A 52,749-nucleotide genomic window follows, 5' to 3' on the forward strand; every position below is an offset into this window, starting at 1 on the left:
GTGTTCGGCAGGATCGCGTCGGCACCGGCCGCCGGATCGGTGCCGAGGTCGCCGAGGTAGACGTTGAAGCGGACCTTGGTCGCGCGGGTCGCCTCGGTGAGCGCGTTGTCGAGAGCGATGCGCTCACGATCGGTGAACGGCACCTCGTCGAACAGGGTGCCGGGTTCGTGCACGCCGGACACGCGGCCGCTGCTGGTGAGGGCGAACCCGTGCGCCAGGTCGGCCTCGACCACCGCGGGCCAATTAGAACTTGCCACTTGCCCGGCCTCCGATCAGCTCCGCATGCGCGGTTTCGAGAGCCGCATGACTGCCATGCGGCTCGGCGGTGTGGTGTCCCGCCGCAGCGGTCACCTCATCGGTAGCACTCCACAGCACCGGCCGGTGGGTCCACTTCTGCCCGAGTGCGAAGTGGGCCGGCTTCTCACCGGGATATGGCTTACCGAGATAGGACAAGCCCGCGATCGCGAAGTAGATCGCGGCCGGGATGCCGACGAAGATCAGCACTGTCTCGAGAATGCTCACGCCCCAACGGTAGACGATGCTGTGTAGTAGTTCATCCTCCGGCCATCGGTTCTCGCACCGCGTGTCCGTCGCGGCTACACCAACCAGGCCGCCGCGTTGGGAGGCAACCGCTCGTCGGCGACCGGCGCGCTCGACAGCAGCACCTCCCCCGGCGGCAGCTGGATCGGGCCGTCGGAGGCGTTGAGCACACAGGTGAGCCCGCCCGGACGACGGAAGGCGAGACAGCCGTCGGGACTGCCGTACCACTCGATCCGCTGGCCCGCGAACTCCGGCCGGGTGGCGCGCAGATCGATCGCCAGGCGGTACAGCGACAGCGTCGAGTGCAAGCTCTCCAGTTGCGCTTCGACGGTACGGTCGGCCCAGTCGGCGGGAATCGGGAGCCACGGCGTCCCCGCGGTGAAACCGAACGGGGTGGCCGGGCCCTCCCACGGCATCGGCACCCGGCAGCCGTCGCGACCACGCTCCTTGTGGCCCGTGCGCTCCCAGACCGGGTCCCGCAGCACGTCGTCGGGCAGGTCGTCGACGTTGGGCAGCGCCAGTTCGGCGCCGTTGTAGACGAACACCGCACCGGGCAGGGCGAGTTCGACCATCATCATCGCCCGTGCCCGTGCGACGCCGGTCTTGCCGCCGCCGTAGCGGGTCACCTCACGTTCGATGTCGTGGTTGGACAGCGTCCAGGTGGGTGGGGCGCCCGCGTCGGCGACCGCCTCGAGGGAGTGGGTGATCGCGTCGTGCACGCCCTGCGCGGTGAAGGGAGTCTCGGCGAGGCGGAAGTTGAACGCCAGATGCAACTCGTCGGGACGGACGTACTCGCCGAAGCGGACGTTGTCGTCGACCCACACCTCGCCGATCGACACCGCGTGCGGGTAGTCGTCGAGCACCGTGCGGATGCGGCGGTGGATGGCGTGCACGCCGGGGTTGTTGAAGCGGGGATCGTCGTCGTCGTGCACGAGCATCTTGGTCTCGACCGTCGCCATGTCGGGCAGGCCCTCGGGCTTGGCCATCCCGTGCGCGACATCGAGGCGGAAACCGTCGACGCCACGATCGAGCCAGAAGCGCAGGGTCTTCTCGAAATCGTCGGCGACCTCGGGGTTGTCCCAGTTCAGGTCGGGTTGCTCGGGCGCGAAGATGTGCAGGTACCACTGCCCGAGGGTGCCGTCGGCCTCGGTGATCCTGGTCCAGGCGGGGCCACCGAAGATGCTCGGCCAGTTGTTGGGCGGTTCCTCCCCGTTCGCGCCGCGACCGTCGCGGAAGATGTAGCGGGCCCGTTCGGGGCTGCCCGGTGCGGCCTCCAGCGCTTCGGTAAACCACGCGTGTTCGACGCTGGTGTGGTTGGGCACCAGGTCCATCGTGACCTTGATCTCTCGGTCGTGCGCCTCGGCGATCAATTCGTCCAGCGCCCCCAGCCCGCCGAAGAGCGGGTCGATATCGCGTGGATCGGAGACGTCGTAGCCGCCGTCGGCCTGCGGGGACCGCATCACCGGGCAGATCCACAGCGCGTCGACGCCCAGTAGTTCCAGGTACCCCATCTTCTCGCGTACCCCGCCCAGATCACCGACACCGTCACCATCGGAGTCGGCGAACGAACGCGGATAGACCTGATAGAACACGGCGGTTTTCCACCACGGAGCGGTGCTTGCTTCCCCCGGCACCGGCGAGGCAGGTGTCTGTGTCACACCTGCAATATTGCCAAAGTTCGCCCGCGATAGTCATGGGGGGCAGGACTTTCTGCGAATCTGGCAAATTACCAGCGTTCGCCACGCGCCGACGAAACATCGTGGTAAAAGACGGGATCGTCGGGAAACCCCCGCGCCATCTGCTGGTCATCAGCGAACACCGGGCACCCACACCCTCCCACCGGGCTTCTACGGAGCCGTCCGGAGGTTGACCGCGAGGATGCGGCGCAGGCCTCGGTCAGGTCGCGAGTTCTGCGACGCGTCCGCGGTGTACGCCTGGGTCAGGCGAGTTCTGCAAGGAGGCTGCGGGAGTGCGGTGTACGCCTGGGTCAGGTGGGCGAGTTCTGCAAGGAGGCTGCGGGAGTGCGGTGCACGCCTGGGTCAGGTGGGCGAGTTCTGCAAGGAGGCTGCGGGAGTGCGGTGCACGCCTGGGTCAGGTCGGCGAGTTCTGCAAGGAAGCTGCGGCCATTTGGAAGTAGTCCAGTAGTGCCTTGCGGTGCTCGTCGTCCAGGATCGACGGTTCGATCTCGCCGACGGCGATCCGCATGCACCGCATCCAGGCATCGCGCTCCAGCGGCCCGACGACGAACGGGTTGTGACGCATGCGCAGCCGCGGGTGCCCGCGCTCGTCGGAGTAGGTGCGCGGACCGCCCCAGTACTGTTCGAGGAACATCCGCAACCGGCGTTCGGCCGGCCCGAGGTCCTCCTCCGGGTACAGCGGTCGCAAGATCTCGTCGGCCGCGACCTCGCGATAGAAAACCGACACCAGTCGGCGAAACGTCTCCGCGCCGCCCACGGCTTCGTAGAAGGAGGTCGTTGTCTGCTCACCGGAAGTCACGCGCTCCATTGTGCCCCGATCACCACGGTCACGAACGCGCTGCCCTTCAACGACAGTTCATCCGGAAGTTTGAAAAATAGCCGTGCAATACCGGCGCAACCATGGTCAACTGAGGGCAGTATCGGCCCCAGATACCACATGATCCTGCCAATCATGAAATTGAGGTCAACGAGATGAAGCAGCGACCGAGCGCCCGTTCACACGAGGCGCGCACGCACCGACAACTCCAGCCCGCCGACGTCCACAATCGTGGCTCGGGGGCTATTCCGCTGCACATCTTGTCCGATCATCATCCGGGCGCACACGGTCTTCACGACCTGCCGCATCTCCCCGCGCCACTGCATCTCGCCGGAGACCACGACGCCGCCGCATGGCGCAAACGCCGGGTCCTCCTCCTCAACGCCACTTACGAGCCGCTCACCGCGCTGTCCGCCCGTCGCGCCGTCGTGCTGCTGATCTGCGCCAAGGCAGACGCTGTCCACGAAAACCCCGAAGGACCGGTCCTGCACTCCGCGGGCTCCGCGGTGGCGATTCCGTCCGTCATCCGCCTGCGCACCTATGTGCGGGTGCCCTACCGCGCTCGCGTGCCGATGACCCGCGCCGCGCTCATGCATCGCGACCACTACCGCTGCGGGTACTGCGGCGGCAAAGCCGAGACCATCGACCACGTGATCCCCCGCAGCCGCGGCGGCGAGCACTCCTGGGAGAACTGCGTCGCCAGCTGCGCCCCCTGCAATCACCGCAAGGCCGACAAGATGCTGTCCGACCTGGGCTGGCACCTGCGCCACCCGCTGGTCTCCCCCAAAGGCCCGCACTGGCGACTGCTGTCCACCACCGCCGACCTGGATCCGATCTGGTTGCAGTACCTCGGCGAAGGAGCCGCCTGACACACCGCGCTCTCTCGACTCAGGCGCTCTCGATGACCATCGTCGCCCACGTACCCGGTTCGAGGGCTTCGAAGATGTGGGGAAGATCGCCCAGGTACCGGATGTAATCGCCGGGGCGCATCTCCACGGGCTCGTCGGCCGGGCCCGCCATGGCACGGCCCGCCGCCAGGACGACATGTTCGACCACCCCGGGCGTGTGCGGATCCGAGCGACGGGTGTGGCCGGGTTCGGCCGCGATGCGGTACACGTCACAGCGGGTGTGTGACTGGCCTGCTGCGAGCAACGTCACCCGGTAGTCGGCATCAGCCGACGGGACCGGCGCGCCCTCGTCGGCGCGGATGACCTGGACATTGGCCCGCGGCGGATCGAGCAGCCGGGAGAACGGCATCTCCAGGGCCACGCACAGCGCCCACAGGGTTTCCAGACTCGGGTTTCCCGTGCCCGATTCCAGTTGCGACAGTGTGGATTTCGCGACTCCCGCGCGATTGGCGACCTCGGTCAACGACAAGCCGGCGCGGGCGCGTTCGCGGCGCAGCGCCGCGGCGATCACCGCTTGGGGCGGTCCGACGACAGGGTCCTGCCGGTCCATCTACGTCTCCTGAGGGCTGGCGATACCGCGTTGACTTTACCCACCCGTCGCGTTCATTATGAGAAACATGCGTTCGATATGGCGAACACTCGATCGAGGAACCGTGACGGCCGTGGCCGCCGCGTGCCTCGCCGTCGGCCTGTTCGGCGTCTCCTACGGCGCGTCGACGATCGCGGCCGGCTTCCCGATGTGGATGCCGATCGTGATGGCGGTGACGGTGCTGGCAGGCGGGTCGGAGCTGCTGTTCTTCGGGATCGTCGCGGCCGGGGGTAGCCCGCTGGCGGCGATGGTGGCCGGGCTGCTGCTCAATGCACGGCATCTGCCGTACGGGCTGTCGGCGCCGGAGGTGTTCGGACGCGGCTGGAAACGCGTGCTCGGCATCCACGTCCTCAACGACGAGTCGGTGGCCTTCGCCGCGGCGCCGGGCGATCAGGAACGCAAACGCGCCGCGTACTGGGCGTGCGGCATCGGCGTGGCACTGTGCTGGCCGCTGGGGGCGACCCTCGGTGCGGCCCTGGGTTCGCTGGTGCCCGATACATCGGCGCTCGGATTGGACGCGGTGTTCCCGGTGATCCTGCTCACGTTGATCCTGCCCGCCCTACGCGATCGGGCCACCTTGCGCCCGGTGCTGGTCGGCGCCGGATTGGCGGTGATCGTCGCGCCCTACGTCCCCGCCGGACTACCGGTGCTGATCGCACTGGCCGGGCTGGTCTTCGCCCTGCGCCCACCGGCCCCGGTCGCCGAGTCGGCAGCGGCATGAACACGCCCTACCTCCTGCCCGCCATGTTGGCACTGGCCGTCGGCACCTACGCACTGCGCTGGACCGGCCCCGCGATGCGCCACCGTATGCGCCTGTCTCCCCGGACAATTCACCTACTCGACACCGGCGCCCTGATCCTGCTGGCAGCATTGGTAGCGACAGCAACCCTGCCCACCGGCTCGGGCCACCTCGGCATCGCCCTGCCCGCCGGCGTCACCGTCGGCGGAGTCCTCGCCTGGCGCCGTGCACCCTTGCTGGTCACCGTCCTGGCAGCGGCAGCCACCACGGCACTTCTGCGACTCGTCGGCGTGCACTGACCACCGCCGGTCCCGTCACCCCGCACCACCTTCAACGCTCCCCGCGACACCGACCAGCCGCATGATGGGGCCACCGAACCCGGAATTCCCGATCACCCCGATTCAGCTGGGCGACAACGGAATCCCACCCCCCAGCCGACGAGCCACCGATCCGTAGCGAGCGTCCAGCCGCAGCCAGGTGCGGGTAGCGCGAACACGAACCAACTCCGACGGCTGGATCCGCCGCGACTCCGTCTTCTCCCCCGCATGCGGGATGAAATCCATCGCGGTCAGCGCGAAGACGACCCGCATCGGCACCTGCACCTCGATATCGCCAGGGCCGGTGACGGTAAGGACCGACTGGTCGAGCAGCGAGGCGGGCGGCCCTTTGGGACCGCCGTGTTCCCGGGCGACGTCCGCCCCACGCTCGGCCAACTCGACCAGAGTGCGAGCGGGAACGTCGTCGACGTGGGTGAAGCCTTCGGTCGGCGGGAGGGCACCGCGCCAGGCGGAGTCCATCGAGTATCCGAGGTCGATCGGGTGGCCGGTACTCAGACCCGCCAGAACCGCGTCGGCCCCGACGGTGACATCGTCGACCCCGAGTTCGGCGGTGATGGTGCGCACCGCGAGAGTCTCGAACCCCGTTGCCACCCATGCGGATACAAGGCTGGATCCCCGTCGCCGCAACCGGACGACAGCGGCGGGATCGAGCCGGATGGCGCGGGTGAGGAAGGTGGCCAGGTTCTCGCGTTCGGCCGGGTCGGGGGTATAGAGCACCCGCTGTTCGGAGCTCACGAAATCAGGCCCGCCACAGTGCCAGGTAGTCGCGTTCGGACTCACTGAGCCTGCGCAGACGCTGGGTGTCGATGTCGAACGCGGCGAGTTGGGTGGTCGCGATGACCGCGGGTGGGGAATCCGGGGCTGCCCCGTTGGCACGCACCTCGTAGCCGATCGTGAAATCGACCGCGCGCAACTGCTTGACCCACATGGCGATGTCGAGCGGTGTGTCCTCGTGGCGCAACTGGCCGCGGTACTTCACATGCAGGTCGACCAGCACACAACCCTGCCGCCCCATCGATGCGGTCGGCTTGTCGTCGTCGAACAGCCACGGAATCCGGGCCTCTTCCAGCAGCGTCACCATTCGGGCGTGGTTGACGTGCTGGAACACATCCATGTCCGACCAGCGGATCTCGACTTTCGCGTGAAAACGCTGCGGCAACACCAACTCCGGTGCGGCTGTGGCGGTGTTGCCGTGCGGCGAACTCGTCACCGTGGTACCTCCGATTGGGCGCCCACCCCGCTCACCATGCTCCGCACCTGTCGCGCGGCAACCGACAGTGTGGCGAGGTCGTGGGTCCCGGACTCGAACAATTCCGACAGTGCCGCGCGCGCACGGCCCAGCCGGGACTGGTTCTTCGACTCCCAGTATGCAATTTTCTCGTCGGCAGTTTCCTCCGGGTCGCCCCCCGACAGCACATCGAGGGTGAGCGAGCGCAGCGACGCGTACATGTCGTCGCGCAGGGCGAGCCGGGCCAACGCGTGCCAGCGGTCACCGCGTTCGAGGTGACTCACGGCCTCGAGCAGCCAGTCGATCTTGAGGTGCTCGTTGAGCGCGTAGTACAGGCCACCGACCTCGGCGCCGTCGCGATCGGTGATATCGGCGATGTCGACGATGTCGAGCAGCGGGAACAGTCCGAGCAGCCCGAACACCTCTGTGGCCAGGTCGGTGGGTGCGCCGCGAGCGATCAACTCGGCCGCGCCCTGGGTGAGCGAGGTGACGTGGTGCCCGCGCAACCAGCCCGGCACCTGCGGCGCGAGTTCCTGCACCCGGCGGTGATACCGGTTGATCTCGGCGCCGACCGCGATCGGCTGCGGCCGGTTGCTCAGCAACCAGCGCGAGGCCCGGTCCAGTGTCCGCTTCGATTCCAGTTCCAGCAGGTCGCAGACCAGGGCGGGAGCATCGGCGCTTCGAATGCGCGACCACACGCCGTGCAGCCCGAAGATCTCGGTGGCCGCGGCGAATGCGCGCACCGTGTCGGTGGTGGTGGCGCCGACCTCTTCGTTGAGCCGATGGGCGTAGGTGATGCCGCCGTAGTCGACGACCTCGTTGACGATCATCGTGGTGACGATCTCGCGGCGCAGCCGGTGCTTCTTGATCGCCGCGCCGAACTGGTCGCGCAGCGGTGTCGGGAAGTACAGGGGCAGCTTGCTCGCGAAGAAGGCGCTGTCGGGCATGTCGGTGTCGAGCAGGTCGGCCTTGAGTCCGAGCTTCACGTGCGCGAGCAGGTTGGCCAGTTCGGGCGAGGCGAGCCCGGCGCCCGCCTCACTGCGACGAGCCAGTTCGGCGGTCGACGGCAGCGCCTCGAGCTCCCGATCCAGCCCACGCCGCCGTTCGAGATCGGCGATCACCCGGCCGTGCACATTGAGCATCTGGGGCGCGTCGGTGCGGGCGATGCCGATCAGCACGTTCTGATCGACGTTGTCCTTCAACACCATTCGGGCGACCTCGTCGGTCATCGAGGCCAGCAGCGGATTGCGATCGGCGGGCGCGAGACCACCCGCGCTGACGACGCCGTCGAGCAGCACCTTGATATTGACCTCATGGTCGGAGCAGTCGACGCCCGCCGAGTTGTCCAGGGCGTCGGTGTTCATCTTGCCGCCGTTGCGGCAGAACTCGATCCGGCCGAGCGCGGTGGCGCCCAGGTTGCCGCCCTCGCCGATCACCTTGACCCGCAACTGGCTTCCGTCGACGCGCACCGCGTCGTTGGACTTGTCGCCGACCTCGGCGTTGGATTCGGTGCTCGCCTTCACATAGGTGCCGATGCCGCCGTTCCACAGCAACTGCACCGGTGCGAGCAGGATCGCGCGCACCAACTCCGGCGGCGAGAGCGTCTGCACCGAGTCGGGCAGGCCGAGCGCTGTCCGTGCCTGCGGCGAGATCGGCACCGACTTCACGGTCCGCTCGAACACGCCGCCGCCCTCGCTGATCAGGCTGCGGTCGTAGTCGGCCCACGAGGATCTCGGCAGCGCGAACAGCCGCTCACGTTCGGCGAAGGAGCTCGCGGCGTCGGGGTTCGGGTCGAGGAAGATGTGCCGGTGGTCGAAGGCGGCGACGAGCCGGATGTGCGGCGAGAGCAGCATGCCGTTGCCGAACACGTCACCGCTCATGTCGCCGACGCCGACAACAGTGAATTCCTGGCTCTGGGTGTCGATGCCCATCTCACGGAAGTGGCGTTTGACCGCTTCCCACGCACCTTTGGCCGTGATGCCCATGGCCTTGTGGTCATAGCCCGCGGAGCCGCCGGAGGCGAAGGCGTCGCCGAGCCAGAATCCGTAGCGGGCGGCCACATCGTTGGCGATATCGGAGAAGCTGGCGGTGCCCTTGTCGGCGGCGACCACCAGGTAGGTGTCATCGCCGTCGCGGCGCACCACCCGGTCCGGGGGCAGCACGGCCCCGGTGGCCATGTCGACATTGTCGGTGACGTCGAGCAGCCCGGAGATGAAGGTGCGATAGCAGGCGACGCCCTCGGCGATACTGGCCTGGCGGTCGACCGCCGGGTCACCGATCGCAGCCGGCGGGCGCTTCACCACGAATCCACCCTTGGCGCCGACCGGCACGATCACCGCGTTCTTCACCGCCTGCGCCTTGACCAGACCAAGGATCTCGGTGCGGAAGTCCTCCAACCGGTCCGACCAGCGCAGACCGCCACGGGCCACCGAACCGAACCGCAGGTGCACGCCCTCGACCCGCGGCGAGTACACGAAGATCTCGAATTGCGGTCGCGGCTTGGGCAATTCGGCGATCTCGCGCGGCTCGACTTTCAGCGCCAAGAAGTCGCGTGGGCGACCTTCGTCGTCGAGGACGTAGTTGTTGGTGCGCAGTGTGGCCTTGATCAGACCGAGCATGGCGCGCAGGATGCGGTCGGCATCCATGCTGACCACTTCGTCGATGCCGGCCCGCACCCGTGCCTCGAGCTCGACCGCGACTTCGTCGGAGACGGTGGCCGGATCGAATCGGGCGGCGAACAGGTCGACGAAGTCGCGCGCGACTTCCGGATGAGCCAGTAGCACGCGGGCGATATTGACCTGAGAATACGGGAATCCGGCCTGCTGCAGGTATTTCGCGTACGCCCGCAGGATCGCGACCGACCGCCACGGCAGACCAGCGCGCAGCACGAGTTCGTTGAGACCGTCGGCTTCGGCCCGGTCGTACCAGACCGCTTCGAAGGCATCGGTGAACCGGGTACGCAGGGCGTCGACCTCGCCGGGTGCTTCGAGCAGCGCGGCGTCGAGGTCGCCGCCGAGGGCGTTGCGCAGCAGTTCGAGGCGGGCCTGCAGACCGAAATCGTAGATCCAGCGCTCGGTGCCGCCTTCGTGTTCGAGCTGGTAGGGCCGTTCGTCGACCACTTCGACGCCCAGGCTCTGCAACACGGGAAGCACCTGGCTCAGCGACACCCCGGAACCGGCGATGTAGAGGCTGAACCGCCACGAACCGGGTGCCGCCTCGGGCCTGCGGTACAGGTACTGGTCGATGCCGCCTTCGGTGAGACGCTCAAGGCGCACGATATCGGCCAGCGCGCGGGCGGGCGCGAAGTCCTCTTTGTAGCCCTCGGGCAGTGCCTCCGCGTATTGCTTGACCACCGCGGGATCGAGCACCGCGGAGGAGGCGACGGCGTCACCGATTCGGTCGTCCCAGGTGTGACTGGCCGCGTTGAGCAGGGACTGCAGGCGCAGCCGGTTGTCCTCGGAAGTGTCGGGGGCGGCATCGCCGGTGGCCTCGGCGGGCAGCATCACCGTGAAATACACACTGGCGAGCTCACTTTCGCTCACCCGCGCCGAATAGTCGATGTCCACGCCGCCGAGTTCGGCGACCAGGATCTCCTGCATCTGCAGGCGTACGGCGGTGGTGTAGCGATCGCGCGGCAGGTACACCATGCAGGCCACGAAGCGGCCGTAGCCGTCGCAGCGCAGGAAGAGCCGGACCTGCCTGCGCAACCCGACGCCGAGCACGGCCACGGCGGTGCGACGCATGGTCTCGGTGTCGGCGGAGAACAGTTCGGTACGCGGGAACGACTCGATCACCTCGAGCATCGCCTGCCCGGAGAAGGAGTCCTTGTCGAACCCGGCGCCCTCGATCGCGGTACGCACCCGCCGATTGATCACCGGGATGTCGAGCACGTTCTCGTGTACCGCGCTGACGGTGAACACCCCGATGAACAGGTGCACACCCAGCACCGCACCGGCCTCGTCGACATCGGCGACACCCACGAAATACGGATACACCGAACGATGCACGGTCGCGCGCACCAAGCCCTGGGTGAGCAGCAGCAACGGGCGGTCTTCGCCGTTGATGGGCACCTGGAAGTCGGTACCGATGTCGGGGCGAAGGACGCCGAGGCTCGCGCCGGGTACCGCCGCGGACACCGTGTGGCCGTTCTCTACGCCACGACGGTAGTGGGCGTAGCCGAGCAGGGTGAAGTTGCCGTCGGCCAGCCAGCGCAGCAGCTGGGCGCAATCGGCCACCTCGACGCCGGGGAACGGCGTGGAGCCCGCGGCAGCGGACCGGTCGAGCTTGTCGGCCAGCGAGCTCTGCACCGATGCCATGGCCTCGGTGTCGTCGATCACCTGGCGGACATCGTCGATCACCTCCGGAATGGTGTGTTCGAGATGATCGAGCTGGTCCCGGCTCGTCGACGGGTGCAGTTGCAGGTGCATCCACGATTCGGTCAGCCCGGTCGCGCCGTGCCCGTCCACCTCGTGCGCCGCGGCACCGGTGAGGTGGCCGTTCTCGTCGCGGGTGACCTCGAAGATCGGGTGGATCACCTCGGAGACGCTCACCTGCATCCGGCCCAGCGCCGCGGTGATCGACTCCACCAGCAGCGGCATGTCGTCGGTGACGACCTGCACGGCCGCGCCCATACCGGTCCCGTCGTCGGGGTGGTGCACTCGCACCGTGGCCTTACCCGGGCGACGAACGGCGGCCAATTCCATGTGATGCCGGAAGATCTGGGTGATTCCCGGGATCGGGAAGTCCACGTCACCGGCATCGACGTGTCGGAAATACGCCTCCTCGAGAGTCGCGAGATCGCCGCGCAAGCTCTGCGGCATTCCCGCGGCCCACGCCGCGCTGGAGATTTCCGACGAGACCGTCATCGTTTAGCCCACTCCCATGGATTGTGGTTCGCTTCGATTTCGCAACGCAGGTGACGCATTTTCGAGACTAGCTCCGGCTACCTGAACACGCTGAGGGATTTCAGGCTTGCCGCGCCGGTAACTTGCGGAATGCTGGATGAACGCCAGGGGTCCGATCCACACAACGCCGACGGCCCGGCGGATCGACCGTTCACAGATCGTTCCACCGGGCCGTCGTGCCGACCGCGCGTGTCAGTCGCGGGTCAGCTTGCGGTGCGTAACACGGTGCGGGCGAGCGGCTTCAGCGCCCAGACGCTCGATCTTGTTCGCCTCATACGCCTCGAAGTTGCCCTCGAACCAGTACCACTTGGCGTCATTGTCGTTGTCGCCCTCCCACGCCAGGATGTGGGTGCAGGTGCGATCGAGGAACCACCGGTCGTGGGAGATCACGACGGCACAGCCGGGGAACTGATCGAGCGCGTTCTCGAGCGAACTGAGGGTTTCGACGTCGAGGTCGTTGGTCGGTTCGTCGAGCAGGATCAGGTTGCCACCCTCCTTGAGGGTCAGCGCCAGGTTCAGGCGGTTGCGCTCACCACCGGAGAGCACACCCGCCGGCTTCTGCTGATCCGGTCCCTTGAAACCGAACGCGCTGACGTAGGCGCGCGAGGGCATCTCCTGGTTGCCGACCTGGATGAAGTCCAGACCTTCGGAGACGACCTGCCAGACGTTCTTCTTCGGGTCGATGCCGCCGCGGTTCTGGTCGACATAGCTCAGCTTGACCGTCTCGCCGACCTTCACCTCACCGCTGTCGGGTGATTCCAGACCGACGATGGTCTTGAACAACGTCGTCTTACCGACACCGTTGGGTCCGATGACGCCGACGATACCGTTGCGCGGCAGCGTGAACGACAGATCCTTGATGAGCTGACGATCGCCGAAGCCCTTGTCCAGGTTCGACACGTTGACCACGATGTCGCCCAGTCGCGGACCCGCGGGGATCTGGATCTCCTCGAAGTCCAACTTGCGGTGCTTCTCGGCCTCGGCGGCCATCTCCTCGTAGCGACCCAGTCGAGCCTTGTTCTTGGCCTGGCGGGCCTTGGCGCCGGACCGCACCCAAGCCAGTTCGTCCTTGAGGCGCTTCTGCAGCTTCTGGTCCTTCTTGCCCTGGACCTCGAGGCGCTGCGCCTTCTTCTCCAGGTAAGTGGAGTAGTTGCCCTCGTACGGGTAGGCGCGGCCACGGTCGAGCTCGAGGATCCACTCGGCGACATTGTCGAGGAAGTACCGGTCGTGGGTGACCGCCAGCACGGCGCCCGGGTAATCGGCGAGGTGCTTCTCGAGCCAGAGCACACTCTCGGCGTCGAGGTGGTTGGTCGGTTCGTCGAGCAGCAGCAGATCGGGCTTGCTCAGCAGCAGCTTGCACAGCGCGACGCGGCGGCGCTCACCACCGGAGAGATTGGTGACCGGCGCGTCCGGCGGCGGGCAACGCAGTGCGTCCATGGCCTGCTCGAGCTGGGAGTCGACATCCCAGGCGTCGGCGTGGTCGAGGAACTCCTGGAGCTTGCCCATCTCGTCCATGAGCTCGTCGGAGTAGTCGGTGGCCATCAGTTCAGCGATCTCGTTGAAGCGGTCCAGCTTGACCTTGACCTCGCCGAGGCCCTCCTCCACGTTGCCGCGGACGGTCTTCTCCTCGTTGAGCGGCGGCTCCTGCTGAAGGATGCCGACCGTGGCGCCCGCGCCGAGGAACGCCTCACCGTTGTTCGGCCGGTCCAGTCCCGCCATGATCTTCAGCACGCTGGATTTACCCGCGCCGTTGGGACCCACCACACCGATCTTGGCGCCGGGAAGGAAGTTCAAGTACACGTCGTCGAGGATGACTTTGTCGCCGTGCGCTTTGCGAACCTTGATCATCTGATAAATGAACTCAGCCATACGCGGAAGCCTATCGGTGGGGGAAACGGGGGCGGGATGGGGAAGGGACGAGTGCCGCGGAAACGACCCTCATGCGTCGACCTGCTCGGCACCGTTGGTGCTCGACACCACGTCCGGCGATCGCGCGGGGAGAGGATCCGCCACGGTCGTAGAGGCTACGGCAACGGGTTCGGTCGGCGCATACCCGGTGGCAGCGTCGTCGGCCTTCGCCAGAGCAGCGCCGTGAGGATCGGAAATATTCCGCACCGCCGCGTGCGGCAATGATCGCAGGCCCTCGGACCGGCGAATCACGCTCGCGTGGCATCGCGCCAGATCGGGCCCGACCGCGACCGCGCGCATCTCCAGATCCCGCCGCTCGGTTCCGTCCTTGCCGCGGTACTCGTGCGAGCGCAGTTGCCCGTAGGCGATCACCGGATCGCCGCGGTGCAGCGATCGATCCACCCCGGCCACCAGCCTGCGCCAGCACGAGACCGTGAGATACAACGTGCCGTTGTCGGTCCACTCCCCCGTTTTGGCGTCGAATCGACGCGAATTACTCGCCATCCGGAACGTCAGCATCTGCTCGCCGTTGCTGAGATCGCGCCGCATCGGATGGGTGATGACGGTCCCGATCACCGTCGCGTGTGCCTCGTACATCCTGCTCGCCCCCGCTCGAATCCACCGTTGTCGCTCTGACCACCCAAGAATGACCTGGCGAACGGGGGTGTGGGAGGCGCGCGGTGAATCTGTGGATGAATCGGGCGGTTGTGGACAACGTCGATGTCAGAGCACGGGAAGCTCGGTGTTCGCCCCGCACAGGACCACGATCGGCCGTACACCGGACTCGGGCTTGTACACACCGCTCTGCACGGCGGCCAGCGCGGCGGCACCTTCGAGCTCGACCACCACGCGGAACTCGCGCCAGAGATATTCGCGGGCGGCGGCGACCGCGTCGTCGGCCACCGCGACCGCGGGCATCCGGTGGCGCTGGGCGATATCGAAGGCGATATCGCCGACCCTGTTCGCGCACAGCAGTTCGGTGGCGTGCGAGGGCACGTCGATATCGACCGGCGCGCCCGCCGCGAGCGCCGCGGAGAGCACCGGGATGTGCTCGAATTCGATGCCGATGATCTCCCTGCGCTTGCCCAGCGCCGCCCCGAGGCCCGCGATCAGCCCACCGCCGCCGACCGCGGCCAGCACCGGCGGCCTGCCGCGCACCTGTTCTTCCAGCTCCAGCCCGATGATGCCGGCGCCGGCCACCACCGCGGGCATGTCGTAGGCGTGCAGATGCTCGGCTCCGCGCTCGGCGGCCAGAGTCAGCGCCCGGCGTTGCGCCTCGGCGTAAGTCGTTCCGTGCCACAGCACTTCGGCGCCGTGCGCCCACATCGCGGCCACCTTGGTGTGCGGCGCGGACTCCGGCACGACGATGGTGCATTCCTTGCCGAGCTGCGCCGCGGCCAGCGCGACCGCGATGCCCGCGTTGCCCGCCGAGGCGACAACCACATGGTCGGCGCCACTGTCGGCGGACAGCAGGGCGTTGAGCGCGCCACGCACCGTGAATGTGCCGCCGTGCTGCAGGAACTCCATCTTCAGAGACACCGGCACCGGCCCGTTCGGCCCGTCCACACTCGTGTGGAACACCGGTGTCTTGCGTACCCGCCCGGCCAATCGCCGCCGCGCCGCCCGCACATCGGTGCGCAGCACCCGCGGGGGCTCGGCTCGCTCGGTCGATTCACCCGCCGACACACCGAATCCGCTCACCGGCGGACCTCACCGTCGCGACGGGCCAGCTCGGCGTACATCGCGTTGTAGGCGGTGAGGTCGGCGTCGTTGTCGCGGTCGGCGGCCCGGTCGGTGCGCTTGGCCAGCCTGGTGTCGCTGCGTGACCACTGGATCAGCAGGGCGAGCATCACCACCACCAGCGGTACCTCGCCGCTGGCCCAGGCGAAACTGCCGCCGTTGCGCTGATCGGCGAGCAGGTCGATGTTCCAGCCGAGTCCGAGGGCGCGATAGAACCAGTCTCCGAGCACGGTCGTCATGCTCATCAGCGCGATGCCGAAGAACGCGTGGAACGGCAGCGTGCCGAACACCATCGCGAGCTTGGTCAGCGGTGCCACCTCGCGAGGCTTGGGGTCGATGCCGATCACCACCCAGTAGAACAGGTAACCACTGAGCAGGAAGTGGGTGTTCATCATCAGGTGGGCGGCGTGCGAGTCGACATAGGTGTCGAAGATGCCGCCCAGGTACAGCGCGTAGAACCCGGCGACGAAGATCACCGACGCCACCACGGGCTGGGTGAGGAACCGCGAGACCGGGCTGTGCACGGCCGCCAGAATCCACTCGCGCGGACCGGGCACCCCACCGCGTCCGGCGGGCGGGAGCGCACGCAGTGCCAGGGTCACCGCGCCACCGAGGGCGAACAGGATCGGCGCCAGCATCGACAACGCCATGTGCGCGCCCATGTGCACGCTGAACATCGCCGGCGCGTAGCGCCCGACCCCCGACGACGTGGCCAGCAACAGCACCACGCACCCACTGCACCAGGCGATGGTGCGCCCGATCGGCCACGCGTCGCCGCGCTTGCGCAGTCGGCGGACACCGAGCAGATACAGCGCGGCGAGCACGATGGCCAGGGTTCCGAAGATCAGATCGAAGCGCCAGTCGAACAGCAGGCGACCCATGGTCGGCGGGCCCGCCAGGTTGTAGCCCAGCTCCACTTCGACCGGCGTCGGCACCGTGGTCGGCGGCGGTGGCGGGGTGCGACCGAGACCGACGGCCAGGCCGATGGTCGCCGCGAAGATCAGCATCTCCACTCCGGCGAAACGGATGAGCGCACCGCGGTCACGCGGGTCGGCGGCCAGCGCGGGCAGCGAGGCCCGCCGCTGCAGGTAACCGATGGCGGCGAGCACCACCAGCGCGGCCGCTTTCGCGAGCACCAGCCTGCCGTAGGTGGTGGTGAACAGGTCCGAGACAGGCACTCGCACCCAGGCGTTGATCACGCCGCTGATGCCGATCACCACGATCGAGACGGTCGCGGCCACCGAGAACCGCCGGGCGGCGATGTCGGTGTCCGCCCCGCCGCGCATCGCGTGCGCCAGCACCGCGATCAGCCCGCCCACCCAGACCGAGGCCGAGACCATGTGCAGGATCAGCGAATTGGTCGCCACGTCGTGAGAGCCGCCCGAGGACGAGTGCCCGGTCAAGGCCAGCGGCATCATGGTCGCCACCGCCCCGGCCAGCAGCACCGGCGTCCAGCCCCAGCGCAGCGCGCATCGGCAGCCGATCGCCACGATGAGCGCGATCAACACCGTCGTGCGCCAGGCGCCCGCCACCTCGACCTGGGTGATCACCGGCCACAACACTTCCGGTCGCCAGATGGCGCTCACCGGCTGACCGGTCGTGTCCGACACCGTCAACGGCACCAGCAGCGCCGCACTCGCAGCCCACACCAGTGCGGCGTCGGAGGCCCGCCGCACCGCTCGATACCCACCGACCTCCAGCAGACCCCCGTCGCGCGGGGGAAGCAGAAACGCCGCGAACAACAGGGATCCGACTGTCACCGCGGCAGCCAGATCCGCCACCGCGCGCAGCGCGGGCAGTCCATAGGTTGTCAACGCTCCCGGATCGGGAATACCGAGCAAACTGAGCGCTTGCGCCGCCGACAAAGCGACCACGATAGCCGCGACCACCGCGGCGATACACCCGGCCACGACGCTGAGCACACCGAACGACGACGCCGGACCCGCTTCCGCCGGCGGCCCGCCATCGACGGCCGGTCCAGCGGAGGGGTCCTGCGATAACGACATGACAACGAGGGTAGTTCGACGTGCCCGACCACGCCCCGAGGGGGCGCTACACCCGAGCCCCCGCCCGACGATCCGGTCGGTCGCTATACTTTTCGAGCTGGACAGCCTGGCCGACTTCGGCCAAGGTGGATGCGACTGCCTCCGTAGCTCAGTTGGATAGAGCAAGGGCCTTCTAATCCCTAGGTCGCAGGTTCGATTCCTGCCGGGGGCGCAACCCTCCACCTGCATTTTCGCAGGTGGAGGGTTATTTTTAGTGTCGCAGGTTCGATTCCTATGGGAACCGGAACGTCGTTCAAGCCCCATATTCGCCGCAAACGCGCAGGTTGAACTACTTCCTGGCACGAATCGACAGCAGACAAGAACCAGGAACTCGCGTCGACACGGGCGTCAGCACGGATCGACATCGCCACGATCCTGCATCCAACCCGACAGCGCGGCCATCGCCCTGGCCTGCGCAGCAGCGATACGTTCGCCTTCCGCTCCACCGACGTACCGAACATGGTAGGACACCGTGATCCCGCCGCACACCGCGTCTATCGCCGGCACCTCGCGATCCGCTCCGTCAATCGACTGTTCGTGGTCTCCACCCACAGCGCCAGCCGAGCTCCGGCATGCCGGTACGTCCGACTCCGAAATCACCGGGTCAATGGGATCGACCTGTTTGTCGACAGCCACGCCCGACATTCTCGACGAGTTCACACTCCAGCCCAGGCAGCCTCGCGGGGTGGATGCCGTCCACGGACTCAGTCAGAGTCGGACTGGACGATCCATCCGTACAGAACCGACTCCGCAGTGGCCTAATTTCGATGCAGTCCGATATCCGTGGCGGCGGTATTGCGGACCCACCGCGCAAATTGGGTCGAAACAGCCACGGCCGCAACTCATGTCCGGACGGAAGCGCTCCGCAATTGCTGGTTCAGCCGTTCGACCCGTGCCGCGTTGTCATCACGCACCAGCCGCATTCGTTCGATTCCGTCGATGCCGCGTGTAGCGGGAGCATCGGTGTCCGAGCCTGGACGGCAACCCGCTCAGGTGCTCGAACACTCGACTCGCCGCCGGGGACTTCGATGAGGTCGACGCGCGGGAGCGATCGGCGTGGGGCTCACCGTCGGTGGCCGCTCCCCACCTCGTCGAAGACCTCGACCGATAGTCCATTCAATAAGCGGCGGGGTTGATGGCGAGCTGCGACTTTTGCCAGTAATGATGACGGAAACAATCGATCGGGCAAGCGACCTCGGGTCCGATCCGGTCGGCTCCCGTGGCGTGGGCAAAGGTTGGCGTGGTGGATCAGCCCGCGCAGGGCGTCGGCGATCTGGGCGGGCCAGCACTACCTCGGCATACCAAGGCTGGTTGCCCATGAGATGAAAGCATCTTCTTCGTTCGATCTTGGCGTCAACGGACGCTTACAGTAGTTGAGGATATTCACAGCGGGCCCCAGTGTCGCGCCCAGCATTGCCTTGAAAGCAGCGTTTTGGGACGAGAAGTATTCGTTAAAAATAGCCAGCGTGGTCGTCTCGAAGATTTCGAGATCTATCTCGTACATATCGTTGGCTATGGCCGTTATGCCGGTCGCCATGTTCAAAACCGAGCAAATGTCGGTATGTATACGTACGAACAGTTCCCCCACTCGTAATGCCGGGCTCCATACGGTCTGGTCATCGACATCGAATACGTAGCTCATCATGCCCACTCTACTAGAATCTGGACGCCGGGGTTTTTGGCACGCATGCCTTCAACTGCTGTCTCTACCGCTGCCCGGAACTCTGGATCAGCGTCAGGGGTAGTGAACCGGAGTCCGATGGGGGCCTGCTCATAGCCATCGATATGCTGGCGAGCCTCTAGGTAGGATCCTAGCTTCTTTTCCACCTGTTTTGCAACCCATTTATCGACATCGGCGGCGTTCGTGGCGGATTTCTCCTCCCAGAGGACGCCATCCTTGACCTCGTCGATATCCGTAAGAGTTCTGGAAGTATCATTCGGATCATCAATCTGTACCTCTCGGTCCCCGTCCTTCACATGATATTTTCCGTCGCTGCCAAGGTGCGGTCTGCGTGGATCAGTGAACGTGACATCCTTCTTAGGATCCGTTGCATCGACCAATATCGGCAGTTCCACAATGGTCGGCAGCCCGCCCGTCGTCAGGACAGGCGCGGAAAAGGTGAATCCGCCGAGCGCGGTGAGGAATGTGTTGGCAGGACCAGCCAAAGCTCCGGCAGCCTGGTTCAGGAAGTCGATGTCGTCTTGGCGTTCGCTGGGCGTCTGTTGATTGCTCGGTGTCTTTTGCTTCGTCGGTGGCTCTTTGACCCGCACCAGCGAAGTCCCGATCTGAATAGCGGTGACGACCACCACCATGGCGAACTGAGTGTTCATGTCCGAGCGCATCGTGGCCAAAGCGACGTTGTGGGCGTCGACTCCGGCCGCGATGCCGCGGGCGGCAGCTTCGATGTCGCCAACGCTGGTAGCCAGCGTACGAAGGTGGCCTACCAGGTTGGGGATGTCTTTCGGGACATTGGATCCGTAGCCACGCTCCAGTCCGGAGGCGACCATTAATAGTCGTGCTTTGCCGCCGTATACAGGGTCTGACTGAGCGAAGGTCTTCCATGAGGTTGCGGCGCGCGCGAGCTTGTCGGTGTCCCCGTCAGGGACTTCGCCACCGGCGACAAGCGCGGTGACCTTGTCTTGTAGTTCGGTCCAGTCTGTCTCGAGTCCGCGACTGTAAGTTCCCGAGGACGCGACACCGGTTACTATGCCCGGGCCGTAGGGTAGTTCCGAGGGGAAACCGCTCGGCAACGATGGTGGGGCACCCTTGTTGGGTCGCGGTTGGCTTTGTACTCCGCGCACTTCCAGTTATAGCCAGCCGCAGTCAATACGTCCCCGAAGTGTTGCAGGGCCCGCGCGAAGTTGGTCGCCACCAGCGTCACTGCGGCGGCGCGGTCGTCGTAGGCTTTCGACCATGTCTTGACCGCCTGGTAGCCGCCGGCCATCGCGCTGGTTTCTAAAAGGACCGTTTGCAGCGAGTTGTAGACAGTTTGGAATTTCTCCGACAGATCGTAGCATTCCTTAGCCGCGCTCTCATAGGACTGCGGGGAGATAGAGCCCACTGAGTTCAGCCACCGCTCATTCTCAAATTCATCTCCGCTGCCGCACTGTAGGCGTCGCGGGCGGTGACGGCTGCGTTGTACATCTCAGTGATTCCTTCAACCACCGCGGCTGCCCCGGTTGCCCATTCTCGGTAGGCTTCCTCCTGGGCGGTGGCAGCGGCTCCCTGCCAGTTTTGTTGGATGGTGGCGATTCGGTGGTTGAGTCCGTCGAGACTTTCAGTGAGGAACCCAATGAATCCATTGGCGCGAGTGACGAGCTGGTCCGACTCATCGATATCGAACGTGAAGTCCCGGAAGTCGTCGACCATCACATGTTCAGTTCCGGTAGGTCTAGCGAATTAAAACTCGTTGCATTGGAAACATCGCGGCCAGCAATGGTCTTGCTTGCTACGCCAAGAAGTCCGCCCATGGCCGCGAGAGAATCCAGTACGGTGGCAGCGCCCTCCTTGGCTACCGTCCAGCCTTCACCGAATGCGCCTGCCGCCGACCCCTTCCAATTGTCGAGGAACGCTCGAAACCTCGCGGTCGAGCGAATTCAACCCGTTGATCAAAGAAGTAGCGACTTGCTCGACGTAGACGCCCGCATCGGTCACCTCGTCCGGAACAATCGCGAAATCTGTTCCGGGCGAACCCTGCTCGATTGACACACGAACCCCCCTCCTCCAGACATCAGGAAAACCTTAGCCACGACCGATCCCGAAACGCAACAGCATCAACTCTTCCAGCAGTCAGTTGGACCTCGTGGTCGCGCGGATAGGCAACACAGTGCCGTGCCGGTAGTGCGCGTAGTCCCGCAGCCCGTACTGAAGCGCTCGTCCGATGGCCTGCGCCGCGTTGTCCAGCGACCAGGTAGGTGTAGGTGTCGAGGGTGGTTGTGTTGTTCTTGTGTCGCGTGCGCCGTGTCACGTCCGCCCAGCCGTAGGCCCCGTCGGCCAACAGCAATCTGTACAGGTGGCGGAGCGAGTGAAAGCCCATCTGCTGGCGCATCTTCCCGTCGGACCCAACGACACCAACTTCGCTGGATCCCCGCCGAGCTCTAAAACCGCAGCGTAGAAGCATCCGCGCCGTCCGCCCACCACCAGCCCAGTCTGCGCCAATGAGAGTTTCGGCTCGCTGGGTAATCGGAACGCCGGTGACTGCCCGGCAGGTGTGGGCTGTCGCGATCTCAGTGATTGTCGGCGCTCCACGTGCCCGTCCGCTCGCATGCAGCCATGTACAGAACGGCTTGGATACGAGCCCATCTGAACGCACTCTCGACCGCCGCCATGGTCTCAGCCTCCTACGCGAAACGGACAAGAGTGCGCTGCCACCACCCGCCTGCAACCGTTGATAGTTGCACCGCCCCCGCACGTTGCCACCCACCCACCCACCCACGGGGACAATTACCGTCCGCGACCACGCGGAAGCGTGTAGACGTAGACACCGCCGCACACTCAGATCCGGTACGCCCCCATGATGACCAGGCGTTTTCCGGTTGCCCATGTTTTGTGTGTCCTGCCGGGGGCGCATCTTTGTGCTGGTGAGGGGCTTGCGGGTACTGCACCCGTGAGCCCCGAAACCGGCCGACCCGTCGTTTATTCATCGTTGATGTGCAGAGGTTCCGGTCTGCGGGTCACCGTCAGGGGTGCCGCGAACAACGGCGTCGAGAGCGTCGGCGGCGGTGCGATGGACTCCCCCGCGACCGAAATACACATCGCTGGTCATCGACACTTTGGCGTGCCGAGGACATCGGCCGCAACCCTGGCCGACAGGTCGGACCCGTCGATCGTTGTCGCCACCGTTTTCCTGAAGGTGTGTGCCGACCGGCCCGAACCCGATCGCTCCCCGGATTCGTGCCCAGTGTGCCGAAAAGGTGTCAGGGTCGACCAACGTTCCGACCGTCGTCACGAAGATCAGGCGTGGCAAGTCGGCGTTCGCCTGCACAGGTACCGGCCGGTCCGGGTCGAGTTGGTCTCGGCGGCGGCGGTCGAGCATCTCGCAGGCGAACGCAGGCAAGGCGATCACGCGCTGACTCGACTCCGATTTCGGCTCTTCCTCCAGCACGAGTTCGGATTTCTGCTCGGTGGCGTCGACTTCCCCGGTCCGCCCTGCACGGACGAGATGGCGACGGATCGTGAGCGTCTGGTCTTTCCGGTTGTAGTCCGACCAAGCCAAGGCCAGCGGTACGGAGCGGCGGAGGCCAGTCGCGGCCAGGAGGGTAGTCGGGTCGGCAAGGTCGACGTCGCGGGCGTACTGAGCGACCGAGCGAGATGCGCGCGCCTGTCAGCGGTCACCGCCGGGCCTCGGGCCCGGTATTCGATGTCATGGCCGTGGTCGCAGTCTCAGCTCGGAGCGTCGGCCGCAGTCTCGACATCCAACGACACTGGTCTCTTGCACAATTCCTGGGCATCGTCACGCGAGAGGCCAAGTGCGACAAGTATTCCGACGGTCATCTCGTCCACGGTCACAGCACAATCGCGGTCGGGTTGCTGTAGCAGCAGGCGCCCGAGGCCGAGCAGTGACCCGGTCACCAGCGCCATCGCCAGATCGGTGTCTTCGATCACGAAGCGTCCCGCGCGTGTCGCGGCGGCGATGTCTCGTGCGGCGCGAGGCGCGAGGCCGTGCTCGGATTCGATCAGCGAGCCGCCGGAGTTGATCAGGACCCGGCTCAGATCAGGCTGTAGCCGAAACAGTCGCCCGACGATCCGGAAGGACTGGGCGAAGATCTCCGCCGGATCGGCGAGGTCGGCTGTGAGTGAGTCGAGGTAGTCGCCCAGCGACTCCAACGCGCTGTCGACCGCCGCGACGAACAGTTCTTCCTTGCTGTCGAAGTGGTTGTAGAACGAGCCCAATCCCACGTCCGCGGCCTGCGTTATCTCGAGGATGGGCGCGTTGAGCCTGCCCTCGGCGATGAAGCGTTGCCCAGCGGCGATCAGAGCCGAGCGGGTGCGAGCTTTGCGTCGTTCGAGCCTGGTCGCTGCGGTGGACATCTTCGTTGGTCACCTTCTGACAGTGGTTTCAGCTGCCGCGATCTTAGTCGACCTTCACATCTGACGACTCTCTCAGAACCCTTGACTGATCGTACAGTCATAGATGACGATATCATCAGAACATCACATCGGGTGCTATGAGGAGGAGTCGAGATGTCGGAAGGCCGCAGCGACACACATCGCGACCTGCACGTCGACCAGGGCGCCCTGCCGGGCGAGCACCCCGGCCGCGCCGGGAATCCGATCATCAAGGTCGCCGACCTCGCCTGGCTCGAGTTCCGCAAGCCCGATCTGTTGAAATCCGAAGTTTTCGCGCTGGATTTCGGGTTCTCTGTCGCCTACCGCGCGCCGGAGGAGATCCACCTGCGCGGCACGCAGGCGGGCACGGCGTGCGTGATCATCCGCAAGGGAGATCGCACCCGCTTCGTCGGCGCCGCGTTCGAGGCCGCGGAGGAGTCCGACGTGCTCAGGCTCGCCGAGGTCACGGGTCATCGCGTCGAACGGTTACCCGAGAGCATCGGTGGAATCGGCGTCACCCTGCACGATCCGGGCGGCAAGACCGTGCGCGTCGTGGCCAGCGCACGCCAGCTGCCGCAGCTACCGGGGCAGCGTGCCCACCCGCTCAACGTCGGCGACTCAGCTGCGCGGGTCAATGCGACGCAGCGGCCACCGCGCGTGCCTGCCGGTGTCGAAAGGCTCGGCCATGTGGTGCTCTCGCGCACCCGCTACCTGGAGAACCTGAACTGGTATCTGGAGCATCTCGGACTCATCGTCAGCGACTTCCTGTACTACGACGGGCAGCGCGAACGCGGGCCTGTGATGGCATTCCTCCGCTGCGATCGCGGAAACACGCCCACCGACCATCACACCCTCGCCATGACACTCGGCCCCTCGGACCGCTACGTGCATTCGGCGTATCAGGTGTGCGACCTCGACGCGCTCGCCGCCGGTGGCGAGTTCCTCGCCGGACGCGGCTATCGCCGGTCCTGGGGCATCGGACGTCATATCCAGGGCAGTCAGATCTTCGACTACTGGCGCGATCCCGACGGTTTCCTCGTCGAGCACTTCAGCGACGGCGACCTGTTCGACAGCTCCCTGGAACCGGGCTGGGCGCCGATGACGGCCTCGGGCCTGGCGCAGTGGGGCCCACCGGCGACCAAGGATTTCCTCGGCATCGCACCGGGGCGCCGATCGCTGCGGGAACTCCGGTCCATCTTCTCTTCGCTGCACCGAGACAACGAATTCGACGCCCAGCGTTTGCGGGGCCTACTGAAAGTAGCCAACTCATGAGCATTTCCGTGCTGCGCACCGCCGACGCATGGTGGGTGCAGACCCCGCACGGCGCCGTCCGAATCGACACCGACGCCACGACCACAGCCGAGCTCCTGGCCGACCGAACCGCGATCGAAGCAGCGCGCAGCGGCAGCGACACCACGCCCGTGGAGAACCTGGCGCTCATCTCTCCCGTGACCACGCCGTGTCGGGTCGTCGCGCAGATGACCAATTACGTGTCGCACGTGAAGGATTCAGGGATGAACCCGGCGACCGTGCCGCTGACGTTCTTCCGCAAGTCGTCCGGATCCATCAGCGGTCCCGAGGACGATATCGTCAAACCAACGCATGTGCGGTTGCTGGACTACGAGATCGAGATCGGGCTGGTTTTCGGCGCGACGCTGCCTGTGGGCACCGAACTGGACAGCTCGAACATCGGCGACTTCATCACGGGGTTGGTCATCACCGACGATGTGTCCGCCCGCGACGTCCAACTGCCCAAAACTCAGTTCTACGAAGGCAAGTCATATCCGACATTCACTCCGGTCGGTCCGGTGCTGCTCCTGCTCGAGGCGGGTGAATTCGACAGATTCCGCGACCTCTGCCTGACGCTGCGTGTCAATGGCGAAGTGCGCCAGAACAGCACGGCGGCAGAGATGATCTACGGTCCGCTCGAAACCCTGCGCGCCCTCACCCGATTCCAGCGCATGGACGCGGGTGATCTACTGCTGACGGGCACCCCCGGCGGAACGGCCTTGAAGGCTCCCGCCAAGCCCATCGAGATCCTCGGGTCGCTGGTACCGCCCGCGCTCAAGTGGAAGATCTTCTTCAACAAGCAGGCGTCGAACCCGCGCTACCTGCGAGACGGCGATGTGGTGGAGCTGACCGTCTCGACACCCGACGGCGCGCTCGACCTCGGCATACAGCGCACGACGGTGCGGCATGGGCACTGATCGAGGCTTGGTCGAGCACTACCCGGTCGTGATCGTCGGTGCGGGCCCAACCGGCATGACCGCGGCATTGCTGTTGGCGCGGTACGACATCGAGTGCCTGATCGTCGATCGCTGGGACGAGGTGTACCCGCAGCCGCGAGCGGTGCATCTCGACGACGAGGTGTACCGCATACTGGCCGATCTCGGACTCGGCGACGAGTTCGCCGCAATCTCGCGGCCCGGCCGCGGCCTTCGACTGGTCGACTCCGCCATCGCCACGCTCGCGGAATTCGACCGCGACCCCGACCGGATGCCGCACGGGTTCCCGCAGGCCAACATGTTCGACCAGCCAGATCTCGAGCGCGTGCTGCGGTCCAGACTGGCCGCGACGGAGGGCGTGCGGATACGGGGTGGGTGCGAAGTGCTCGAGGTGGCGAACCTGCGTGATCGCGCTCGTGTGACCTACCGCGATGCCGAGACAGGTGAACGACGAGCTGTCACAGCGGATGTCGTCCTCGGCTGCGACGGCGCCAACAGCGTCGTGCGCGCGTCGATCGGTTCGCGAATGCGCGACCTGGGTTTCGAACAGCGATGGCTGGTGGTCGACATCGCCACCGACGCCGACCTCGGGCAGTGGGAGGGCGTGTACCAGGTGTGCGATGCCGAACGCGCCGCCACGTACATGCGCATCGGCGCATCACGCTACCGCTGGGAGTTCCGCCTGCGCGACGACGAATCCGCGGGCGGGTTCGCCACACTCGACACCATCGAGCCGCTCCTGTTTCCCTGGCTGCGCGAAGTGCGAGATCCCGGGCTGACCCTGATCCGGTCCACCGAGTACACCTTCCGCGCCCAAGTAGTCGACCGATGGCGGGACCGCAGGATCTTTCTGCTCGGTGACGCCGCGCATCTCACCCCGCCGTTCATCGGGCAGGGCATGGGCGCCGGTCTTCGTGACGCCCAGAACCTGATCTGGAAACTGGTCGCCGTCATGAGCGCGCAACTGCCCGACGACGCCCTCGACACCTATCAATCCGAACGTAAACCGCACGTCACATCGATGATCGGCCTGGCCGTCGCCGTCGGATGGGCAATGACGAGAGGCGCGGCGGCGGGTGAGGTGACCCGCAAGCGGGTGTGGCCGCTCCTCGGCCACGTTCCGGTCGTCAGGTCCAAGGTGACCGACAGCGCCACACCGCGCCTTTCCCGGTCGATGTTCGTTGCGCGACAAGCTTTTCGACCGTTCGACCTGGCCGGCTCGCTGTGTCCGAACTGCGTTGTCGAAGAGGGTACGCGAGTCGACGAGATCGCCGCAGGACGCTTTCTCTTCCTCACGACCACCCCGCTCACCCGCGAACAGCGGACTGAACTCGACCGGCGCGGCGCCGCGATCCTGGCGGTACCGGCGTCCTCCGAGCTCGGCGAATGGCTGCGCCGCGGACGCGCGACAGCTGCGATCGTGCGACCCGACAAAACCGTGCTGGCGACCTCCCGATCGATCCCCTCCGTCCACACTCGCGTACCGAGCTGCCCCGCTCTGTCCACCACTTCCACGCACAGGAGTTCCCATGGCGGTTGACATCTCCATCCCGCGATATCGCGAGAATCTCTTCAGCACCGCGGCGATCCTCGATCCGTACCCGCACTATGCGGCACTACGCGCCACCGGTCCGGTGGTGTGGCTTCCGCGCCAGCACGTCTTCGCGATCTCCCGATACGCCGAGTGCAAGGCCGTCCTCCGGGACGACGCGACCTTCGTCTCGGGCAACGGGGTGTCGCTGAACCCCGTTGCCAACCGCCTCGGCCGGGGCACCACGCTCAACAGCGACGCAGAAGAGCACGCCACCAAACGGTCCGTTCTCGCACACCGACTGACACCGAGGGCACTTCGGGAAGTCACCGACACCATCGAGCGCTTCGCCGAAAGCGTCGTGGACAAGGCGTTGGCGAACAACCGCATCGACGGGGTCGACGATCTCGCGACCGCACTGCCGCTGTCGGTGGTCCCGGATCTCATCGGCTGGCCGCACGACGGGCGCGAGGAACTGCTGCGCTGGGCCAGTGCGACGTTCGACTCGATGGGGCCGATCAACCGACACTCCGTCGGCGCGGCGAGGGCGGCCTCCGAAATGCTGTCCTTCGCCCGCCGTGTCGCGCGCGATCGATCGGTTCTCGACGACAGCATGGGCAGTGACGTCTTCCGCGCCGCCGACGAGGGCAAGATCGACAAGAAGTCGTGCCCGGCACTCTTGATCGACTACCTGGCCCCGTCGCTGGACACCACGATCGGCGCGATCTCGAGTGCGCTCTACCTGTTTTCGCAGAACCCCGGGCAGTGGCAGGCCGTGCGGTCGAATCCGGGACTGATTTCCCAAGCCGTCAACGAGGTCGTGCGGATCGAATCTCCGTTGCGCGCGTTCTCTCGCACGGCCGCACGCGATACCGACATCGGGGGGGTGAAGATCCCGGGCGGTAGCCGCGTACTGGTGCTCTTCGCCTCCGCCAACCGGGATCCGGCCGAATGGGATCAGCCCGAGTCCTTCGACATCACCCGCGACGCGGCCCGCCAGCTCGGCTTCGGCTGGGGTGTGCACGGCTGCGCGGGCCGGACGTTGGCACGGCTCGAAACCACTTCGATACTGCGGGCACTGGCCGATCGTGTCGAACGTATCGAGCTGGTCGGCACACCGAAGTGGGCCGTCAACAACATCATTCGCAGGCTGGAACGTCTTCCGCTCGAGCTCGTCCCAGCAGACCGGAGATCGGCATGAAGACAGCGATCGTCACCGGGGCCTCCTCCGGAATAGGACGGGCCGTCGCCACCGCCTTGGTCGCTCGCGGTTACCGCGTGCTCGGGACAAGCCGCGACAGCTCGACCGTGGCCGATCCAGTGCCGGGCGTCGACTACCGCGACCTGGATCTCACCGATCGTGGCTCGATCGCCCGGTTCATCGACGCGCTCGACGACCTGGCCGTCGATGTACTGGTGAACAACGCCGGTGAGAGCCAATGCGGACCGCTCGAAGAGCTACCGATGGATGCGGTGCAGAGGTTGTTCCAGCTCAACGTTTTCGGTGCCATCGAACTGACTCAGTTACTCCTGCCGGGGATGCGTCGGCAGCGTCACGGCAGGATCATCAACATCGGTTCGATGCTCGCGAGCTTCCCCCTCGCCTACCGATCGTCCTATGTCGCAACCAAGGCGGCACTCAAGGGCTTCGCAACCGCCGCACGGTATGAACTGAAGCCGTACGGAATCGACATCACCACCGTCGAACCAGGCTCCATCGCGACCGGTTTGTCCGGACGCCGCACCAAATACATCAGCAGCGACTCCCCCTACGTCGAACAGTTCACCTCGGCGATTGCCGTCCTCGACGCGAAGGAAGCCCAGGGAATAACGGCAGACGAAGTCGCCCGCACTGTGCTCGAAGCTGTCGAAGCTGAGCAGACGTTGCCGCTCTATGCCGTCGGCAGCAATGCACCGGCAGTGTTCCTGGCCCGTAGATTGTTGCCGCGCAGAGTGATCGAGGCCGTCATGGCCAAGAAATACGGCGTCGGGGCCGCGCGAACACGACGTGTGCCGTAGGTGTCCTCGCCGAGAAGTCGCACGCAGCCGCGACCCGAGGCGGACACCCGGCCTGTTCGGGTCGGGTGCTGACCTCGTCGCCGCCGCGCTCGACCTCACAATGTGCAGCGGGCGTCCGGGGTCGTCTTCAGGTTGATCAGGTAGTCGGCGACGATGTCGTTCACACAGGGGCTGGTGCCGGCCAGGGCGATGGTGTGTTGTTCGCCTTCGACGGTGAGCATCGTGCCGCCGAGGGCTTCGGCCAGGCTGATGCCGCCGTCGTAGGGCGTGGTGGGGTCGCCGGTGATCGAGATCGTCAAGGTGTCGGGCAGGCCCTCGATGTCGGTGGCATAGGGGTAGCTCAAAGTCGGCTCGGCGGGCCAGAACTCACACGGGTCGCGGGCACCGTCGGTGCCACGGCCCGCGTCGGTGTAGGGGGCCGCCTGCTGGATCCGGCCTTTGAGGTCGCGTTCCTGCTCGGGGGTGTGGCGCTGCTCGTCCATGCAGTTGATGGCGAAGAGCGCCTCGTTGAAGTTGCTGTAGTGCCCGTCGGGGTCACGTCCGGCGAAGGCTGCACCGACCGCAAGGAGGGTGTCGGCTTGCCCGGCTCGGATCTCCGCGATGCCCTTGTAGAGCGCCGGCCAGGCCCTGGAGTCGTACAGGCCGGCGGTCACCGCGCCATAGGCGGCGTTGAAGTCCAGTTCACGTCCGTCGGCGGTGACGATCGGCTGGTCTATCAGTGGCCGGACGAGGTTCTGGAAATTCTCGGTGGCCTTGGCGGGGTCGGTGCCCAGTGGGCAGTCCGGACGCGTCGCGCAGTCGGCGGCCATCTGGTCGAAGGATCGCTGAAAGCTCGTGAACTGGGAGATTCGCCGCTCGGTGGTGCCCACGTCGGGGTCGATGGCACCGTCGAGGACCATCGCGCGCACATTCTGGGGGAAAGTCTCGGCATAGACCGCACCGAGGCGGGTGCCGTAGCTCTGGCCGAGGTAGGACAGCTTCTCCTCGCCCAGCGTGGCGCGCAGGATATCCATGTCGCGTACCGCGTCCCTGGTGCCGATGTTGACCAGGACGTCGGGGCCACCCGAGCCCTCGGCACACCGGGCGAGAAGCCGACGGTTGTCGTCTTCGGTCCGGCGCCCGTCACCGACGGTCACGGTGGTCATGCTCTCACCGTTGTCGACTTCGGCGTCGGTGAAGCAGTCGACGGCCGGGGTGGAGGCGCCGACGCCGCGTGGGTCGAAGCCGATCAGGTCGAATCGTTCGGTGATCGGGCTGTCCGCCCAGGACTTCGCGGCGACGGCAGCCATGCTCATCCCGGGACCGCCGGGTCCGCCGGGGTTGAGCAGCAGTGATCCGATCGGCTCACCGCGCGCGGGCGCTTTCAACAAGGCGATCCGCGCGGTCCGCTGCCCTGGTTCGTCGTAGTCGAGCGGGACTTCCATACGCGCACACTGGAATCCGGGACTGCTCGCGAAAGCGGTGGCGTCGGCGGCGGTCGTGGCATATCCCTCGCACGGACCGAACGACAGTTGCTGATCGTAGAAGCGCTGCAATTCCGGCGAAGGCTGCGGCGGACCGGGCGACGGAGTCGCGCTACAGGCGACGAACGCCGGCAGCAGGACGAGCGCGGCGGCGACCCGATAGCGGAGGCCTGTCGGCAATGGCATGTCGATTCTCCCGATCTGTCGGTGGGGCGCCGCAAGTAGACGGCGCCGCAAGTAGACACTGTGCCGTTACGGCACAGTCAACGGCAGAATCGATATCGACCACGCCGCAGCGCCGCGCCCACCGCCGTCCCCGAGGAGCCGACCATGACGTGGAGCACTCGTGAGCTCGCCGAACTCGCGGGCACCACCATCCGGACCGTGCGGCACTACCACGACGTGGGACTTCTCGAACAACCCGAACGTGGTACCAACGGCTACAAGCACTACGGCGTCGGGCACCTGCTCCGGGTGATCCGGATCAAACGGCTGTCCGAGCTGGGGATCCCGCTGGCCGAGATCGCCGCCATGGGCGAGGCCGACGAGTATCCGCACGAAGCGCTCCGGAATCTCGATGCCGAGTTGGCCGCCACCATCGAGCGCCTGCAACGCATCCGTGTCGAACTCGCCCTCACGATGCGGCAGGGCAGCCCCACCGATCTCCCGCCCGAACTCGGCGCGGGCACCGCCGCGTTGACCGACGCCGACCGCGCCTTCACCCTCATCCTCACCCGGGTACTGGGACCGACGGGACAAGACGCGCTGCGGGCTGTGCTGAACACCGATCATCGCGATCCCGGCATCGCCGAATTCGACCACCTGCCCGCCGATGCCGACGAGCGCGTGCGCGCCGAGCTGGCCGAGCGCATGGCGCCCTACGTCCGGGGTCTCTACCGCGAACACCCCGGGCTGAACCAGACCGCCGACTCCCCGGTCGGTGCCGAGCGCGCACACCACACGATGGCCGTAGCCATCAGGGACCTCTACAACGAGGCCCAGCTCGACGTCTTGATCCGCGTGCACCACCTGCTCGAGCTACCCGGCGCCGACTGACAACGCGGCAGGTCAGGGCACTGGCGGACGGTCACGCCGAGGCGATGCCGAGCCGAGACACGGCGACAGGTAATCTTTCGCCTCATGTGGATCATCCTTGCCATCTCCGTGGTCAGCTCGGTCGCCATCGCGATCTTGTTCGCGACAGGCTTCCCGAAGGACTGAGCATCGATCGGTAGATCCAGCACGGCCGAGCACCAGCGATCCGAGCCGTTCTCGTCCTGTTTCGCGGCGGTCGGCCTAGAGTTGAGTGATTGTGCGGGGCAGTGTGGCGGGGGATGGTGGGCTTGCTTTCGCGGTGCGGCGTCGTCGCAAGCCTGGGGCTTTCCGGGTGTATTGGACGCTGGCGCGGGCGGGTTTCAAGCGGCAGGCGCAATACAAGCTGGCGATGTTCGCCGGGCTTTTCACCAACTGTGTTTTCGGGTTCGTTCGCGCGGCGGTGATGGTCGCGGCGGTGCGTGCCGCCGGTGATTTCGGCGGATACGACGAGGGAACCATCGGCGCCTACGTCTGGTTGTCGCAGGCCTTGCTCGGCGCCACCCAGTTCATGGGACCGCAGATCGACCTGGTCGACCGGATCAAAACCGGTGACGTGGCGATCGATTTCCTGCGCCCGGTCGACGTGCAGCTGGGCTACCTGGCCACCGACATGGGCCGCGCCGCCTGCACCATCCTGCCGCGCGGGGTCCCGAGCATCGCGATCGGCGCAGCCACTTTCGGCTTGTCGATGCCGAGCACGCCGGTGGCCTATCTGGTCGGTCTGATCAGTGTGCTGCTCGCGGTGGCGTTGTCGTTTCTGTGCCTGTTCGCGGTGGCGCTGATCGGGTTCTGGGTCGTCGAGATCCGCGGCATCCGGGTGCTGTACCAGATCGTCGGAACGTTTCTGGCCGGGCTTTTCGTTCCGGTGCACATGTTCCCCGACTGGCTGCGTGTCGTTGCCATGTCTACGCCGTTTCCCTCCATTCTGCAGGCTCCGATCGATACGCTGTCAGGGCGGGCCTCGGGGTCGGAAGCCTTGTACATCGTTGCGATACAAGGCTTCTGGGTGCTGGTGATCGGACTGCTCGGCAGGGTGTTGCTGCGAGTGGGACAACGCAGGCTGGAGGTACAGGGTGGCTGAACCAGTTTCCGCGCGCGTTGTAGCCGGGACCTGGTTCTCCCCCTATCACGCAGTATTGCGTTCGCGCGTGAAAGCACAGCGGGTGTACCGCCTTTCGTTCGCCACCGAAGTGTTCAGCGCCTTCCTCATCGGACTTGTGGAGTTCGGCGAGGTATGGGTGATCTTCCACAACGTCGGCACCCTCGGCGGTCTCGATGTCGACGCGGCGCTGCTGCTCTTCGGACTCTCCAACACCTCGTTCGCGCTGGCCCAGGTCGCGGTCGGGCATCTGGACTCGCTGCCCTCGATGATCCGCATGGGCACGCTCGACGCCTATCACCTTCGCCCACAGCCGTTGCTGTTGCAGTTGGTGACCAGTGACATCTCGTTGCGCAGACTCGCACGGGCCGCGGTCGCGGTGATCGTGCTCACGATCGGGCTGTGGCGCAACGATATCGACTGGGGCATCGCCCCGGTTACCTTGATCGTGATCACCCTGCTCAGTGGAATCGCGCTGTTCTGTGGCCTTTTCGTATGCGCAGCCGGACTACAGTTCTTTCTGATCGACGGTGCCGAGCTCACCAACAGCTTCACCTACGGCGGTTCGTTCGCCGCGATGCAGCCGGCCTCGGTGTTCCCGACACCGCTGAAACTGTTGTTCGGGTTCGCGATTCCTGTCGCGTTCACGGCATACGTGCCGACCATCGCCCTGCTCGGGCTGCCGGGGCCACCGCTGCTGCCCGCGTGGTCGGCGTGGCTGACACCGCTGGCCGCGGCGTGGGTGTGGCTGCTCGCCTCGGCGGCATGGCGGATCGGTACGAGGCACTATCAGGGAGGAGGGGGATGATGGACGACAACGAATGCCAGGAACCGATCATCGACATCGATGACCTCACCCGGCAGTTCACCGTCTACCGCAAGAACGGTCGCCATTGGCGCCGACATCGCGACACCATCACCGCCGTCGACCGAATGAGCTTCCGGATCGAACGCGGCTCGGCAGTGGGCTACATCGGCGCCAACGGCGCGGGCAAGTCGACGACCATCAAGATGCTCACCGGTATCTTGGTGCCGACCACCGGAACCGTGCGCACCTGCGGCCTGGAGCCGGTGCGCCAGCGCAGGGAACTCGCCTCGCGCATCGGCGTCGTGTTCGGACAACGTTCGCAACTGTGGTGGGATCTGCCGCTGCACGAGTCGTTTTCGATTCTGGCGGCGATCCACCGCCTCGATCCCGATATCGCCGACAAGCGGACCCACGAACTGGTGGAACAGCTGGAGATGGCCGACACCCTCGAAACCCCGGTCCGCCAACTCTCGCTCGGTCAGCGGATGCGCGCGGAAGTTGCTGCCGCGCTGTTGCATTCGCCGGAGCTGGTGATACTGGACGAGCCCACGATCGGCCTCGACGTGTTGTCCAAGCAGCGATTACGCGAGTTCCTGCGCGCCGAACGGATCGAGCGCGGCACCACCCTGCTGCTCACCACCCACGACATGGGCGATATCGAACGGCTCTGCGATCGGGTGCTCGTCGTCGATTACGGTCGGCTGGTGTACGACGGTTCACTGGCCGGGCTGGGCGCCACTGTCGGCGCGCGCCGGGTCCTCGTGGTCGACCTGGCCGCCCCCACACCGGATCTCGACGATCTGCCGTCGGGGGCGCAGCTGTTGTCCAGCGAGGCGGGTGGCATGCGCCAGCGTCTGGCGTTCGACGCCGAGAAGACCACGGCGGCGGCTTTACTGGCGGCGGTGTCGGACCGGGCGCAGGTGCGCGATCTGTCGATCGAGGAGCCCGATATCGAGGACGTGGTCCGCCGGATCTACGAGTCGACCCGCTGAATTCAGCTCGGCCCGTCGGGGTTTCCCGCGTACATGCTCACCTCGCCGCCCTCGCCGAGGAAGGCGTTGACCAGCATGATCCGTTGGGTGCGCAGTTCCTCGTCGTCGGGTGCGCCGGTGGTGATCGAAATCTGCGGGATGGCGGCCCAGTTCACGACGTAGCGCTCGGGCGGGCCGTCGTCGTCGGACAGTCGAGCGAGCCGAAACACCGATACCGCACGACGTTCCATGAGGCCGCGCACGACATCGGCGATGCGCTCTGGGGCTTCCAGCGCGAACAGGAACCCGAAGGTCAGCTCCGGCGAGGACACGTAGGCGGGCACAATTATCGACATTAGTGCATGTGGCGCCGAAATGATTGCCGGAAATATGCCACCGCGGTGACCACGGAGTGCCCACGGGGAGACCCGGCCGTGACGATGGATAACAATTCCTGCCGACCGCCGAGTTTGTACACCATACTATTGCGCGCCGCAGCCGGATCGCGCTTTCCTGAAAGGGTCCCGATTTTCCCCGGGCCGTCTTCCTCACCGCAGCGTCGCGGACTTTCGTCGACGCCCGGGCGGGGCTACGCCGGTGCCGGGGAGCGGCCCACACCTTCTCCTCGGCCCTGGCGTATCCGTGTACACAGCGTTGTCAGGGGCAGCCACCATGCCGATCGATCACGGCCATCGCCTGGGCGCCGCACAGTTTCCGACACCGTCGGCACTGTTGCGAGCGTTCCTCGAAACCGACCACCCCGACCCGACGCGACACCGCGTTCTCGACGCCGCGAGAAACCTGGCCGGCTGTCACGAACGTCGGCGCAGAGCCCTCGAGCAAGCACGCGACCCCGCCGCGTCGAACAGCACCGGCGCGGCATGCGCGCGCTTGGTCGACGACATCGACGACGACCGCGTCGCGCTGATCGCCCACATCGACGACTGGGTGGCCACCCATGTCGAACACCGTGACGGCGCCTCGCTGCACACCGAGACCTTGGGCGCGGTGATCGACCGGATGGCCGCGAAGTGGGTAGCCGCCCAGCAGGCCATGGCCGGGCCCGCACAAACGCCGACGACACCACGGCAGCGGGAGGCTCGCACCCATCTGCAGTGGTGTCGTCTTGCCGAACTGACCGACGGCTACCGGGACCTGATCACCGATGTCACCGAGCACCGCAGGCGGCTGCCGGTGTGGTGAGAATCAGGCCTTGTCGCCGGTGATCGGGGCCTTTTCCTCGTGTGCCGGGGCCTTGTCGCCCTCGACCGGATCGTCGAACAAGGTCGCCGCGCCGAGGTCGCCCTCGGCCGGAGCGTCGAGGTCGACGACCTCGGTGTCGGTCTCGAGGAAAGCCGCGTCGTTCTCGGCGTCACGACGAGCGGCCGCCGCGGCTTCCTTCATCTCGATCGCGTCGGTGATGAACTCACCGATCTCGCGGGCGACTCCGGCGACGGTTCCGGTGATCAGGCCGACGATATTGCCGACCCGATGCGCACCGGAAGACGTCAACTCTTGGACAAGGTCCTTGTTGCTCTCGAATTTCCCGACCATTTACCCGCTCACAGGGGAGGATTCCGGCTGATTACGCATAACGATAACACCAGGCTTCGGCGCCCTCTTCACGAAACGATCAGGCAGCGAGAGCTGGAAGATCTTGGCCCAGACCGAACCGATCTGCTTGGAGAAACGACCGGTGTTGTAGGGCAGGCCGTACTTCTCGGCCAGCGCCTTCACCTCGGGCGCGATCTCCGGGTACCGGTTCGCCGGGAGATCCGGGAACAGGTGGTGCTCGATCTGGTGCGACAGGTTGCCCGACATGATGTGGAACAGCCGCGAGCCCTTGATGTTGGCCGAGCCGAGCATCTGGCGCACGTACCACTCACCGCGGGTCTCGACCTCGGTCTCCTCCTTGGTGAACGTCTGCACGCCCGAGGGGAAGTGACCACAGAAGATGATCGAGTAGGTCCACACGTTGCGCACCAGGTTCGCGGCCACGTTGCCTGCCAGCGTGTGCAGGAACAGCGGACCGGTCAGCGCCGGGAACATCACGTAGTCCTTGAGGACCTGCTTGCCCGCCTTCTTGCCCTGTCCCTTGAGCAGCGGCTTGACGTCGGACCACTTGCGGTTGCCCTTGATGATGTTGTCGGCCTCGAGGTCGTGCATCATCACGCCCCACTCGAACAGCATCATCAACAGGAACGCGTACACCGGGTTGCCCAGGTAGTACGGGTGCCACTTCTGGCCCTCATCGATACGCAGGATGCCGTAACCGATGTCGCGGTCCATCTCGTGGATGTTGGTGTAGGTGTGGTGCATGTAGTTGTGCGAGTGCTTCCACTGGTCGGCCGGGCAGACCGTGTCCCAGTCGAACTCGCGGGAGTTGATGCCGCGCTCACGCATCCAGTCGTACTGGCCGTGCATGACGTTGTGGCCGATCTCCATGTTGTCGAGGATCTTCGACACACCGAGCGCGGCGACGCCGGCCAGCCAGAACGGCGGCAGGAAGCCCAGGTACATCAGACCGCGGCCGGCGATCTCGAAGCCACGCTGGGTCTTGATGATGTTGTAGATGTAGTCGCGGTCGCGTTCGCCGAGGTCTTCCACGACGCGGGCGCGCAGCGCGTCGAGCGCGGCGCCGAGCTCTTCGACCTGATCCGGGCTCAGGATGACCGGGCCGTCTTTACCTTCGGTGAGGATCGTCATGGCTGTATCTCCTCTTGTTGTTTCTGGTAATCGTTTGTCTAGATGGCGATGTCGACGTCGCCGACAGGTGCGTTGATGCAGATCTGGATCGGCTTGTCGGGGTCGGCGTCGAGTTCGCCGGTACGCACGTTGCGGGTGCAGCCGGAGACCTTGGTCGCGGTGCAGGAGAAGCAGATCCCCATGCGGCAGCCGTACTCCGGGGTCAGGCCGGATGCTTCGGCCTGCTCGAGCAGCGTTGCTCCAGTGTTGTCGGCGGCGACGTCGCTGTCGGAGAAGGTGATGGTGCCGGTGGCCTCGGACGGGTCGGTCGGGATCGTGGTGAGCGTGAACTCCTCGCTGAGCACCCGATCTTCGAGACCCTCGGCTTCGAAGATCGTCTTGACCGCCCGCATCAGCGGCGGCGGCCCACACACGAAGGTCTGCGCGTCGGCGAACCAGGGTGCGACCCGCTCGAGCTCGTCGTAGTCGAAGAACCCACTGCCGGTGGAGGTTTCACCGTCGATCACCGTGCCCGGCTCGACCGGGTACCGGTATTCGATACGGAAGTTGGCGCGACGCTGCGCGATCGAGGACAGTTCCGCACGGTGCGGCACCATTTCGGGCTGACGCGCGTAGTGCAGGAAGGTGACCTCCCCCGAGTACCCCTCGGCGTCGAGGGTACGCAGCATCGACAGTACCGGCGTGATGCCGCTGCCGCCGCTGACCAGCAGCACCTTGTCGGGCCGCTGCTCGGGGAGACGGAAGACACCGGAGGCGGGCGCCAGGTCGACGACCATGCCGGGCTTCGCGTTGGCGTGCAGGTAGTTCGACACCAGCCCGCCCGGGTGCGCCTTGACGGTGAGCTGCAGGTAGCGGTCACCCCGGCTCTCCGGGTCGATCGGCGAGTAGCAGCGGGTGTGGCGCACGCCGTCGATCGAGACGCCGATCTGAACGTACTGACCGGCGGCGTGGCCGCGCCACTGCCGCGAGGCGCGCAGGGTGAGCGTCACCGAGCCGGGCACCGCGTGCGAAACATGAGTGACCTCGGCGCGCAGCTCCCGGGCGGTGAGCCCGGGGCTGACGAGCTCGAGGTACCGGTCCAGCGGGTGCGGCGTCGTCAACGTCTGCACCAGATCGATCAGTCCCACCATGTCGTGTTGCCCCTCTGCGAAGTCCTTCGATGTGCGCTTCAAATTTCAGTGCACGTCTGTACACTCACTAGTGTGCCCGATGACCCCGGGCCGCTGTCAACCGGCAATAATGTGAGGCGGACAACATAATGACAAAGGCCGCTATGGTGAACGGATGTATGCTCACCGATGTGACTGAGCAGGCAGGAACCCGCAACGAGCGCAAAGCGCATACTCGGGCAGCCTTGCTCGAGGGCACCCTGGCCTTGGCCTCGGAGCGCGGATTCGCGGCATTGAGCCTGCGTGAGATCGCCCGTTCCGCCGGCATCGTGCCCACAGCCTTCTACCGCCACTTCGCGTCGCTCGACGATCTCGGCGCGACCATCGTCGACGAGGGCGTCACCGCGCTGCGGTTGGCATTGCGCGAGGTCAGGCGCAAGCCGGATGCTCATCTCGCCGATACCGTGCGCTTCGTGTTCGAGCAGGTACGCGCCAAACGCGCCCTGTTCGGTTTCCTCATTCGCGAGCGTCACGGTGGGCCTGCCGCACTGCGTCAGGCCATCGCGATGGAGATGCAGTTGATCGTGCGCGAGATCGTCGCCGATCTGTCGCGGCTGCGTGCGCTGGACTCGTGGAGCACCACCGAGTTGGAGATCGCCGCGGATCTACTGGTCACCACTGTCACCGACGGTATTGCTGCGTTCGTCGCGTCCACCTCCCGTGAGGAATCGGCGATCGTGGAACGCACCGTCATGCAGATGCGCCTGATCGCGTTGGGCATCGCGGGCTGGGTACCCAAAAACGCGAGCTGAACTCAGAGCACGGGCGTTCACACAATGCGGCGCCGCCTCATCGGTGATACGTCACATAGCGGAGGACGCCACGCGGGCCGGCGCGCGAACCGGGAGCAGGACCACCAGCCCCGCCGCCAGGACGACGAGGAGTCCGGCGATCCCGGCGCGGTCACTGTGGAAAGCCCAGACGAACAGCCCGAACAGGGCAGGTGCCAGGAACGACACGGCCCGCCCGGTCGTGGTGTACAGGCCGAACAGCTGACCTTCCCGCCCCGGCGGTGCGATGCGCGCGAGGAACGAACGCGCCGAGGCTTGCGCGGGCCCGACGAACACGGTGAGCGCAAGGCCGAAGATCCAGAACATCGTCGAGCCCGACACCATCAGCAGCGCGACACCGCACACGAGCATCCCGGCCAGTGACGCCACGATCACCCGCTTGGGCCCTAGGCGATCGTCGAACCGTCCGGCGACGATCGCGGCCGCGCCCGCGACGACGTTCGCCGCGATCCCGAACAGCAGTACATCGGCGGCGGCGAAGCCGTACACCGTCACCGCGAGCACCCCACCGAAGGTGAACACCCCCGCCAGCCCGTCACGGAACACCGCACTGGCCAGCAGGAAGTACACGGTGTGCCGATCCTGACCCCACAGCTCCCGCACGTCTCGCCACAGCACCCGGTAGGAACCGACGAACCCGACCTTCGCCGCGCCGGGGTCGGCGCCGGTGCGCGGCATCTCGGGCACCGCGAACAGCACCGGCAGCGCGAACACCGTGAACCACACGGCCGCGAGCACCACGACCAGGCGGACGTTGAGCCCCTGATCGGTGGGTATCCCGAACAGTCCACGGGTGTCGCCGTCACCGGCGAGGAAACCCACGTAGCAGATCAACAACAGCACGATGCCACCGAAATAGCCCATCGCCCAGCCGAATCCGGAGACCCGCCCGACCGTGGCCGGCGTCGAGACCTGCCGCATCATCGCGTTGTAGGGCACACCGGCGAGCTCGAAGACCGCGGAGGCGAACGCGAGCAGGGCCAAACCCAACCACAGGTCGTGATAGTCGTCGCGGACGAAGAACATCAGCGACATCGCGCCGACCGTGAGCGCGGTCAGGGTAGCCAGGGCCCGTTTACGTGAGCCGACCGCGTCGAAGTACTGCCCGCAGACCGGCGCTGTCAGTGCGACGACCAGTCCCGCCGCGGCCAGCGCCCAGCCCAGCCACGCACTCGCCCCGATCGACCCCGGCAGGTCCTTGCCGACCTTATCGGTGAGATACACCGAGAACACGAAGGTCAGCGTCACGGCCTGGAACGCCGACGAGCCCCAGTCCCACAGCCCCCACGCCACTACCTGCCCACGTCCGGCCGCCTCGCCGACGGTCTCGGCCGCGCTCACCTCGGTCATAGGCCGAAGAGTAACGGCGATCCAACACCCTCGCCGCTCATAACGCCGTGCATCCGCGTCACCGCTTGAGGGTCGTGATCGATTCATATGAACCTGGTTGCATAGTACCCAGCGTTCCGGATACCCTGACCTCATGGCACTGGAGCACGCGCTACTGGTCTCGCTCACCGAGCGGGCCGGCTCGGGGTATGAGCTCGCACGCCGATTCGACAAGTCGATCGGCTACTTCTGGAGTGCCACCCACCAGCAGATCTACCGCGTTCTCAAGCGGATGGAGTCCTCCGGCTGGGTCACCGTCGAATCGGTGAATCAGCAGGGCAAGCCCGACAAGAAGGTGTACTCGGTGGCTGCGGCCGGTCGGGCCGAGATCGCCCGCTGGCTCGCCGAGCCCACCGACGCCACCCCCGCCCGCGACGAACTGGGCGTGAAGATCCGCGCCGCCGCGTACGGCGACATCGATGCCGTCTGCGCCGAGGTGGCGCGCCATCGCGCCCAGCACGCCCAGCGGCTCGACGAGTACCGCCTCAGCGAAAAGAAATTCTTCCCGGTGCCGGACCAGCTCTCCGGCACCGCTCTGCACCAGTATCTGGTGCTTCGCGCGGGCATCCGCGCGGAGTCCGGCTACCTCGAATGGTGCGACGAAGTACTGCAGGCCCTGCGACCGCGAAAAGGTGAACATCGCCCATGACTGCCTATCCCCATCTGTTCGAGCCACTCGACCTCGGCCACACCACGCTGCGCAACCGCGTGGTCATGGGCTCCATGCACACCGGCCTGGAAGACCGCGCCTGGGACACCAACAAGTTGGCTGCCTATTTCGCCGAACGGGCCCGCGGCGGCGTCGGCCTGATCATCACCGGCGGTTACGCCCCCAACCGCACCGGCTGGCTGCTACCGCTCGGCGGCAAACTCACCAACAAGACCGAGGCCTACCGGCATCGCACGATCACCAAGGCGGTGCACGCCGAGGGCGGCAAGATCGCCATCCAGATCCTGCACGCGGGGCGCTATTCGTATATGCCGACCAGTGTTTCGGCGTCGGCGATCAAGTCCGCGATCAATCCGTTCAAGCCGAGGGCGCTGTCGTCGAAAGGTGTCGAGCGCACCATCGACGACTACGCGCGCTGTGCGGGCCTGGCGAAGTTCGCCGGGTACGACGGCTGCGAGATCATGGGCGGTGAGGGCTACTTCCTCAACCAGTTCCTCGCGCCGCGAGTGAACAAGCGCACCGACAAGTGGGGCGGAACACCGGAGAACCGGCGTCGGCTGCCCGTCGAGATCGCCCGGCGCATCCGTGCCGAGGTGGGTCCCGATTTCATCATCGTGTTCCGGTTGTCGATGGCCGAACTCGTGGAGAAGGGGCAGACCTTCGACGAGATCGTCGCCCTGGCCCAGGAATTGGAAGCTGTCGGCGTCGACATCCTCAATACCGATATCGGCTGGCACGAAGCGCGGGTGCCCACCATCGTCACGTCGGTGCCGCGCGCGGCGTTCGTGGAGTTCACCGCCAAGATCGCGCGCAAGGTGAACATCCCGGTCTGCGCGTCGAACCGGATCAATATGCCCGAGATCGCCGAGGAGATCCTGACTCGCGGCGACGCGGCGCTGATCTCCATGGCCCGCCCGCTGCTGGCCGATGCCGAATGGGCCAACAAGGCGCAGAGTGACCGGGCCGACGAGATCAACACCTGCATCGCCTGCAACCAGGCCTGCCTCGACCACGCCTTCGGCAACAAGAAGGTGTCGTGCCTGGTGAACCCGCGCGCGGGTAGCGAGACCACGTTGAATCTGCTGCCGACTCGTCGGGCGAAGCGGATCGCCGTCGTCGGCGCGGGACCGGCCGGGCTCTCGGCCGCGGTGAGCCTGGCCGAGCGCGGGCATCATGTCGATCTGTTCGAGTCCGACGACAAGATCGGCGGTCAGTTCGACATCGCCCGCCGCATCCCCGGCAAGGAGGAGTTCGACGAGTCGATCCGCTACTTCCGCCGCAAGATCGACCTCACCGGCGTCACCCTGCACCTCGAAAAGCGCATCAGCGCCGCGGAATTGATCGCGGGCGAGTACGACTCGGTGATCCTGGCCACCGGTGTGCGTCCGCGTATCCCCAACATCCCCGGTATCGACCACCCGATGGTGCTGTCCTATGCCGAACTGGTGAAGCAGGAGAAGCCGGTGGGCAAGAAGGTCGCGGTGATCGGCGCGGGCGGTATCGGCTACGACGTGAGCGAATACCTCACAGTGGAAGGGCATCCCACGCTCAAGCTCGACGAGTGGAAAGAGGAGTGGGGCGTCGATTCCGAGAACGAGCAGGCTCCCGGCCAGCTCCGCAAGCCCAAGCCCTCCCCCGCGGCCCGCGATGTCGTGCTGCTGCAACGCAAGTCGACTCCGTTCGGCAAGGACCTCGGCAAGACCTCCGGTTGGGTGCACCGCGCGGCCCTCAAGGCCAAGGGCGTCGAGCAGGTCGGCGGCGTGAACTACGACCGCATCGACGACGCCGGGCTGCACATCAGCTTCGGCGAGAAGCGCGAGAACCCCCGCGTGATCGAGGTCGACAATGTGATCGTCTGCGCCGGACAGGAATCCGTGCGCGAGCTCGAAGAGCCCTTGCGCGCCGCGGGCGTGGATCTGCACCTCATCGGCGGTGCCGACCTGGCCGCGGAACTGGATGCCAAGCGCGCGATCGCCCAGGGCACGCGCCTGGCCGCACGCCTGTAAGCAACCGAAACCCGGTCGTCCGACGCGACGGACGACCGCCGCACCGCCCCGCGCCGAACTCGCATCCGGCGCGGGGCGGTGTTTCGTTCGGGTGCCGACCCCGCGAAGGTCTCGGACGGTGGATCGGCTTCGACCGGGCCGGTATCGGCCGTAGTCCAGCAACTGGCTCGGGTCCGATGACCGCGGCTTTCGGAACGAATGCCGGCTCAGTTGAGGGCTACATCGCGGATCAAGTCACGAAGGTCGCGGCCATCGGTGGTTTCGTACCAGCGCAGATGGCCGAGAAGCCAGTCGTAGTAGGCGATTTCGGCATTGCGCGAGTCGTGGGCGACGGTCAGGAAATAGTCGACTTCCGAGAGTTCGTAGCCGACGTGGACCAGCGGGAGCAGGTCGGGGAGCAGCCTCTGCTCGGCGGCCGACAAGGGGCGCACCGATCGATAGCCCTCGATCAACGCGGTGATCTGGTCGGTGCGCACATGGGCGCAGCCGCCGTCGCGCAGCGACACCCAGTCGACCGCGGTGCGTTCGATGGCGGTGGCGAGGTCGAAGACGGCCGTGGTCCGATCCGCCAGCCCGAAGTCGATCACCGAGGTCACCTCGTGGTCTTCCCACAGCAGGTTGGTCGGGTGCCAGTCCCCGTGCGTCCACAGGCGCGGCACGCCGGTGAGGCCGACTCGCAGCTCGGGCACCTCCGCGCGCCAGTTCCTCTCACCCAGGAAGCGGGCGACAGACGGTCGGCGAGCGATATGCCACTCGAACGCGCTCACCACATCACCGTGCATGCTCGCCACCAACGGCCGGGCGGGTCGAGCGGGAGCGTCGAAACCCGTTGCGGCGACGTGTAATCGGCCCAGCATCACGCCCGCGCCCACCGCATCGTCGATCGCGCGATACGGCGACCACGAGAAGTCCGCGCGATACCGATCCTCCCCGGGCCCGCCACGATGTACCTCGTACACGAACTCGTCCGACGCGGGATCGCCCGCAGCGGGGGTGCCCTCGATTACCTCGCCTGCACGGGAGGGGTTCGCCCAGGCACCCACGGCGGCGTGCACTTCGGGCACCGGGACACCCCGGTCACGCAGATGCGCCATGAACCGGTGCTCCTCGGCCAGCGCGGCCCCGTCACGCAATCGCACCGGCATCCGCTTCACGACCAGCCGTTGCCCGTCGTCCAACCGCACCCCCACTGTCGACGACAAAGGTCGCGCCCCGCGCCATTCGATCGCCGCGAGCGCCGATCCGCGCCACGTCGCGGCGATCGCGCGAGCGATCTCGTCTTCGGTCAGCGCGGGCCACGTCGGCTCGGCCAGCGGGTCGTCGCCCATTCCGAACACCTGGTCCTCAGCCACGGCCCCCATGCTATTGCCGGGTCACCGGTATTCCGGCGATCCACCGACGCCCGCTCACCGCGCACCGGTGGTCGACGCGGGCATCACACGACCACGGCCGATCCCCTAAGCTCCCCTCGTGAGCTTGCCCTCCCCCACTGCAGACAACCGTGCCGTCGTCACCGGCGCATCCTCCGGCATCGGCACGGCGCTGGCCGCCGAGCTGGCCGGGCGCGGCTATTCGCTGATCCTGGTCGCGCGCCGCGGTGAGATCCTCGCCGAGCTGGCCCAGCGGTTGACCCTGGCCCACGGCATCACCGCCGAGATCCGCGCGGTCGACCTCGCCGATCGCACGCAGCGGGCAGGCCTGGTCGACGAGCTCGCGGTCCGCGATATCGCCGTGCTGTGCAACAACGCCGGTGTCGCGACGTTCGGCCCGGTCGCCGAGCTCGACTTCGCCTACGAGCGTGTGCAGATGGAACTCAACGCCACCGCCGTGCACGACCTGACCTTGGCCGTGCTGCCCGGCATGATCGAGCGCAAGACGGGCGGAATCCTGATCAGCGGTTCGGCCGCGGGCAATATGCCCATCCCGAACAACGCCACCTACGCGGCGTCGAAGGCGTTCGCCAACACCTTCTCGGAGTCGCTGCGCGGTGAGCTCAAGGGCAGCGGCGTGAACGTCACTCTGCTGGCGCCCGGCCCGGTCCGTACCGAGACCCCTGCCCCCGAGGACCAGTCGATCGTCGACAAGATGGTCCCCGACTTCCTCTGGGTGTCGTCGGAGTACACCGCCAAGGTCTCCATCGACGCGCTGGCCCGCAACAAGATGCGCATCGTCCCTGGCCTGATCAGCAAAGGCATGAGCGTCGCGGGCAACTACGGCCCCCGCTCGTTCACCGCCCCGATCGCGGGCGCGTTCTACAAGAAGCTGGGCAGCTGAGCGCACGTCAGCAACTCGTCAGGTTCGGTCGCCGGGTGGTCAAGGACCCGTAAACACCGAGTTCACGAGCTCGCGGACGGCGTAGTCATGGAAGTGGCCCCGCCGTCCGAGTGCGGGGGCGTCCTCCTGGAGGAGACCACCGTGACGTTGCTCGATATCTTCCCTTCCCTGCGTGCGAGTGCGGTGCCCCGGCTCGACCCCACGGTGTGGCCCACCGACACCCACTACGACGGCGACGGCCGGGTCACCCTCGGTGGCGTGGCACTGCACGACATCGCCGACCAGTACGGCACTCCCGTGCGTGTGCTCGACGAAACCGAGGTGCGGCGTCGCTGCCGCGTCTACCGCGAGCTCTTTCCCGACACCGAGATTGTCTACGCGGGCACCGCGCTCATGCTGCGCGCCGTGGCCCGCTGGGTCACCGAGGAGGGCCTGGCAGTGCAGGTCGGCTCGGCGGGCGAGCTCGAGGTGGCCCTCGCGGCGGGCATCGATCCACACCGGATCATCCTGCAGGGCAACGGAACCCCCTTCGACGAACTCCGGGCCGCGGTGACCGCGGGAATCGGCCGCATCGTCGTCTCCTCGCTCACCGAGATCACCCTGCTCGCCTCGCTCGCCACGCGCCGACAACAGGTGCTGTTGCGGGTGGCGCCCGGGATCGAGGTACCGGGAGGCTCGCGATTCGGGTTCCCCCTCGGCGGCGATTCCTGCGCGGCGGCCGTGGCCCGGATCATCGCGCAGCCGAAGCTGATCCTGTCCGGGCTGCACTGCCACCTCGGCGCACAGATCCGTGACCCCGACCTGTATGCCGAGGCGATCCGCCGAATGATCGGCGTGATGGCCCGAATCCACACCGAGCATGCCGTCCTGCTCACCCATCTCGATATCGGCGGCGGGCACGCGGTGGCCGCCCGCAGCGGCGGTGCCGACATCGACCTGCGCGAACTCGCCGACATCCTCGACGACGCACTCGACGCGGGCTGCGCGCGCCATCATTTCCCGCGCCCTGTCCTCACGATGGAACCGGGGCGCGCGATCGTCGCGCGCGCGGGCGTCACGCTGTACCGGGTGCTCGCCGTCACCGAGGTCGGAAACGGTGGCACGTGCGTGATCGTCGACGGCGATTCGGCCGGTCACGGCGTCGGCACCGCACTCGTCGTCAACCGGCATCCGGCCGGGCCTCAGCTCGCCGCGTCGGTCGTGGGCAGACACGGGGCGGCGGGCGAGCTCATCGCCGACGAGGTCCGGATACCCGCCGATCTGCGTGCGGGCGAGGTCCTCGCGGTGCCGTGTACCGGCGCCTACCACCCGTGCGGGGCGGGGTATCGAGCAGGAGGAAGTCCGCCGGTCGTCGCGGTCGCCCACGGCCGGACCGACCTGCTGCTCCGCCGAGAGACGACCGCCGACCTGTTGACGCGCGAGTCGGCACAGTGACGTCGGCGATGGCTCGCACGACCTGCGCGACGGGACCCGCGAATCGACACCCCGGCCCGCCGATCGACGGGCCGCGCTCGCTCACCTGCGACGGGTGCCGAAAATGCTGCGACTGATCTCGCGCCCGGCCGCACTCGCCGCCGAACGCAGGAAACTCTTCACCGCCGGGTTCGTCATGATCCGCTCGGCCGCCGAGTCCTGCTCCGGCTGGGACGCCGAACGCCCCGGGGCCGGCACGGATTCCGCTGCCGGTTCGGCCGCGGCCATGCTGGCCAGCAGCATCTCGTAGGCCGATTCCCGGTCGACACTCTGCCCGTATCTGCCGTGCAGCGCGCTCGACAGCGCCTTCGATCTGATCGCGTCGTCGCCGATCGTGTCCATCAGCGAGCATGGTGGCGCGATCTTGGTCCAGGCGACGGGAGTGGGCGCACCGGTTTCCGAGAGCACGGTGACGATCGCCTCGCCGGTGCCGAGCGAGGTCAGTGCCTCTTCCAGGTCGTACACCGACGACTTCGGATACGTACGCACCGTCTTGGACAGCGCCTTCTGGTCATCAGGGGTGAAGGCGCGCAAGGCGTGCTGCACGCGGGCGCCGAGCTGGGAGAGCACCGGGTTGGGGATGTCGGTGGGCAACTGTGTGCAGAAGAACACACCCACGCCCTTGGACCGGATCAGCTTCACCGTCTGCTCGACCTGCTGCAGAAACGCCTTGGACGCCTCGGCGAACAACAGGTGGGCCTCGTCGAAGATGAACACCAGCTTCGGCTTGTCGACGTCGCCCACCTCGGGCAACGTCTGGAACAGATCGGCCAGCACCCACATCAAGAACGTCGAGAACAATGCGGGTCGCGCCGCCTGCCGGCCGAGCTCGAACAGCGTGATCACGCCGAGCCCGCCCGCGGAGCGCAGCAGATCCGCCGGATCGAGTTCGGGTTCGCCGAAGAACGTATCGCCCCCGTCGGCTTCCAGGTTCACCAGCGACCGCAGGATCACCCCCGCCGTCTGCGAGGACACGCCTCCGATGCCCTTGAGGTCTTCCTTGCCCTCGGGACTGGTCAGATGGGTGATCACCGCGCGTAGATCCTTCAGATCCAGCAGGGCGAGGCCGCGCTGATCGGCCCAGTGGAAGATCAGGCCCAGCGTCGATTCCTGGGTGTCATTGAGGCCGAGCACCTTGCTGAGCAGGATCGGGCCGAACGAGGTGATCGTCGCCCGGATCGGCACCCCGATGCCGCCGGTGCCGAGCGAGACGAACTCGGTGGGAAACGCACCCGGGGCCCAATCGGTCGCGCCGGTCTGCGCCGCGCGCGCCCGGATCTTCTCGGTATCGGCGCCCGGCTCGCTCAGGCCCGACAGATCACCTTTGATGTCGGCCATCACCACGGGCACGCCCGCGCGAGACAGATGTTCGGCGATGCCCTGCAGGGTCTTGGTCTTTCCGGTACCGGTGGCTCCCGCGACGAGTCCGTGCCGGTTCATCATCCGCAGCGGAATACGCACGCGCGCAGCAGGATCGGCCACCCCGTCGACCATCACCGTGCCGAGTTCCACCGCCGGCCCCCCGAAGGCGTAGCCCGCGGCGATCTCCGCTGCCGGGCCTGTTGCCGCCGGATCACTCGGTGCCGCCGAGGGAGCGGGCTCACCACCCGCGGTCGCCGATTCACTGTTCCCAGTGGTCGATTCCTCGGTCGCCGCCGCGGCCTCCCGTTCGGCGGCCTCCGCGGCTGCCATGGCCTCGGCGGCGACCCGGGCCGCGTCTTCGGCCGCCTTGCGTGCCGCTGCCGCTTTCTCCTGTGGGGTGGTCATTCGCGCGTCCTCCGTCTGCTCACTGGCACGTACGCAAGAAATGCTCGAAACATCGTCGGGGAATTCCAGGCAAACTGTATCCGTGCCGGTCACCCGGTCGGCGAACATCGAGGGATGTCGTCGGCAAACCCCGCGCGCCTCGCCCGCGCGACACACCTGCCGTCCGGGTGCGCGGACCCACCGTTAGGGTGACTCCCGTGTCAGACAAACTCCTGGTCTGGATGGATTGCGAAATGACGGGGCTCCGTCTCGACAGCGACAAGCTGATCGAGATCGCCGCGCTCGTAACCGACAGCGACCTCAACATTCTCGGTGACGGTGTCGACATCGTCATCCACGCCGACGACGCCGCCCTGGCCTGCATGCCACCGGTCGTCGCCACCATGCACGCGAAATCCGGTCTGACCGAAGAGGTTCGACGTTCCACGGTCACCCTCGAGCAGGCCCAGCAGCAGGTACTCGACTACATCCGCGAGTACGCGCCCACCGCGCGCACGGTGCCGCTGTGCGGTAACTCCATCGGTACCGACCGCGGCTTCATCGCCCGCGACATGCCCGAACTCGACGCGCACCTGCACTACCGGATGGTCGACGTGAGTTCGATCAAGGAACTGTGCCGCCGCTGGTACCCGCGCATCTACTTCGGTCAGCCGGAGAAGGGCCTGGCTCATCGCGCGCTGGCCGACATCAAGGAATCCATCCGCGAACTCGAGTACTACCGCCGCACCGCGTTCGTCCCGCTGCCCGGGCCCTCGACCACCGAGATCGCCGCCGCCGCGCAAGCAGCCACCGATGCCGTGGATGTCACCGGTTCGAGCCCTCTACCAGCGGATTAGGGGTTGACGCTACACACACGCTAATATCGACGGCGCCGGTGATTCACCGGTGATGGTGACCGTAGTTCAGTTGGTAGAGCACCAGGTTGTGATCCTGGATGTCGCGGGTTCGAGTCCCGTCGGTCACCCCGAAGAGAAGGCCCGGTCCTGTTGGACCGGGCCTTCTTTGCTGCTCGGGCCGGATGTCACACTCGCGTTCCCTGCTTCGTCTACCGGGTATGAGCATCAACGATCTGCGCACCGAGATCCAGGGAAACGTTCTCCTGCCGGGAGATCCGGCCTTCGACCTCACCGCCCGCCCCTGGAACACCGCGATCGCCCAGTCGGTGGCGGCCGTCGTCGAGGTCGCCGACGTCGACGATCTCGCGAACGTCGTGCGCTACGCGAACCGCGCCGGCCGTACGGTCGTGACCCAGCCCACCGGCCACGGCGCGACCGGCGACATCGACGACGCGATCCTCGTGCGCACCGGCAGACTCGACACCGTCGCCGTCGACCCGGCCCAGCGGGTGGCCCGCATCGGCTCCGGCGCCCAGTGGGGTGCCGTGCAGGCCGCGGCCGCCGCACACGGCCTCAGCGGCCTGGCGGGCAGCAACCCCGTGGTCGGCGTCACCGGATACACCCTCGGTGGCGGCTTCGGCTGGCTCGCCCGTCAACACGGTTGGGCGGCCGACGCGGTCCGCGCGTTCGAGATCGTCGACGCCGACGGCCGGCGCGGCCGGGTGAGCGCCGACTCCGATCCCGAGCTGTTCTGGGCGCTACGGGGCGGCGGAGGTGACTTCGCGATCGTCACCGCGCTCGAGATCGATCTGTTCGAATTGCCACAGCTCTACGGCGGTCGGGTGAGCTGGTCGGCCGACCGCACCCACGAGGTGTTCGACGTCTTCACCGAACTCACCGCCGATGCCCCGCCGCAGCTCTCGGTGTGGCTGCAGCGCTACCAGATCCCCGGCGCCGCCCCGACCGTCGCGATCGATTTCGCCTACCTCGGCGACGAAGCACCGGGCCGAGACCTGACCCGCCGCCTCGACACTGTCACCGGAGCGCTCTGCGACACCCGCACCACCATGACCCCCGACAGGATCGGCACCATCACCGCCGAGCCCACCGACCCCGGGCCGTCGCTCTCGCGCGGCGAACTACTCACCGACTTGGGCGACACGGTCGTCAAAACGCTCGTCGACGCACCGGTCGCACCCCTGCTCAACATTCAGATCCGCGCCCTCGGCGGCGCCCTCGCCGACATCACTCGCGATCGCGGCGCCCGAGGCCCTGTCACCGAGCCGTACGCCCTCTACCTACTCGGCCTCGGTCTCCCCCACCTCGTCGGCGATGTCGAGACCGCCTTCGCCACGATCGTCGACGACCTGGGCACCCACATCACCGGCAGCAAGCCCTACACGTTCCTCGCCCCCGGCGAATCCGCCGAAGCCGCCTTCGACACGGCCACCCTGACCCGCCTGCGCGAGATCAAGCAAGCACGCGACCCGCGAAACGTCTTGCGCGCCAATTTTCCCGTCCGGGGTTGACGGACCGCCCCCGGGGCGCGGGGTCGAGCCCTGTCGGCGGCAGGCCCCGCCGCCACCGGACTCGGGGCGTTCGACGAACAATGTGAAGCCGTGGCTACGGTCCGACCTCGGCGGGACGGCCGTCGGCGACCACTCGGCTTGCCCGGTGCCTTCTGACGGCGGACCGGTTCGCGCAAGCCGGGCTGCAGAACCGTTGCCTGCCGTTGCGCGAGGTGTCGGCGTACACCCGCGAGCACCCGTCCGCCGCACACGCGCCGAGGCGGTCCATCCCGAGCCCGGTCAGGTGCAATGCGGTGCCGACGGTGATCAAGGCGGCGATCTGACGGTCCGTCGCCACCCCGGGGTCACGGAAGTGCAGATGCCAGCCGTCGCCCACGTGGTCGGTCAGGCGGGGTGGCGACGCGTACTCGGCCAGCAACACATTGAGCAGCGCCGCCCGCTCGGCACGGTCCGCGCACTCCACCACCCCGCGCCAACGCCCCAGGAAGGCCGTCACCGCCGTGAGATCACCCTCGGACACCGGCGTACTCAGCACCAAGCCGGCACCCACGCAGCGCCGCGCCAACTCCTCGGCACTCGAACACGGATCGTTGAGCAGGTCGACGCCCAGCAGCACCGGCTCACGCCCGTAATGGTTGTAATGCACAATGCCATTACATCAGACTCGAATCATGAACAGCCACCCCGAACACACCTGGCAGATCGAGTCGCGTCACCGGACCAGCGAGGGCGTCGTGGCCTATCAGCGCTGCCGCTGCGGCGCGCGCAGGGTGGTCGTCGACCACCTGAGCGTCGCCTCCGAGATCCACCGCGACGAACCGGGCCTGGCCGCCACCGGATAACCCTCACCACCATGACGCACGTCACGTTCGGCCGCTACACTTTGGACCGCTGCCCAGATGTGGGGCAGATCTCGCCATCGCGTCACCGCTCGACCGGAAAGACCCCTTGATGAAGCGTTCCACCGTCGTCGCCATCCTCGCGGCCGCCACCGTGCTCGGCCCTGTCGCGGGTACCGCGGCGGCCTCACCCGGCCTGCCCCTCACCGACTTCACGGCGCAGGCCCCCCACGACGACTTCGGCCTGCCCAGCACTCAGCCCGAATCCGGATCGGCACAGAGCGGCTCCACCACCGGCCTCGAGACCACCGGCTCCTCCGGCACCGGCTCGGCCGGCCTGCCCAACCTCGACCGCCTGCTGTTCGGCGGCCGCATCCTGTGCGGCGCATTCGGCAGTGCGCTCGCGGTCGCGGGCGAGGCGATGATGGACTGCAGCGAGCTGCCCACACCGATCTGATCGACCCACGGACGCAATAAAGGGGCACCGGAACTTGAACTGGTCCCCGATAGTTGGACTGGCCAAGTAAGAGCCTAAACCGCGAGGGCCTGAGCCCGGTACTGCACCGGACTCAGGCCCTCGAGCTTTG

The 52,749-nt window shown here is 66.6% G+C and carries 49 protein-coding genes, 2 tRNA genes and 1 pseudogene (1 of these 52 cut by a window edge); 24 read left to right on the top strand and 28 right to left on the bottom strand.

Features of this window, described 5'->3' with window-relative positions:
* The 4 genes from ACFWUR_RS22685 to ACFWUR_RS22700 all read right to left on the bottom strand — a co-directional run.
* Nucleotides 1-257, bottom strand: the 5' portion of a protein-coding gene (locus ACFWUR_RS22685) for a DUF5130 domain-containing protein (RefSeq protein ID WP_378909373.1). Its footprint begins 208 nt before the window's first position; the window shows 257 of its 465 coding nt (coding positions 1-257); it begins with the start codon at nucleotides 255-257; the stop codon falls past the left edge of the window.
* Nucleotides 244-522 carry a hypothetical protein gene (locus tag ACFWUR_RS22690; RefSeq protein WP_378909375.1) on the bottom strand — a complete coding sequence of 93 codons (279 nt, stop codon included), beginning with the start codon at nucleotides 520-522 and terminating at the stop codon, nucleotides 244-246. Before ACFWUR_RS22690 ends, ACFWUR_RS22685 begins: the two co-directional genes overlap by 14 nt.
* A gap of 74 nt (nucleotides 523-596) precedes the next feature.
* Complete coding sequence (locus ACFWUR_RS22695; protein WP_378909377.1) at nucleotides 597-2,198, bottom strand: glycoside hydrolase family 13 protein; 1,602 nt, start codon at nucleotides 2,196-2,198, stop codon at nucleotides 597-599.
* A gap of 433 nt (nucleotides 2,199-2,631) precedes the next feature.
* Nucleotides 2,632-3,045 carry a globin gene (locus ACFWUR_RS22700; RefSeq protein WP_378909378.1) on the bottom strand — a complete coding sequence of 138 codons (414 nt, stop codon included), beginning with the start codon at nucleotides 3,043-3,045 and terminating at the stop codon, nucleotides 2,632-2,634.
* Between the two features lie 164 nt (nucleotides 3,046-3,209).
* Here ACFWUR_RS22700 and ACFWUR_RS22705 point away from each other — a divergent pair, with 164 nt between their 5' ends.
* Complete coding sequence (locus ACFWUR_RS22705; RefSeq protein WP_378909379.1) at nucleotides 3,210-3,923, top strand: HNH endonuclease; 714 nt, start codon at nucleotides 3,210-3,212, stop codon at nucleotides 3,921-3,923.
* 19 nt (nucleotides 3,924-3,942) lie between these two features.
* On the opposite strand, the gene ACFWUR_RS22710 is transcribed toward ACFWUR_RS22705, so the two are convergent.
* Nucleotides 3,943-4,512, bottom strand: a complete 570-nt coding sequence (locus ACFWUR_RS22710) for a helix-turn-helix domain-containing protein (RefSeq protein ID WP_378909381.1) — start codon at nucleotides 4,510-4,512, stop codon at nucleotides 3,943-3,945.
* A gap of 67 nt (nucleotides 4,513-4,579) precedes the next feature.
* Between ACFWUR_RS22710 and ACFWUR_RS22715 the strand changes: the two genes are divergently transcribed.
* Together ACFWUR_RS22715 and ACFWUR_RS22720 are read left to right on the top strand one after the other, a co-directional pair.
* Nucleotides 4,580-5,272: an AzlC family ABC transporter permease gene (locus ACFWUR_RS22715; RefSeq protein WP_378909382.1), complete on the top strand. Its 693-nt coding sequence runs from the start codon at nucleotides 4,580-4,582 to the stop codon at nucleotides 5,270-5,272.
* Nucleotides 5,269-5,589 (top strand): AzlD domain-containing protein, encoded by a 321-nt coding sequence (locus tag ACFWUR_RS22720; RefSeq protein ID WP_378909384.1) that lies wholly within the window; start codon nucleotides 5,269-5,271, stop codon nucleotides 5,587-5,589. The genes ACFWUR_RS22715 and ACFWUR_RS22720 overlap by 4 nt, the downstream gene beginning before the upstream one ends.
* Before the next feature lie 102 nt (nucleotides 5,590-5,691).
* On the opposite strand, the gene ACFWUR_RS22725 is transcribed toward ACFWUR_RS22720, so the two are convergent.
* From ACFWUR_RS22725 to ACFWUR_RS22755, 7 genes are all read right to left on the bottom strand, one after another.
* Nucleotides 5,692-6,363 carry a hypothetical protein gene (locus tag ACFWUR_RS22725; protein ID WP_378909386.1) on the bottom strand — a complete coding sequence of 224 codons (672 nt, stop codon included), beginning with the start codon at nucleotides 6,361-6,363 and terminating at the stop codon, nucleotides 5,692-5,694.
* A 4-nt stretch (nucleotides 6,364-6,367) separates the two neighbouring features.
* The gene (locus ACFWUR_RS22730) at nucleotides 6,368-6,838 is read right to left on the bottom strand and encodes an acyl-CoA thioesterase (protein ID WP_378909388.1); all 471 of its coding nucleotides are present in this window, start codon (nucleotides 6,836-6,838) and stop codon (nucleotides 6,368-6,370) included.
* Entirely contained in the window at nucleotides 6,835-11,721 is a 4,887-nt protein-coding gene (locus ACFWUR_RS22735; RefSeq protein WP_378909389.1) for an NAD-glutamate dehydrogenase, read from the bottom strand. Before ACFWUR_RS22735 ends, ACFWUR_RS22730 begins: the two co-directional genes overlap by 4 nt.
* A 231-nt stretch (nucleotides 11,722-11,952) precedes the next feature.
* Nucleotides 11,953-13,629 carry an energy-dependent translational throttle protein EttA gene (ettA, locus tag ACFWUR_RS22740; protein ID WP_378766421.1) on the bottom strand — a complete coding sequence of 559 codons (1,677 nt, stop codon included), beginning with the start codon at nucleotides 13,627-13,629 and terminating at the stop codon, nucleotides 11,953-11,955.
* Nucleotides 13,630-13,698: 69 nt separating this feature from the next.
* Complete coding sequence (locus tag ACFWUR_RS22745) at nucleotides 13,699-14,265, bottom strand: single-stranded DNA-binding protein (RefSeq protein ID WP_101464039.1); 567 nt, start codon at nucleotides 14,263-14,265, stop codon at nucleotides 13,699-13,701.
* A gap of 126 nt (nucleotides 14,266-14,391) precedes the next feature.
* Nucleotides 14,392-15,369 (bottom strand): serine/threonine dehydratase, encoded by a 978-nt coding sequence (locus ACFWUR_RS22750; RefSeq protein ID WP_378909391.1) that lies wholly within the window; start codon nucleotides 15,367-15,369, stop codon nucleotides 14,392-14,394.
* Nucleotides 15,366-17,414: a cytochrome c oxidase assembly protein gene (locus tag ACFWUR_RS22755; protein ID WP_378909392.1), complete on the bottom strand. Its 2,049-nt coding sequence runs from the start codon at nucleotides 17,412-17,414 to the stop codon at nucleotides 15,366-15,368. The genes ACFWUR_RS22750 and ACFWUR_RS22755 overlap by 4 nt, the downstream gene beginning before the upstream one ends.
* A gap of 137 nt (nucleotides 17,415-17,551) precedes the next feature.
* Between ACFWUR_RS22755 and ACFWUR_RS22760 the strand changes: the two genes are divergently transcribed.
* Nucleotides 17,552-17,625, top strand: a tRNA-Arg gene (locus tag ACFWUR_RS22760).
* 176 nt (nucleotides 17,626-17,801) lie between these two features.
* Here the strand turns inward: ACFWUR_RS22760 and ACFWUR_RS22765 are convergent.
* The 7 genes and pseudogenes from ACFWUR_RS22765 to ACFWUR_RS22795 all read right to left on the bottom strand — a co-directional run bounded on the left by ACFWUR_RS22765 (nucleotide 17,802) and on the right by ACFWUR_RS22795 (nucleotide 23,484).
* Nucleotides 17,802-18,089: a hypothetical protein gene (locus tag ACFWUR_RS22765; RefSeq protein ID WP_378909394.1), complete on the bottom strand. Its 288-nt coding sequence runs from the start codon at nucleotides 18,087-18,089 to the stop codon at nucleotides 17,802-17,804.
* Between the two features lie 206 nt (nucleotides 18,090-18,295).
* Nucleotides 18,296-18,421, bottom strand: a pseudogene (locus ACFWUR_RS22770) (low molecular weight phosphatase family protein); the annotation flags it as partial.
* A 320-nt stretch (nucleotides 18,422-18,741) separates the two neighbouring features.
* Nucleotides 18,742-19,095, bottom strand: coding sequence for a DUF6086 family protein (locus tag ACFWUR_RS22775; RefSeq protein WP_378909396.1), 354 nt, complete (start codon nucleotides 19,093-19,095; stop codon nucleotides 18,742-18,744).
* Nucleotides 19,095-20,204: a hypothetical protein gene (locus ACFWUR_RS22780; RefSeq protein ID WP_378909398.1), complete on the bottom strand. Its 1,110-nt coding sequence runs from the start codon at nucleotides 20,202-20,204 to the stop codon at nucleotides 19,095-19,097. The genes ACFWUR_RS22775 and ACFWUR_RS22780 overlap by 1 nt, the downstream gene beginning before the upstream one ends.
* A 316-nt stretch (nucleotides 20,205-20,520) precedes the next feature.
* Nucleotides 20,521-20,823, bottom strand: coding sequence for a WXG100 family type VII secretion target (locus tag ACFWUR_RS22785; protein ID WP_378909399.1), 303 nt, complete (start codon nucleotides 20,821-20,823; stop codon nucleotides 20,521-20,523).
* A 156-nt stretch (nucleotides 20,824-20,979) separates the two neighbouring features.
* Nucleotides 20,980-21,162, bottom strand: a complete 183-nt coding sequence (locus ACFWUR_RS22790) for a hypothetical protein (RefSeq protein ID WP_378909401.1) — start codon at nucleotides 21,160-21,162, stop codon at nucleotides 20,980-20,982.
* Between the two features lie 1,674 nt (nucleotides 21,163-22,836).
* Nucleotides 22,837-23,484, bottom strand: a complete 648-nt coding sequence (locus ACFWUR_RS22795; protein ID WP_378909402.1) for a TetR/AcrR family transcriptional regulator — start codon at nucleotides 23,482-23,484, stop codon at nucleotides 22,837-22,839.
* Between the two features lie 153 nt (nucleotides 23,485-23,637).
* Here ACFWUR_RS22795 and ACFWUR_RS22800 point away from each other — a divergent pair, with 153 nt between their 5' ends.
* Genes ACFWUR_RS22800 through ACFWUR_RS22820 form a run of 5 tightly spaced genes read left to right on the top strand, consistent with a single transcriptional unit; the run spans nucleotide 23,638 to nucleotide 29,277 of the window.
* Entirely contained in the window at nucleotides 23,638-24,774 is a 1,137-nt protein-coding gene (locus tag ACFWUR_RS22800) for a VOC family protein (RefSeq protein ID WP_378909404.1), read from the top strand.
* A complete protein-coding gene (locus tag ACFWUR_RS22805) occupies nucleotides 24,771-25,709 on the top strand; it encodes a fumarylacetoacetate hydrolase family protein (RefSeq protein ID WP_378909405.1) in 939 nt (312 codons plus the stop codon). Before ACFWUR_RS22800 ends, ACFWUR_RS22805 begins: the two co-directional genes overlap by 4 nt.
* A complete protein-coding gene (locus tag ACFWUR_RS22810) occupies nucleotides 25,699-27,267 on the top strand; it encodes a bifunctional 3-(3-hydroxy-phenyl)propionate/3-hydroxycinnamic acid hydroxylase (protein WP_378909407.1) in 1,569 nt (522 codons plus the stop codon). Before ACFWUR_RS22805 ends, ACFWUR_RS22810 begins: the two co-directional genes overlap by 11 nt.
* Nucleotides 27,257-28,459, top strand: a complete 1,203-nt coding sequence (locus ACFWUR_RS22815; protein WP_378909408.1) for a cytochrome P450 — start codon at nucleotides 27,257-27,259, stop codon at nucleotides 28,457-28,459. Before ACFWUR_RS22810 ends, ACFWUR_RS22815 begins: the two co-directional genes overlap by 11 nt.
* A complete protein-coding gene (locus tag ACFWUR_RS22820; protein WP_378909410.1) occupies nucleotides 28,456-29,277 on the top strand; it encodes an SDR family oxidoreductase in 822 nt (273 codons plus the stop codon). Before ACFWUR_RS22815 ends, ACFWUR_RS22820 begins: the two co-directional genes overlap by 4 nt.
* Before the next feature lie 95 nt (nucleotides 29,278-29,372).
* Here the strand turns inward: ACFWUR_RS22820 and ACFWUR_RS22825 are convergent, their stop codons facing one another.
* The gene (locus ACFWUR_RS22825; protein ID WP_378909412.1) at nucleotides 29,373-30,926 is read right to left on the bottom strand and encodes an alpha/beta hydrolase; all 1,554 of its coding nucleotides are present in this window, start codon (nucleotides 30,924-30,926) and stop codon (nucleotides 29,373-29,375) included.
* Nucleotides 30,927-31,070: 144 nt separating this feature from the next.
* Here ACFWUR_RS22825 and ACFWUR_RS22830 point away from each other — a divergent pair, with 144 nt between their 5' ends.
* The 4 genes from ACFWUR_RS22830 (at nucleotide 31,071) to ACFWUR_RS22845 (ending at nucleotide 34,734) form a co-directional block, all read left to right on the top strand.
* Complete coding sequence (locus ACFWUR_RS22830; protein WP_378909414.1) at nucleotides 31,071-31,796, top strand: MerR family transcriptional regulator; 726 nt, start codon at nucleotides 31,071-31,073, stop codon at nucleotides 31,794-31,796.
* A 331-nt stretch (nucleotides 31,797-32,127) separates the two neighbouring features.
* Entirely contained in the window at nucleotides 32,128-32,916 is a 789-nt protein-coding gene (locus ACFWUR_RS22835; RefSeq protein ID WP_378909415.1) for an ABC transporter permease, read from the top strand.
* Nucleotides 32,917-32,983: 67 nt separating this feature from the next.
* The gene (locus ACFWUR_RS22840; RefSeq protein WP_378909416.1) at nucleotides 32,984-33,742 is read left to right on the top strand and encodes an ABC transporter permease; all 759 of its coding nucleotides are present in this window, start codon (nucleotides 32,984-32,986) and stop codon (nucleotides 33,740-33,742) included.
* On the top strand, nucleotides 33,742-34,734 hold the full coding sequence (locus ACFWUR_RS22845) for an ATP-binding cassette domain-containing protein (RefSeq protein ID WP_378909417.1): 993 nt from the start codon (nucleotides 33,742-33,744) through the stop codon (nucleotides 34,732-34,734). The genes ACFWUR_RS22840 and ACFWUR_RS22845 overlap by 1 nt, the downstream gene beginning before the upstream one ends.
* Nucleotides 34,735-34,736: 2 nt before the next feature.
* Here the strand turns inward: ACFWUR_RS22845 and ACFWUR_RS22850 are convergent, their stop codons facing one another.
* Nucleotides 34,737-35,057 (bottom strand): hypothetical protein, encoded by a 321-nt coding sequence (locus ACFWUR_RS22850; RefSeq protein WP_378909419.1) that lies wholly within the window; start codon nucleotides 35,055-35,057, stop codon nucleotides 34,737-34,739.
* A gap of 328 nt (nucleotides 35,058-35,385) precedes the next feature.
* Here ACFWUR_RS22850 and ACFWUR_RS22855 point away from each other — a divergent pair, with 328 nt between their 5' ends.
* Entirely contained in the window at nucleotides 35,386-35,916 is a 531-nt protein-coding gene (locus ACFWUR_RS22855) for a DUF4254 domain-containing protein (RefSeq protein WP_378909420.1), read from the top strand.
* A gap of 3 nt (nucleotides 35,917-35,919) precedes the next feature.
* Here ACFWUR_RS22855 and ACFWUR_RS22860 read toward each other — a convergent pair whose 3' ends face one another.
* From ACFWUR_RS22860 to ACFWUR_RS22870, 3 genes are read right to left on the bottom strand one after another with little or no spacing between them, the layout of a single operon-like run.
* The gene (locus tag ACFWUR_RS22860; protein WP_378909421.1) at nucleotides 35,920-36,267 is read right to left on the bottom strand and encodes a hypothetical protein; all 348 of its coding nucleotides are present in this window, start codon (nucleotides 36,265-36,267) and stop codon (nucleotides 35,920-35,922) included.
* Complete coding sequence (locus ACFWUR_RS22865) at nucleotides 36,268-37,419, bottom strand: fatty acid desaturase family protein (protein WP_378909423.1); 1,152 nt, start codon at nucleotides 37,417-37,419, stop codon at nucleotides 36,268-36,270. It lies immediately after the preceding gene.
* Nucleotides 37,420-37,457: 38 nt separating this feature from the next.
* Complete coding sequence (locus tag ACFWUR_RS22870; protein ID WP_378909424.1) at nucleotides 37,458-38,549, bottom strand: ferredoxin reductase; 1,092 nt, start codon at nucleotides 38,547-38,549, stop codon at nucleotides 37,458-37,460.
* 143 nt (nucleotides 38,550-38,692) lie between these two features.
* Between ACFWUR_RS22870 and ACFWUR_RS22875 the strand changes: the two genes are divergently transcribed.
* Nucleotides 38,693-39,340 carry a TetR family transcriptional regulator gene (locus tag ACFWUR_RS22875; RefSeq protein WP_378909449.1) on the top strand — a complete coding sequence of 216 codons (648 nt, stop codon included), beginning with the start codon at nucleotides 38,693-38,695 and terminating at the stop codon, nucleotides 39,338-39,340.
* Nucleotides 39,341-39,391: 51 nt separating this feature from the next.
* On the opposite strand, the gene ACFWUR_RS22880 is transcribed toward ACFWUR_RS22875, so the two are convergent.
* Nucleotides 39,392-40,729, bottom strand: coding sequence for an MFS transporter (locus tag ACFWUR_RS22880; protein ID WP_378909425.1), 1,338 nt, complete (start codon nucleotides 40,727-40,729; stop codon nucleotides 39,392-39,394).
* 133 nt (nucleotides 40,730-40,862) lie between these two features.
* Here ACFWUR_RS22880 and ACFWUR_RS22885 point away from each other — a divergent pair, with 133 nt between their 5' ends.
* Nucleotides 40,863-41,417 (top strand): PadR family transcriptional regulator, encoded by a 555-nt coding sequence (locus ACFWUR_RS22885; protein WP_378909427.1) that lies wholly within the window; start codon nucleotides 40,863-40,865, stop codon nucleotides 41,415-41,417.
* Nucleotides 41,414-43,444 (top strand): FAD-dependent oxidoreductase, encoded by a 2,031-nt coding sequence (locus ACFWUR_RS22890; protein ID WP_378909429.1) that lies wholly within the window; start codon nucleotides 41,414-41,416, stop codon nucleotides 43,442-43,444. The genes ACFWUR_RS22885 and ACFWUR_RS22890 overlap by 4 nt, the downstream gene beginning before the upstream one ends.
* Before the next feature lie 206 nt (nucleotides 43,445-43,650).
* On the opposite strand, the gene ACFWUR_RS22895 is transcribed toward ACFWUR_RS22890, so the two are convergent.
* A complete protein-coding gene (locus ACFWUR_RS22895) occupies nucleotides 43,651-44,796 on the bottom strand; it encodes a phosphotransferase enzyme family protein (RefSeq protein ID WP_378909431.1) in 1,146 nt (381 codons plus the stop codon).
* A gap of 118 nt (nucleotides 44,797-44,914) precedes the next feature.
* Here ACFWUR_RS22895 and cmrA point away from each other — a divergent pair, with 118 nt between their 5' ends.
* Complete coding sequence (gene cmrA / locus ACFWUR_RS22900; RefSeq protein ID WP_378909432.1) at nucleotides 44,915-45,718, top strand: mycolate reductase; 804 nt, start codon at nucleotides 44,915-44,917, stop codon at nucleotides 45,716-45,718.
* Nucleotides 45,719-45,859: 141 nt separating this feature from the next.
* A complete protein-coding gene (locus ACFWUR_RS22905; RefSeq protein WP_378909433.1) occupies nucleotides 45,860-47,152 on the top strand; it encodes a diaminopimelate decarboxylase family protein in 1,293 nt (430 codons plus the stop codon).
* Nucleotides 47,153-47,233: 81 nt separating this feature from the next.
* Here the strand turns inward: ACFWUR_RS22905 and ACFWUR_RS22910 are convergent, their stop codons facing one another.
* Nucleotides 47,234-48,958 carry a helicase HerA-like domain-containing protein gene (locus tag ACFWUR_RS22910; protein ID WP_378909434.1) on the bottom strand — a complete coding sequence of 575 codons (1,725 nt, stop codon included), beginning with the start codon at nucleotides 48,956-48,958 and terminating at the stop codon, nucleotides 47,234-47,236.
* A gap of 197 nt (nucleotides 48,959-49,155) precedes the next feature.
* Here ACFWUR_RS22910 and orn point away from each other — a divergent pair, with 197 nt between their 5' ends.
* The 3 genes from orn (at nucleotide 49,156) to ACFWUR_RS22925 (ending at nucleotide 51,323) form a co-directional block, all read left to right on the top strand.
* Complete coding sequence (gene orn, locus ACFWUR_RS22915) at nucleotides 49,156-49,794, top strand: oligoribonuclease (protein ID WP_378909436.1); 639 nt, start codon at nucleotides 49,156-49,158, stop codon at nucleotides 49,792-49,794.
* Nucleotides 49,795-49,849: 55 nt separating this feature from the next.
* Nucleotides 49,850-49,922: transfer RNA gene (locus ACFWUR_RS22920), tRNA-His, on the top strand.
* Nucleotides 49,923-50,012: 90 nt separating this feature from the next.
* Nucleotides 50,013-51,323 carry an FAD-binding oxidoreductase gene (locus ACFWUR_RS22925; RefSeq protein WP_378909437.1) on the top strand — a complete coding sequence of 437 codons (1,311 nt, stop codon included), beginning with the start codon at nucleotides 50,013-50,015 and terminating at the stop codon, nucleotides 51,321-51,323.
* A gap of 94 nt (nucleotides 51,324-51,417) precedes the next feature.
* Here ACFWUR_RS22925 and ACFWUR_RS22930 read toward each other — a convergent pair whose 3' ends face one another.
* The gene (locus ACFWUR_RS22930; RefSeq protein WP_378909438.1) at nucleotides 51,418-51,969 is read right to left on the bottom strand and encodes a CGNR zinc finger domain-containing protein; all 552 of its coding nucleotides are present in this window, start codon (nucleotides 51,967-51,969) and stop codon (nucleotides 51,418-51,420) included.
* Nucleotides 51,970-51,994: 25 nt separating this feature from the next.
* Between ACFWUR_RS22930 and ACFWUR_RS22935 the strand changes: the two genes are divergently transcribed.
* Nucleotides 51,995-52,165, top strand: a complete 171-nt coding sequence (locus tag ACFWUR_RS22935) for a hypothetical protein (protein WP_378909440.1) — start codon at nucleotides 51,995-51,997, stop codon at nucleotides 52,163-52,165.
* A gap of 109 nt (nucleotides 52,166-52,274) precedes the next feature.
* Nucleotides 52,275-52,619: a hypothetical protein gene (locus ACFWUR_RS22940; RefSeq protein ID WP_378909442.1), complete on the top strand. Its 345-nt coding sequence runs from the start codon at nucleotides 52,275-52,277 to the stop codon at nucleotides 52,617-52,619.
* Nucleotides 52,620-52,749: the final 130 nt, after the last annotated feature.

The sequence above is a fragment of the Nocardia sp. NPDC058633 genome, assembly GCF_042717045.1.
Lineage (GTDB): Bacteria > Actinomycetota > Actinomycetes > Mycobacteriales > Mycobacteriaceae > Nocardia.

Excerpts from the sequence above, each read along its gene's own strand:
- ACFWUR_RS22890 (WP_378909429.1), top strand. The coding sequence starts at position 41,414 with ATGACTGCCTATCCCCATCTGTTCGAGCCACTCGACCTCGGCCACACC.
- ACFWUR_RS22925 (WP_378909437.1), top strand. The coding sequence starts at position 50,013 with ATGAGCATCAACGATCTGCGCACCGAGATCCAGGGAAACGTTCTCCTG.
- ACFWUR_RS22810 (WP_378909407.1), top strand. The coding sequence starts at position 25,699 with ATGGGCACTGATCGAGGCTTGGTCGAGCACTACCCGGTCGTGATCGTC.
- ACFWUR_RS22815 (WP_378909408.1), top strand. The coding sequence starts at position 27,257 with ATGGCGGTTGACATCTCCATCCCGCGATATCGCGAGAATCTCTTCAGC.
- ACFWUR_RS22880 (WP_378909425.1), bottom strand. The coding sequence starts at position 40,729 with ATGACCGAGGTGAGCGCGGCCGAGACCGTCGGCGAGGCGGCCGGACGT.
- ACFWUR_RS22715 (WP_378909382.1), top strand. The coding sequence starts at position 4,580 with ATGCGTTCGATATGGCGAACACTCGATCGAGGAACCGTGACGGCCGTG.
- ACFWUR_RS22820 (WP_378909410.1), top strand. The coding sequence starts at position 28,456 with ATGAAGACAGCGATCGTCACCGGGGCCTCCTCCGGAATAGGACGGGCC.
- ACFWUR_RS22755 (WP_378909392.1), bottom strand. The coding sequence starts at position 17,414 with ATGTCGTTATCGCAGGACCCCTCCGCTGGACCGGCCGTCGATGGCGGG.
- ACFWUR_RS22710 (WP_378909381.1), bottom strand. The coding sequence starts at position 4,512 with ATGGACCGGCAGGACCCTGTCGTCGGACCGCCCCAAGCGGTGATCGCC.
- ACFWUR_RS22830 (WP_378909414.1), top strand. The coding sequence starts at position 31,071 with ATGACGTGGAGCACTCGTGAGCTCGCCGAACTCGCGGGCACCACCATC.
- ACFWUR_RS22795 (WP_378909402.1), bottom strand. The coding sequence starts at position 23,484 with ATGTCCACCGCAGCGACCAGGCTCGAACGACGCAAAGCTCGCACCCGC.
- ACFWUR_RS22855 (WP_378909420.1), top strand. The coding sequence starts at position 35,386 with ATGCCGATCGATCACGGCCATCGCCTGGGCGCCGCACAGTTTCCGACA.
- ACFWUR_RS22935 (WP_378909440.1), top strand. The coding sequence starts at position 51,995 with ATGAACAGCCACCCCGAACACACCTGGCAGATCGAGTCGCGTCACCGG.
- ACFWUR_RS22735 (WP_378909389.1), bottom strand. The coding sequence starts at position 11,721 with ATGACGGTCTCGTCGGAAATCTCCAGCGCGGCGTGGGCCGCGGGAATG.
- ACFWUR_RS22805 (WP_378909405.1), top strand. The coding sequence starts at position 24,771 with ATGAGCATTTCCGTGCTGCGCACCGCCGACGCATGGTGGGTGCAGACC.
- ACFWUR_RS22785 (WP_378909399.1), bottom strand. The coding sequence starts at position 20,823 with ATGGTCGACGACTTCCGGGACTTCACGTTCGATATCGATGAGTCGGAC.
- ACFWUR_RS22910 (WP_378909434.1), bottom strand. The coding sequence starts at position 48,958 with ATGACCACCCCACAGGAGAAAGCGGCAGCGGCACGCAAGGCGGCCGAA.
- ACFWUR_RS22745 (WP_101464039.1), bottom strand. The coding sequence starts at position 14,265 with ATGTACGAGGCACACGCGACGGTGATCGGGACCGTCATCACCCATCCG.
- ACFWUR_RS22825 (WP_378909412.1), bottom strand. The coding sequence starts at position 30,926 with ATGCCATTGCCGACAGGCCTCCGCTATCGGGTCGCCGCCGCGCTCGTC.
- ACFWUR_RS22800 (WP_378909404.1), top strand. The coding sequence starts at position 23,638 with ATGTCGGAAGGCCGCAGCGACACACATCGCGACCTGCACGTCGACCAG.
- ACFWUR_RS22885 (WP_378909427.1), top strand. The coding sequence starts at position 40,863 with ATGGCACTGGAGCACGCGCTACTGGTCTCGCTCACCGAGCGGGCCGGC.
- ACFWUR_RS22860 (WP_378909421.1), bottom strand. The coding sequence starts at position 36,267 with ATGGTCGGGAAATTCGAGAGCAACAAGGACCTTGTCCAAGAGTTGACG.
- ACFWUR_RS22845 (WP_378909417.1), top strand. The coding sequence starts at position 33,742 with ATGGACGACAACGAATGCCAGGAACCGATCATCGACATCGATGACCTC.
- ACFWUR_RS22705 (WP_378909379.1), top strand. The coding sequence starts at position 3,210 with ATGAAGCAGCGACCGAGCGCCCGTTCACACGAGGCGCGCACGCACCGA.
- ACFWUR_RS22875 (WP_378909449.1), top strand. The coding sequence starts at position 38,693 with ATGGTGAACGGATGTATGCTCACCGATGTGACTGAGCAGGCAGGAACC.
- ACFWUR_RS22700 (WP_378909378.1), bottom strand. The coding sequence starts at position 3,045 with ATGGAGCGCGTGACTTCCGGTGAGCAGACAACGACCTCCTTCTACGAA.
- ACFWUR_RS22870 (WP_378909424.1), bottom strand. The coding sequence starts at position 38,549 with ATGGTGGGACTGATCGATCTGGTGCAGACGTTGACGACGCCGCACCCG.
- ACFWUR_RS22775 (WP_378909396.1), bottom strand. The coding sequence starts at position 19,095 with ATGAGCTACGTATTCGATGTCGATGACCAGACCGTATGGAGCCCGGCA.
- ACFWUR_RS22865 (WP_378909423.1), bottom strand. The coding sequence starts at position 37,419 with ATGACGATCCTCACCGAAGGTAAAGACGGCCCGGTCATCCTGAGCCCG.
- ACFWUR_RS22940 (WP_378909442.1), top strand. The coding sequence starts at position 52,275 with ATGAAGCGTTCCACCGTCGTCGCCATCCTCGCGGCCGCCACCGTGCTC.
- ettA (WP_378766421.1), bottom strand. The coding sequence starts at position 13,629 with ATGGCTGAGTTCATTTATCAGATGATCAAGGTTCGCAAAGCGCACGGC.
- ACFWUR_RS22720 (WP_378909384.1), top strand. The coding sequence starts at position 5,269 with ATGAACACGCCCTACCTCCTGCCCGCCATGTTGGCACTGGCCGTCGGC.